Raw genomic sequence first — 40668 nt, forward strand, 5'->3', positions numbered from 1 at the left:
GTCGTCGTCGCCCTCGTCGGGGGCCTCCTGCGGGCCGTCCGCGCTGGAGTCTGCGCGGTCGTCGCTCCCGGCAGCGTCGTCGTCGCCTCCGGTGTCAGCGGGCGGCAGTGCTTCCGCGGATTCGTTGCTGGTTTCGTTCATGTTCCGTCTCCCCTCGCCGGTCCGTCAGGCTCGGCGGTTCTGGCCGATACGTAGCACGTACGGCGCCCAGGAGCCGAGGTTCAGGAACGTCGTCGCCGCCCTGAACCGCTCGACCGGATCGTCCTCGTTGCTGAGCCGACGCGCGGCGACCTCGAACAGCGGCGGCGTGATCGTGCCGAGAACGGTCCCGTCGTCGTTCCGCCAGTAGTCGGGGCGACTCTTCAGCGCGGTGAACTGCGCTGCCCTCGTTCGGCCGGGCAGGTCGAGACCCCGCGCTGCCCAGGACGCCGTGTCTGGATGGGGCTGCTCGTCCGGTACGGTCACCCGCTTCAGCGCCACCTGGACGTCCCGCCACCGGTATGTGCCGGCCTGCCACCGGCGATCCCGGATGTCGCATTCGGGTCTACGACCGGCCAGGGTGGCCCGGGCACTCCCCGCGAGGTGGTCGCTGAAATCGGCGGCCGTGTTGTATTCGGTTATGCCCCGGAACCGGGCGTCAACAGCGACCTGGATCCGATGGGCAACCGCGCATTCCAGCTCTCGAGGGGTGAATCTCTCGTGCAGCCCGGCGGTCCACGCCGCATCCGGGGTCGGGATCGGACGGCCGGCGATGTGCGCGACCGTGAGCAGTTCGATCCACAGCACCAGCCGGGCGTCGTCGTCTGCGGCGTACACCGCGTCGGTGAGTTGCTGCAGTGTGCAGGGCTCGATCTGACACAGCGAACCGCACACGGGGCTGCGCCGGCTCGTGATCGCCGGGGACTTCGAAACACCCGCCGGATCCTCGGCCGCCTCTCCCAGTGGGATGCCGATGCGGACCGGCCGGTCCATTCCGTCGGTGAACACCGCGGCCCGGCCCGGCGGCAGGGTGACGACGTGCCGGGATTGTGCCTCGCTCAGGTTCATGGTGGCGCCGACGGTGTCCCGGTCGTCCTGCGCCGGTAGCCGGTGCAGGATCTTGCAGGCAGTGTTCTTCACGACGTCCGGCACGATCTTGCCGGGGATCTGCTCAGCGACGACGATGCCCTCGCCGTACGCGCGGATTTCCGCGAGCAGTGAGGTGAACAGTTCCACGGCGTGTTCGGTCGGGCTGCCGGGCTCGGCGCGTTTGAGCAGGCGGTGGGCCTCTTCGAGTACGATCACGTGCCGCAGGCCGGACGCGCCCGCGCGGTGGCGCACCCGGAGATGCTCGAACAACCGGATCAGTACGGCTCCGATGAAGAACGCCTTGTCGGCGTCGGATCCGATGTCCTCGATCTCCACCACCACGTTGCGGGTCAACAGGTCGGCGATGTCCAGCGGGTGCCCGCCCTCGAAGAACCGGCCCGGTGTGCCCAGCCGGAGCGAGCCGATCCGCACGTCGACGAACCCGCGGACGTTGTCCGACACCTCCTTGCCGTAGCCGATGCCCTTGACCACTTCGACAGCGGCGGCCTGGAGGTCCCCGAGGCTTGGATACCTCGACCCGACGGCAGGCCTACGGACCTTGCCGGTCACCGTGTCCCAGCCGAGCTCGGTGTAGCACAGGCTCAGAGCCTGGGCCAGCACCTGCGGGAAGGGCTCCTCGGCGTCGAAGGCGGCCATGAAGAGCGCCCGGGTGAGGTCGAGGTGCGTCTGCAGCGGGAACCCCGGTTCGGGCTCCAGGGGGTTCAGCCCTGCCGGGAACACGTCGGGGTCACCCGGGCGGATGACCGTGACCTGCCCGGCAGGCCCGAGCCGGCCGGCCATGGCGGCGTACTCGGCCTTGGCGGGTTCGATCACGAGCCACGGCACGTTGGCCCGGTGCAGGCCGGTCAGCAGGTGCCGCACGGTCTGTGACTTGCCCGACCCGGTGGCCCCGGCGACGAAGGTGTGCCGGTTGAGGGTGCCCAGCGCGAGGCTGAACTCGCCGACCGGCTGATCGGCGTCGTCGAGCACGACACCGAGCGGTACCTGTCCCTCGGTTTCCGGGGTCACGTCGAACAGCGGCGGCTCGACCAGGCGGATCCCGGGCAGCTCGCGACGGGGCGGGCGCGCCACCGCCGCCACGAACTCGGCCGTCGCCGAGAACGGTGACTGCGGCGACCCTGGCGTCCCGTCCAGCGGCTTCTCCCACACCTCGGCGAACCCCGCGCAGACCGACCCGGGCGTCAGCACGTAAGGCAACGTGTCGAGCTCGCTCGCGCTGCACAACAGCGCCGCCGCTGCCCGCGTACTCGCCTCGTCGGGGCCGCCGATCAGTACGTGCACCGTCCACAGCCCGGCCGGCTGAGCACGGGCCAACTCCCGGTACCGACCTTCCGCACGCAGCAGCGCGATCCGGTCCGGCTCCGAGTTCTCCCGCTGCCGCAGCCGCGGAATGCTGGTTTCGAGGCTGAGAAGTTCCCGCTCGACGCTGTCGGTGTCCTGGGGTTCTGCGACGACGAGCCAGGAGAAGTCACCCGGCAGGTGAGCCACGTAATCGTCGAACCCGCCGCGGTTCGGGCGCGCTCCGCCCCGGTCGGACTCGGCTGACCACAACGGATCAGGGCGACCTGCGCACCTGGTCCACGACGGCAACGAGCCCCACTGCCGGGCGAGGTGTGCCGCGTCCACTCCCACGGCGATGCTGCCGGGTGGGTAGAGGACGGGTACCTGCCCGGCGGGCACCGATGCCGCCCCTGCCGTCACTGGCGGGAAATGCGGACGTCCCCCGAGCAGCACCCGGATCCGGCGCTGCCCGCCGATTCGATCCCAGGCCACGGCAAACGCCGCATCCGAGCCACGATGGCGCAGGTCGGCATGGGCGGCGGTCAGAGCCGCGAACAGCTGGGCCGGCACCCGACCGCCGTCCTCGCTGGGGCGGTCGACACCGGACGCGAGGTCGTCGCCACGGGGCGTGGTGACAACCTGGTAGAAGTTGAATCCCTCGAGTACCGACATCGCGGCGCTCAGTTCGGCGTCGACTCGATGGCGACCCGGTCGAGTAGGACGATGCCCGGATTGCAGTCACCCGCAATCACCCGCCGTCCGGCCATCCCCATTTCCACCAGTACGAAGGCCGTCGGCGCGAGACTCTGCAGCGTGGTCGGCTCGACTGTGTACTCATACACGCGCGCTTGAGTGCTGCCGGTGGTGGTCGAGTCCGCCGCAGACTGGTTCACCGTCTCCGACCAGTTCTGCGACCTCTCCCGGGTCGTGCTCCGGCTGTAGCCGGACGTGGAGGAGGACGACGATCGACCGTCGCCTCCGGAGGAGAAGCTGCTGCCCGAGCTGTAGCCACGGCTCGTCGACGTGCCGGATGATTCCCCGACCGACGACGCGCTTCCCGAGGTGAAGGTCCTGCCGACCTGCTCGGTCAGCTGGGAGAGCACGAACCGGTGGCCTCGCCCGATGAACTCCGCCGCCGCCGCAGCCTCGGCGCCGTTGCCCAGCCGCATCAAGATCGTGACGCTGTCCGAACCACCGAGTAGCTTCTGCAGGTCGTCGCGGAGGTGTTCGAGCAGGAAGATCAGCCGCACTCCGACCCGACGGGCCTGCCGGGTCATCGTTTCGAGCGCATCCAGCCCGACCCGGTCGGCACCGGCGACGACCAGGATCTCCCGACCGCCCGCGTGCCGGTTCTGCAGGTCGCGAAGGGTCCGATAGAACACGATGTAGTCGAGGAACTGCTTGCGGCGCCGGACCTTGGAGGTGGTGGCGACGACCGAGAGCCCACGCGCCGGCCACGCCGACTCGAAGCCCCGCACGTCGACGCCTTCGCCCGCCGCCTGCTCTTCCTGCGCGATCAGGTTCAACGCGCCGTCGAGCGCCTGCAACTCGTTACGCGCCTGTTCGGTGCTCCCGGCGACGTCCACGTACGAGTTCAGCGCTCGAATCTCGTCCGCAGTGAGCACGGATGCCGACGTGACCTCATGCACTCGACGCAGGACCTGCACACCGGCATGCAGCCGGGTGAACGTCACCGGCCCGGTCAGGCGCAGGGCGACCGCCGTGAGCAGATCGGCGTGCAGCCCGCGCAGATCACCGCCGAGAGCGGGCCGCTGCAAGCTGTGGACCGCCTCGGCGATCAGTTCGGCCAGCTCGGCGGCCTGGAGATCGCCGAGCAGATTCAGCACCGACAGATCCGGCGGCAGCTCGTGCACCGCGACGGGCTGTCCCTGCTCGGCAGCCAGCACGACGAGATTGTCCGCGACGGCCTGTTCACTGAAGTCCAGGATGAACATCGACGACCCGGCCGCCAGTGCGGCGGTGCCGGTGGTCGCGAGCAGGCTTGCCCAGCCGTCCTCGGTGCCGCCGAAGACGTCGACCCTGCTGGCGTTCGGGTTCGCCCGCAGCGGATGCCACAACATCGTCGAGTGATACCGGGTGTACTCACGTTGGTTGTGCTCGGAAATCCGCTGCTCCCAGTCGGCACGCGCCTGTTCGTACCCCTCGGACGCGGCGCGGTGCTGGGTGTCGTAGGTCCGCTTGAGCACCTTGAACCGGCGCCGGACAAGGATGAACCGCGTCACCGACAGAACGACCCCGACGATCAGGATCAGCGACGTGACCCACTTCGCCGCCAGCGGCAGCGGCCGCAGCGCCGAGCCGGCACACACCACCGCCCAGAAGGTGAGGAAGAGGAAGCCGAGCAGACCCAGCCACGCGCGCTTGCTCCGTTTCTGCCGGAAAAGGTAATCGGGCGCCACGTAGATCTGCTGGAAGACCGGGGGTCGGGCGGCTTCCGGGTGAACGGCCACCGGCGCGGGCGCGGAGTACGCCCAGCCCCAACGTTCGGCCGGCCGGAACAGACGTTGGCGCAACTCGTCCGCCGTTGCCGTCTCAGAACCCAGCTCCCGCATGTCGTCCCTCCGGTCTGCTGCCCGTGCCCGAACGTTGCCGATCATGTCCGATGACGGCCGACGGCGGGGCGTCGGCTGAGCCGCGATCACGGTGATTGCCGACGGGTTCCCGCCGTCCTGCACGACCGGTGGTTACCGGACACGGACGTGGGCACGGTACACCGCTCGATACAGTGGACTGTTTAGGGTGGCGCCAGGTCGGGATTTGTGGAATTCGTTCCTGAGGCAACCTGCTGATCAGCGTGATCTGCGGCGCCCTGACCTACGGGGTGCTGGCGCTGCTCGGCGTCCCGTACGCCGGCCTGATCGCGTTGTTCGTGGGCCTCGCCGACCTGATCCCGCTGGTGGGCGCGACCCTGGGCGCGGTCGTCGCGTCGCTGGCCGCGTTCACCCACTCCCTCACCGCGACGTCAAGCTGACCGGTCGCCGGCAAAGTCGATCCGCATGACCACCCGCCGCAACGTCGGGTGGCTGACCTCCACAAACCCGGCGTCCTCGAAGACCTGACGGACCCCCACGTGGGCCTCGCCCCAGGTGATCGGCTTGGCCGGATCGGCGATCATCGGGTACGCCTCGACCGCCCGCGCCCCACGTTCCCGGGCGAAGTCGGCGGCGGCCCGGGCCAGGGGATAGGTGAGGCCGCGCCCCCGGTACCCCTTGCGCACCACGAGACAGGTCACCGCCCAGACGCCGCCGTCGTCCCGGTCCTCGTCGCGGCCGCTCCAGGGCACCCGCTGGTTGCGCAGCTTCGGGTACGCCGTCCGCGGTTCCACCGCGACCCACCCCACCGGCTGACCGTCAAGGTACGCGACCAGGCCGCTGGTGCTCGTGGCGTCCGGGTCGCCGCAGCCGGTCTGCTCCCGGAACCCGGCGACGCGCTCCTCCTGCGTGGATGCCCGCCACAGCCAACCGCCGAACTTGAACCACTGGCACTGGCACCGGCCGGCATCGGCGGTGCCGAGGACAGCCTGCAGGTCGTCCCACGACGCCTCGTTGGCCGGGATGATCTGGACATCCTCATTGCCGATCAACGACATGCCCGTCATGATGCCGCTCGTGGAAGCTCGTGTCATGGGGGAGGGGGACCTCGCCGGCTGCACTGCCGGTCAGTTCCTGGACGTGATGGCAGCCCTCACGATGATCCTGACCCTTCCCCAGTCGGCCGCCGACCACGTCGACGCGCTGGTCGTGGCCACCGGCCAAGGCGAAGAATGGCGGCTCAGCCACGCGATCGGCAACTGGGAGGCCAACCCGCACCTGCGACACCTTCTGCTGGCGAACGGAAACCCGGCCGAGCACACCTACGTCGAGATCAGCTGGGACTACCTGCGCGGTCTCGGCCTGCACCGCACCGAGGGTGTCCGCCTCCAGGCCGAGCCAGCTCCCAACACGGGCCTGCAAGCCGCGTGGATCGCCGAACAGGCGCGGGACCTCGGCATCGAAAGCCTCGCGCTCATCGTGTCTCCCTACCACCTGCCTCGGGCCTACCTCACCGTGCTCCGGGCGTTCGACATCAGGGGCATGCGCCTCCCGGTCATTCCGGTCCCGGTGGCCGTATCCCCGGACACGCCCGTGCCGGAAACCGGGGCGACCGCCTACGACCTGGTGCCCGGGGAGGTCAAACGCATCCTCACCTATCAGGACGAGGGCTGGGTTGCCACGGGCGAGCAGCTGCGGCGGTACCTGCGGTGGCTGTGGAGCCAGCCCCTGCTGAGCGACGCCCGGCCGACGCCGGTGCGCCCGTCGCCCGGTGCCACGACGAGCCAGTGACCCGGCAGGCCGCCAGGCGACCGCCGAACTCGGTTTCATGAAGTCGGGGTGTTGGAGCGCCGGGATGCCCCGACTTGCAGGAGGTCGAGTGGATCTCCCACCCGGCACGTCACCGCGACCGCGCCGAGGCGATATCCTGCGCGCGTGGCGGGCGCGGAGGACGGCGAGCGGCTGGCCGCCGACCTGACCCGTTGGCTGGACGAGTTGACCTTCGCTGACCTTACCGCCGACGAGGTCACCACGCGGGTGATCGAGTCGGTGGCGCGCTGGGCGCAGGCCCAGGGCTGGCGGGTGTACCGGCGCGCGCCCAGCGTCCTGCCCCTGCCGCCGCCGTTGGAGCAGCGGCACTCGGTTCTGGACGTGGCGTGCGCCCGCCCGGACGGTCCACCGGTCGTGCTGGAGGTGGACCGCACCGACCGGGCCCGTACGGTGCAGAAGTTGCTGGCGGAGGCGGAGGCCGGGCGGATCCCGATCTGGGTGCGCTGGGGCACCGGGCGCTTCACCACGCCACCGCCGCCGGTGCGGATGGTGACCGTCGAGGTGACCCGACGCGCCGGTTCGGCGGGTCGCGGGCGACTGCACAGCCGTGGCGTCGATCGTCCGCCACCGGCGCACTCCGCGGGCGGCGTTGGGGCGGCCGAGGCGTTGCCGATTCCCCTGACTGATCCGCAACCGGGGGACTGACCGGGGGCGCAAGCCGACCTGAAGCGGATCGTAAGCGGCCTCGGCCAATGTTCTGGGTGTCACCACGGACCACGACATCCAGGAGATTCCGATGCGCAAGCTCATCAACTCGACCTACATCACCCTCGACGGCATCATCGAGAACCCGATGTGGACCGCGCCGTACTTCGACGACGAGGCCGCCGCCTTCGCCGGCTCGCAGACCGAGGCCGCCGACGCGCTGCTGATGGGCCGGGCCACCTACGACGGCTTCTCCCAGGCCTGGCCGCAGATGGACGAGAGCGACCCGAGCACCGGCGCGGCGTACTTCAACAACGTCAAGAAGTACGTCGCCTCGACCACTCTGACCAACCCCACCTGGAACAACACGGAGGTGCTCCAGGGGGACCTGGTCGAGGCGGTCGCCAAGCTCAAGGCCCAGGAGGGCAACGACATCATCCAGTACGGCTACGGCTCGGTCACCGCCCAGCTGGTCAAGGCCGGCCTGGTGGACGAGGTCCGGTTCTGGATCCACCCGGTGCTGGAGGGCGGGGCCAACCTGACCACCCCGCTGACCGAGTTCAAGGCGTCGTTCGAGCTGATCGACACCCGGGTGCACAAGAGCGGCGTGATCATCGCTTCCTACCGGCCCGCGTCGGCGAGCTGACCTGCGAGCAGAGCTGGGCCCGGGCCTCGCCCGGGCTCAGCCGCGTGCCCTCGGCGACGAGCGCGTCGAAGCGTTCCCGGCCCAGCGCGGCGAGCACCCGATCGGTCACCCGATCGGTCTCGTCGCGCTCCGCCGGGGCGACGGGAGCGGCGCTGGCCAGTCGGGCGGCGGCCGCGGCTCCGAGCAGCCGGGCCGCGACCTCGGGCGAGCCCACCGCGGACGCCATCCCCTCCAGGGCGAAGGCCCCGTCGCGCGGAGCGCCCATCGCCTCGGTGGCCTCGAACGCTTCGACGTGCAGGGCCAGCCCGGCCGCCGGGTCGCCGCCCTGCTCGGCCGCGTAGCCCAGCTCCACCAGGACCATCGGCAGGTAGAGCGCGGGGTGTGTCTCGCTGCGCCCCTGCTCGGCGAGGCGGGTGAGGTGGAGGGTGGCCACGTCGAGCTTGCCGTCACGGCGGGCGGCGAAGCCGAGGCCGAGCTCCGCGAAGACGACCGCGCTCGGTGAGCCCTGCTCCACCGCCAGGTGGTACGCGCGCTCGGCCAGCTCCCGGCCCTGCGCGTAGTCACGGGTCTGCACCGCGAGCCAGGCCAGCCAGGACAGTTTGCCGCACACGTGCGGCCACAGCCCCAGCTCCTCGGCCCAGCGCAGCCCCTCCCGGTGCAGGTCGGCCGCCCGCTCGTACTCGCCGCGCATCTCGACCAGCCCACCCACCCAGTCGCTCGCCTGGAGCCTGCCCCACCGGTCGCCCAGCTCGGCGAAGAGCGCCGCGCTGCGGGTCGCGGCGCTCTCCAGCGCGACCAGGTCACCGCTGGCGTGCGCGATCATCGCCCGGGAGCTGAGCACCGCGGCCTCGGTCCACGGATCGGCGACGGCGGCGGGCAGCAGCTCCGACGCCAGCGGCAGGTCACTGGTCTCGAGCACCGCGTTCGCCGCGAACCAGGCGGCCCGGGCGTCGGTGGTCCCGGCCAGGGCGGCGCGGACGTCGGCCGGCGGGATCGGGTCGCCCTGCAGGAGCGCGAAACCCGTCCGCCAGGGCGCGGCACGAGCCTCCCACGCCGGGTCACCGGGCGTCGCGAGGGCCAGCCGCGCCTCGGTGAGTCGGCCCCGCAGGTACCAGTACCAGCTCAGCGCCATGGCCAGCCGCAGCCCGCCGCCGTGCACCAGCGCCGAGCGCAGGTTCGCCGTCTCGGCGTCGAGCAGGGCCAGCCAGCGCTTCTGGTCGGGACCGCGCAGCTGCGGGTCGGCGCGTTCGGCCAGCTCGGTGTAGTACGCGGCGTGCCGCGCCCGTACCTCGTCGGCATCATCGAGACGGTCGAGGCAGAACGCGGCGACCGACTCGAGCAGCCGGTAACGCGGGCGGGCGCCGGAGTCGTCCAGCACCACCAGTGAACGGTCCACCAGCCGGGCCAGCGCGTCGAGATCGGCCTGGCACACGAACTCGGCGGCCTCCGGGGTGCAGCCGTCGCCGAACACCGCCAGCCGGGCCAGCACCGCGCGATCGGCGTCGTCGAGCAGATCCCAGCTCCAGCCGATCACCGCGGTCAGCGTCCGCTGCCGTGGCGGCACGTCCCGCTGCTGGGTGCTGAGCAGCCGGAAGCGGTCGTCGAGCCGGTCCACCACGCCCTGCACGCCGAGCGCGCGGACCCGGGTGGCGGCCAGTTCCAGGGCCAACGGCAGGCCGTCCAGCCGGCGGCAGAGCTGGGCCACGACGGGAGCGGTCCGCTCGTCGAGCCGGAACCCGCGCTGCTGGGCTGCGGCGCGGGCGGCGAAGAGCCGGGCTGCGGCCGAGCGCCGGACCGCGTCGAGCGCGCTGTCCTGCGGCAGGGCCAGCGGCGGCACCTCCCAGAGCAGTTCGCCGGTGAGCCCGAGCGGCTCCCGGCTGGTGGCCAGCACGGTCACCTCGGGCGCGTCCCGCAGGAGCCGGGCCACCACCGCGGCGACCGACTCGATCACGTGCTCGCAGTTGTCCAGGACGAGCAGCAGGTGCCGCTGCCGGAGCGCGGAGCAGAGCCGGTCCATGGCGGACACGCTGGCGCCGGCGGTCTCGCGCAGGTCGAGCGTGTCGAGCACCTGCTCGGCGATGCGTGGATCACCGGACGGCAGTGGGGCCAGCTCGACCAGATGGGCGCCGTCGGGCAGGGGCAGCGCCCGGGCGGCCTCGGTGGCCAGCCGGGTCTTGCCGACACCGCCGGGCCCGATCAAGGTGACCAACCGTCGTCGGGGCAGCAGGGCGCGCAGTTCGGCCAGCGCCTCGGCCCGACCGACCAGCTCGTCGAGCTGCGCCGGCAGGCTGTTGCGGATGATCGCCGCCTTCGGCGGGGCGCTGAGGCCGTCGTCCTGCGCGAGGATCCTTCGGTGCAGGGCGACCAGTTCCGGCCCCGGGTCCAGGCCCAGCTCGTCGGCGAGGTGGTCGCGCAGGTCGGCGTAGCTGTCCAGGGCCTCCGACTGGCGACCGGCCGCGTACAGCGCCCGCATCTGCACCGCGCGCAGGCCCTCGCGCAGCGGATACCGACCGACCAGCTCGGCGAGGTCCGCCGCGACCAGGTCGTGTTCGCCGCGGGCCAGCCGGGCCTCGGCCAGCCGCTCGTGCACGACCAGCCGCTGCTCGGCCAGCCGGGTCGCCTCCGCGCGGGCGAACTCGGCGTCGGCCACGTCGGCGTACGCCTCGCCGCGCCACAGCGCGAGCGCCGCGGTCAGCCGGTCGACGTCGGTGGCGCCGGCCAGCTCGGCGAAGCGGTCGGCGTCCACGTCGTCGGCGCGTAGCAGGTAACCGGGCGGTCGGGACTCGATCAGGTCGCGGGCGCCGGGCTCGGCGTCGTTGAGCGCCCTGCGCAGCTGGGACACCCGGACCTGGAGGGCGCCGGCGGGATTGGCCGGCGCGTCGTCGCCCCACAGGTCGTCGATCAGGCGATCGGCGGAGACCACCTGGTTGCGGTTGGCCAGCAGGTCGGCCAGGAGCATGCGTACCTTGGCGCCGGGCACGACGACCGGCTCACCCGCGTCGGTGTCGACGGAGAGCGGACCGAGCACCCGGAATCGCACGGCGCTCATCCTAGCGGCGGTAAGCCGAGCTGAAGGGGACCGTAAGTGCCCGGGCGCACCGTGGGGGCATGGACATTTACCACGAGGAACATGGCAACGGTGCGGGCCGCCCGGTCGTACTGGTCCACGGCGCGCTCTCCGGCATCGGCACCTCGTTCGGCACGATCCTGCCGAGCCTGGCGAAGACCCGGCGGGTGATCGCCGTGGAGTTGCAGGCGCACGGGCACACCCCCGACGTCGACCGCCCCCTGACTGTGGAGAGTTTCGCGACCGATGTGATCGCGCTGCTCGACCGCCTCGGCGTCGAGCGGGTGGACGTGTTCGGCTGGAGCATGGGTGCGGCGGTCGCGCTGCGGCTCGGCACCGACCACGCCGACCGGGTCGGACGGCTGGTGCTCGCCTCGGTGAGCTTCGACGACGCGGGCCTGCACCCGGGACTGCTCGACGGCATCCAGGACCTCCAGCCGGAGCACCTGCACGGTTCGGAGTTCCACGAGGAGTACCTGCGCACCGCCCCGGACCCGGCGGGCTGGGCCAACCTGGTCACCAAGATGAAGGTGCTGGACGCCAACCTGCCCCGGTGGACGCCCGAGCAGATCCGCGCGCTCTGCGCGCCGACCATGATCGTGCTGGGCGACGCGGACATCGTGCAGCCCGAACACGCCGTGGCCATGTTCCGCCTGCTCGGCGGCGCGGTGCCGGGGGACCTGACCGGCGTGCCGGCCTGCCGGCTGGCCATCCTGCCCGGCACCACCCACACCGGCATCCCGTACCGCGCCGGCTGGTTGGCTCCGATGATCGACGAGTTCCTCGACGAGGGCTGACCGGGCCGGATTCCCGGCGGTGGACAATGGCGCGATGACGGGGGAGCAGACGGACACCGGTGCGTTTCGCGGTGCGACCTTCACCGGTGTCGATCTCAGCGGCGCGACGTTTCGCGACTGCGACCTGACCGGGGTCCGGATCGTCGCGTCGGAGGTCGCCGACCTGCTCGTGTCCGGCCATGGTGGACAGGCTGGCCGGGTGGTCGTAGGCGACGTCGACGTCACCGCGCTCGTCGCGGCCGAGCTCGATCGACGGCATCCGGAGCGGGTGCGGTTGCGGGCGATGCGGTCCGCCGACGACTTCCGGGCGATGTGGGACACGACCGTGCGGCTCTGGTCGGGCACGATCGCCCAGGCCGAGCGGCTGCCTGAGACCGCCCGCCACGAGCGGGTCGACGGCGAGTGGTCGTTCGTCGAGACGCTGCGACACCTGGTGTTCGCCGTGGACACCTGGGTCGGTCGGATGGTTCGCGACGAGCCGACGCCGTGCCACCGGCTGGCCCTGCCGCCCACCGACTACCCGGCGCGGGCCACGCCGGAGCTGGGCATCGACCTGGCCGCCACACCGTCGTACGCCGAGGTGCTGGCGCTCTACGGCGAGCGGTGTGCGCAGGTGGGCGCGGCCGTCGCGACGGTCACCGACGCCGAGCTGGCGCAGCGCCGCGCCCGCCCCGGTCTGGGGTGTGGAGTCGCGTTCGGTCGCTGACTGCCTGCGGGTGGTGTTCCGCGAGCACTGCGCGCATCGCCGCTACGCGCTGCGCGACCTGGCCCGGCTCGAGGCGTCCTGAGCCGCACCGACCCACAGCCGTGCGCCGAGGGCGACGGTCCAGCCCCACAGAGGAAACACGGCCACCCGTTCCATGCCGCCGACGCCGAAGCCGAGATCGTTCTCGTCGACGTCCGAGACAGGCGTGGGACGCAGTGGGGCTGGTTCGCCGATCGGGGGTGGGCCTGGGCCTACCGGGCCGCCGGTTCGGCCAGATCCTTCTCCGATCACGCGGTTAATTTCGGCGCTCAGTCGTATTCTTGCGCTCACGTGTTCGGTACTGCGACGATGACCGTCGATGCCTTCCCGTCCCGAAGGAGCGCCCGTCATGTCGGTCTCGCGTCGTGGTTTCGTCAGATCGGTGGTGGCGGGCTCCGCCCTCGCCGCCGCCTCCACCACCGAGCTGTTCACCGCCCTGGGCACGCCGGCCCGGGCCGCCAGCCCACCCGGCGACGTGGTCGGCAAGGTCAGCGTCGGCTACCAGGGCTGGTTCAGCTGCCCGGGCGACTCCGCGCCGATCGGCGGCTGGTGGCACTGGAGTCGCGACCGGTTCCAGCCGCCCTCGCCGACGAACACGACCATCGTGTCCTGGCCGGACATGCGCGAGTACACCCACGGCTACCCGACGGCCTATCCGCAGCTCGGCAACGGTCAGCCGGCCACCCTCTTCTCCTCCTACGACCAGCAGACCGTGGACACCCACTTCCGGTGGATGCAGGAGTACGGCTGCGACACCGCGGCGTTGCAGCGGTTCAACCCGTTCGGCGACGAGGGGCCGACCCGCGACGCGATGGCGCAGAAGGTGCGCTCCGCCGCCGAGCGCCACGGCCGCAAGTTCTACCTCATGTACGACGTCACCGGCTGGACGAACATGCAGGCGGAGCTGAAGACCGACTGGACGACGAAGATGTCGGCGCACACCGCCTCCACCGCGTACGCGCGACAGAACGGCAAGCCGGTCGTCTGCATCTGGGGCTTCGGTTTCGACGACCCGGGCCGGCCGTTCGCCCCGGCGCCCTGCCTGGAGGTGGTCAACTGGTTCAAGGCCCAGGGCTGCTACGTCATCGGCGGCGTGCCCACCCACTGGCGGCAGAGCATCAACGACTCCCGACCCGGCTTCCTCGACGTCTACCACGCCTTCCACATGATCTCGCCGTGGATGGTCGGCCGCGCCCGGACGCTTGACGAACTCGACTCCTACTACACCAACGTCAACGTCCCCGACCAGGCGGACTGCGCGGCGCGCGGCATCGACTACCAACCGTGCGTGATGCCCGGCGACCTCTCCGCGGGGCACCGCCGGCACGGCGACTTCTACTGGCGACACCTATACAACATGATCCGCCTCGGCGCGCAGGGGCTGTACGTGTCGATGTTCGACGAGTTCAACGAGGGCAACCAGATCGCCAAGACGGCCGAGACGCAGGCCACCAGCCCGTCCGGCGTGGGCATCCGGGCGCTGGACGAGGACGGCGTTGCCTGCTCCGCCGACTACTACCTGCGGATCACCGCCGACGGCGGCCGGATGCTCAAGGGCCAGCTCGCCCTCACCCCCGTACGGCCCACCCCGCCGGTGGTCGGCGGGCCGCCCCCGACGCCCGGCGGAAACCTCGCAGCCGGGCGACCCACCGCGGCGAGCAGCCAGAACGGCCCCTACCCTGCGGCGAACGCGGTGGACGCCAACCTCGCCAGCTACTGGGAGAGCGTCAACGGCTCCTTCCCCCAGTGGTGGCAGGTCGACCTGGGGGCGAGCTACGGCGTCGGCCGGATCGTGCTGCGGCTACCCGCCGGCTGGCCGGCGCGTACCCAGACCATCGCCGTGCAGGGCAGCGCCGACGGCGCCTCGTACGCCACCATCGCCCCGGCGGCCGGACGGGCCTTCGACCCGGCGACCGGCAACACCGTCACGATCGCCCTGCCGGGCACCGCCGCCCGGTACGTCCGGCTGGCCGTCAGCGCGAACACCGCCTGGCCGGCCGGACAGCTCGCCCAGGTGGAGGTCTACGCCGCGACCGGGCAGCCCGACACCCCACCCACCGCGCCCGGCAGCCTGAGCGTGACCGGGCGGACGGCCAGCAGCGTGTCCCTGGCCTGGACGGCCTCGGTCGACGACGTGGGGGTGGCCGGCTACCAGGTCCGCCAGGGCGGCACGGTGGTCGCGACCGTCACCGGGACGACGGCGACCGTGAGCGGGCTCAGCCCCTCGACCGCGTACACCTTCACCGTCACCGCGCGGGACACCGCCGGGAACACCTCGGCCTCCTCGAACGCCGTCACGGCCACTACCGAGCCCCCGGCCGCCGCGAACCTGGCCCGGGGCCGCCCGACCGCCGAAAGCAGCCACGTCCAGGGCTACGCCTCGGGAAACGTCGTCGACGGCGACGCCGGCAGCTACTGGGAGAGCGCCAACAGCGCGTTCCCGCAGTGGGTGCAGGTCGACCTGGGTGCGTCGAGCACGGTCGGGCGGGTGGTGCTCAAGCTACCGCCCTCGACGGCCTGGGCCAGCCGGACGCAAACCCTGGCGGTGCAGGGCAGCGCCGACGGGGCCACCTTCGCCACCGTCGTCGCCGCCGGCGGCCGCACCTTCGACCCGGCCACCGGCAACCAGGTCACCCTCTCCTTCAGCGCCCGGCAGACCAGGTACGTGCGGATCACCGTCACCGGCAACACCGGCTGGCCGGCGGGGCAACTGTCCGAACTGGAGGTGTACGCCGCCTGACCGGTCGCCGCCATCAGCGGCGGGCGGCCACCTCGACGATCTCGGCGATCGCCGCGAACGGGTCGTACTGGCCGATCTCCTTGGCCAGCATGCCGGCGCGGGAGCGGTAGCCCGGGTCGCGCAGCACCGTCCGCACCGCGGCGCGTACCTCGGTCGCCGCCGGCGTGCTGGTGCGCAGGTTGAGGCCGGTGCCGCTCCACTCGACGCGGGCGGCGACCTCCGGCTTGTCCTCGCTGGCACCGGCGACCACCAGCGGCACACCGTGGTACAGGGCGGTCTGCACCCCGCCGTAGCCGCCGTTGGTGACCAACGCGTCGGCGTGTGGCAGCAGCCGGTCGAACGGTACGAAGCTGGCCAGCCGCACGTTGTCCGGCACGTCGGCCAGGGCCTGACGTACCAGGTCGGGCCCGTCCTCGCGCGCGGTGGCGGCCACCACGAGGACGTCGAGGTCGGCGAGGGCGCACACCGTGGGGATGAGCAGTTCGTGCAGATCGGTGTTGGCGACGGTTCCCTGGGTGACGACCACCACCGGCCGGCCGGCCGACAGCTCGTGCCACCATGCCGGCTCCACGTAGTCGCCGCTGGGGGCCGGAGGAAGCGCACCGACGAACCGCAGGTGCTCCGGCAGGTCGCCGCGGGGGTACTCGAAGCCGGGCACGGTGAGCTGCAGGTAGTGGTCCGTACGGCGGAAGGGCACATCGAAGAGGTAATCGGGCATCGTCACGCCCAACGACTCCAGCGTCGCCTCGCCGAAGCTCTGCAGCTCGGCGAAGACCTGGCGCACCTCGGCATTCATCGCTCGGTTGCGGGCGCGGGCCTCCTCGCCCGGTGTCGGCAGGATGCCGGGGCCGAACGCGGGAGTGTCCTCGCTCTGGATCAGCAGGGGGACAGAGCCCAGCGTCACGAGCGTCGGGCGTTCCTCCGGCGCCGCGGAGAGGCTGAGCACCGGTATCGACCAGAACCCCAGCTCGCCGAGCACCACATCGGCCGGGAACGTCGCCAGCAGCGCCCGTAGACCCCGCACCTGCGCGGGCAGTTGACCGAGGAAGAAGTGCTCGAAGTCGAACGACAACTGCGCCGGCCCTGGCGGCACCGTGGCCCGCACCGGAAAGAGGGCGTCCAACCTCCGGTCGTCGAGATCGGCTTCCGCAGGCAGAGCCTGGAACCGCGCTCCGATCGCCAGAGCGCGTTCCTCGAACCGGGCTCCGGTGTACACGACCACCTCGTGGCCACGCCGGACCAGGTCCGCCGCGACCGTGAGGACCGGGCTCACGTGCCCCTGAAAGGGAGTGGCTCCCACTATCACCTTGGCCAATCGAGGCTCCCCGTGTCGATATCCGTACCAGCCGATGTCCGATCAGCTCGGCCAGGGCGCACCGAGCATGCGCTCGACCGTCGTCACGCGCTGGAAGCCGGGGATGAAGTGTTCGAGCACGTCGGAGTTCACGGTGCCGTTCGTGGTCTCGGGGCGGTCCTTCAGCCCGTCGACGTACGCCCGCAGGAAACCGTTCTTGAAGTCTCCTCGCGGATGGACGGCGAGGATCTCATCCAGCTGATCGTGGTTCATTTCGTCCAGGCCGAGGCCGCGCACGTCGGTCAGGACACCGAGGTACGTGGTCGCGATTTCCGGGCCCATCCGGTCGGGGATGCCGGGCGTGGTGTGCAGCGCGATCGCCGTCCAGACGGTATCGGCGGCGTCCTTCGAGAAGCCCTGGTCCAGGAGGAACTTGCGCGCGTGGTCGGCGCCATCGACTTCGAAGCGCTGCTCGACGTCGGAAAAGGGAGTCAGGAGCCCGGTGTCGTGGAACATGGCCGCCAGGTAGAGCAGCTCCGGGTCCGGTGCCACGCCAAGCTTGCGCGCGTGAATCTGGCCGAAGAAGAAGACCCGTCGGGAGTGGTGGTAAATGAGGGGGCTGGTCGTCTCCTGGATGCGCCTGGTCGCTTCGGCGACCGCCGCCGTCTCAGGAATCTCCAACCCCGCGACGACCTCTGGCATGATCTCTGACCTCTCGGTGAACGTGCGCGGACTGCCTTAGCCACCCTCCATGCTGCCCACCGATCGTCGTACGCCGCCGCCCTCGACCGGCCAGGAATCACCCATATCCGGACGGGCGCCATCGCGGTCGAGCGCCCGCCCGAGTCCCGTCCTTACCGGTAACGGTCGTGACGTGCATAACCCGCCCACGAAGGTTTCCCGTCCTCCCCGTTATTGGCGTGCTACCAATGAGCGGTGTCGCAGCCTGCTGTTTCGCCGACCCGACGGCGGTCAGTGCCACCAGGGTCCGGCCGCTCACCGGACGGATCCGGCTCGACAGGACCGACGTGGTGAACGCGGGTCCCCACCGCGTCGCGATCTTCGTATTCGACGGAGTGACGTTGCTGGACGTCGCCGGTCCCGCGGAGGTGTTCAAGGAGGCCAACCGTTTCGGTGCCGACTACCGGATCATGCTGCTGTCGCCGTCCGGTGCGGAGGTCACGTCGAGCCTCGGGGTCCGGATCGCGGTCGACGGCGCCGTCTCCTCGGAGCCGGCCGTCGACACGTTGCTGGTGGCCGGGTCCGACCTCTATCCCCGCGTCCGTGTCCCCGCCGACCTGGCGGACGCCGCACGGATACCGGCCGCCGCGGCCGGCCGGGTCGCGTCCATCTGCACCGGGGCGTTCGTCCTCGCCGCCGCCGGCGTCCTCGACGGCAAGCGCGCGACCACGCACTGGCAGGTCGCCCACGAGCTTGCCGCCCGGTATCCGACGTGCCGCGTCGAGCCCGACGCGATCTACGTCCGCGACGGCACCACGTACACGTCGGCAGGGGTGACGGCCGGCATCGACCTGGCGCTCGCTCTCGTCGAGGAGGACCACGGGCCCGGCCTGGCGCGCGACGTCGCGCGCGCCCTGGTGGTGTACATGCAGCGTGCCGGCGGCCAGTCCCAGTTCTCGGCGCCGCTGCAGGGACCGCCGCCCCGCTCGCCGGCTCTGCGCCGGATCACCGACCTGGTGACGGCGAACCCCCGCGGCGACCACTCGCTCGGCGAACTCGCGAAACACCTCAACGTGAGCACGCGGCACCTCACCCGGCTCTTCCACGACGAGCTGTCCACGACACCGGCCCGCTACGTGGAGAACATCCGGTTCGACCTGGCCAGGGCACTGCTTGACCAGGGACACACCGCCACGCAGGCCGCGACCCTCGCCGGGTTCCCCAGCTACGAGAGCATGCGACGGGTCTTCGCCAGGAAGCTGTCGATCAGCCCTGCCGCCTACCAACGCCGGTTCAGCACGGCCCGCCGCGCCACCGCGGGTTAGGGGGCTCGCCGGCTCAGCTCACTCGTCGGTGGCGTCTGCCGCGATGGCGGCGTGCGGCCGATGGGTGCGGTCGCCGGGCCGCTGCAGGCGCTCGATCTCCGTGAAGCCGGCTCGTGCCAGTCGCTCGGAGAACTCGTCGACGGGCCAGCGATAGGCGGTCACGACCTTGTGGTCGAAGGCGGCGACCTCGTCACCCACGAAGAGAGCAACCACCAACGTTCCGGACGGGGCCAGCACTCGCCGGAACTCAGCGAGCACGCCGTCGAGATCTTCCGGCGGCAGGTGGATCAACGAGCCCCAGGCCAGGATGCCGGCGATGGAATGGTCGGCAACCGCGAGGTCCTCCATCGTCCCGAGCTGGTAGCTACCGCTCGGATGGGCCGCCCGCGCATGGGCGATGAACTCGGGGACCATGTCGATTCCGGTGGCGTCGACGCCGAGCGAGCGAAGGTGACCGGTGATGTGGCCGGGTCCGCAGCCCAGATCGAGCACCGTGCCAGGTCGGCCCGCCAGATGTCGCTCGATGAACGCGAGGTCGTCGGCGTGGACCTGCTGGCTCGTACCGAACAGCTCGATGTAGAGCTCAGCGACGGACGCGTATGCCTGCCGGACCTGGTCCATGTGCACCGCCACGACTATACGAGCTCTCGGATTCCGCCGAGCCGACCCGGTATCAGCGCGAGTGGACGCACCGTCTACGCAACGGGTGTGGCCGAGGTGACCGGCTGCCTGAGGATCGTGCGCTGCTTGTCGGGCGCGACTCTGCGGAAGTCGCTGAGGTAGATCTCGTGGTGGGTGCCCGCCATCTGGAACCCCTGGCCGGGGATGAACGTGCGATGCATGTCCGCGAGTACGTCTGCTTCGTCGTCGAAGGAACCGACATGCAGCGTCTGCACGCACAACCCCTCGGACAGCGTCTCCAGGCGGACGTCCTCGAGACGCGCCGGCTGCTTCTTCACCCCGGCCTGCTCGACCGCGGCGCTGACCATGGCCTCGGTGATCCATTCCGGCACCATGAGCAGCAGCGTCCAGTTCCACCGCGACTTGTCGCGCGCAGAGGTGAAGGAATCCATGTCCTCGGCCCACCACAGGCCTTCGAGCGGCGGGACGACGTAGTCACGCTTGAGGTCTGTCCTGCTGGCGAACTTCAGCTTGTACGCCACCGGATAGAGCGCCTCGACCGCCGAGGTGAACGCGGGTGAGGTGTTGGGGTCGCCGCGGCCGTCGATCATGAGGTAGCGCAGGTCGGGCACGTGAACGACCCGGAACCGGCCCCGTGGAGCCTGATAGGTGTCGAGGGCCTTCTTGAAGTCAATCTTGGTCGTCATCCACCGACCCTCGCATCCCCGGCAGCGCGGCGGCGCGGCGGGCCGGGCGACACCGAAGCGAGGCTGAATATGGCGTACAGCCGATATCCGGGGTAGAAAGAGAGCGCTCTCACAGTTCAGCTGCGTCCGGCGTCTGATCCGGGCCAGCGGGGAGGACGAACCAGATGACAAATCAGCCCCGTGTGATGCGTCGGCGACCCGGCCGCACGCTCGTGCTCGGTCTCGCGCTGACGACCGCCGTCACCATGACCGGCACGGCCGCCACCGCCGGCCCGCCGACGTACGACACACCGGACTTCGGCCCCAACGTCACGATCTTCGACCCGAGCATGCCCACCGCCGAGATCCAGGCGACGCTCGACGCGGCGCACGCCCGGCAGGTCGACAACGAGATGGGCACCGAGCGGCACGCGTACCTGTTCAAGCCGGGCAGCTACGGCACCGCCGGGCAACCGTTGCAGGCCAAGGTCGGCTACTACACCGAGGTTTCCGGCCTGGGCGCCACACCCACCGACGTCAGGGTCAACGGCAAGATCGAGGTCTACAACCGCTGCCTGGCCGACGGCGGCACGAGCAACTGCCTCGCGCTTGTCAACTTCTGGCGCACCCTGTCCAACCTGTCGCTCACCATCAACGCTGCGGGCCAGGACGGCTGCCGGTCGTCGGCGAACTTCTGGGCGGTGTCCCAGGCCGTGTCGATGCGTCGCCTCGACATCAACGGCGGCGGACTGTCGCTGATGGATTACTGCACCGCGGGCCCGCAGTTCGCCAGCGGTGGCTTCATCGCCGACTCGCGGCTGCCCGCCACCACCAACGGCTCGCAGCAGCAGTGGCTCACCCGTAACAGCGAGATCGCCGGCTGGTCCAACGGCGTGTGGAACCAGGTGTTCGCCGGGGTCGAGGGCGCCCCCGACGACGTCGGTTTCCCCAACCCGCCGTACACGACCCTGCAGACCACCCCCCTGAGCCGGGAGAAGCCGTACCTCTTCGTCGACGCCCAGGGCCGCTACAACGTCCGGGTGCCCGCCGCTCAGCGCGACACCCGTGGCGTCTCCTGGGCCGACGGCATGACGGTGGGCCGGACCATACCGATCCGCGACTTCTTCATCGCCAAGCCGTCCGACCCGGTGCACGTCATCAACAGCCAGCTCGCCCGGGGCAAGCACCTGCTGCTCACCCCCGGCGTGTACGACGTCGCGCGCAGCATCGAGGTCCGGCGCCCGGACACCGTGGTCCTCGGCATCGGGCACGCCACGCTCACCGCGGTCGACGGCGCCGTCCCGCTCGACGTCGCCGGCGTACCCGGGGCGGTCGTCGCCGGCGTCACCATCGACGCCGGCGCCACCGAGTCGCCGGTTCTGCTGCGCGTCGGCCGCAAGCACGGCCGCAACGCCAGCACCCCGACCAACCCGATCACGCTGTCCGACGTGTACTTCCGGTTGGGGGGACCGCACGTCGGCAAGGCCAACATCGCGCTCGAGGTCAACAGCGACCACGTCCTCATCGACCACACCTGGGTCTGGCGCGGAGACCACGGCCTCGAGGGCTTCACCGAGGGCGTCAACGGCGACACCGACCGCTGGCGCACCAACACCGGTCGCTACGGCGCCGTCATCAACGGCGACCACGTGACGGCCACCGGCCTGTTCGTCGAGCACTTCCAGCGCTACAACACGGTCTGGAACGGCGAGTACGGCACCACCATCCTGTACCAGAACGAGCTGCCGTACGACCCGCCGACGCAGGCCGACTGGATGAACGGCCCGGTCGAGGGCTTCGCCGGCTACAAGGTGGGCGATCGGGTGAAGCACCACACCCTGTACGGCGGCGGGGTCTACGTGTTCAACCAGAACAACCCGTCGATCCACACCGAGAACGGCTTCGAGGTCCCGGTCACGCCGGGGGTCCGGCTGCACCACATCATGACCGTCAACCTCAGCGCCGGCACCATCGACCACGTCGTCAACGGCGTGGGCGAAGCGGCCGACACGACGCGCGTCGGCGCGCCGGTCTACGTCACGGAGTATCCGACCCCGTAAGGCGTCCAGCGTGGGTCGGAGCCGGCAAGGCTCCGGCCCACGCCCGCCTTAGACGAGCCGGGTGAGCAGGATGCGACCAGCCTCGTAGACCCCACCGTCGATGGCGAGGACCCGACCGCCCGCGTACCGCAGCGCTTCCCGGACGGCCTCCGGCGCCACCCCGAAATACTTGGTGAGCGTGCTGTGCCCGTGCACGAGCACGTCCCCGCCAAGCGTGCTCAGCATCGTCGACACCGGATCGTCGGGACGCGGCGACGCGCCGTCGCGGAATGCGCCGCGATCACTCATGATCGTGCAGAACTCCAGCCAGGCCGTGCTGTCCGAGCGGCCCAGAGCGGCGGTCACCTCCGCGTTGACCTCGGCGACGCTCCGCCCGAACTCGAGATACCGCACGGTGTCGGAGTGAACCAGCAGGTACCCGTCGACGACCGCGACCGCCGGCAGGCCCTCGATCCAGGCGATGTGCTCCGCTGTCAGCCGACGTAGGTCCTCCTCGCGTCCGCCGAACCGCGCCCACCCACCCCGGAAGCCACCGGGTTCGTCCCAACCCGCAACGGGTGTGGTGCCGAAGCGGTGTGCCGCCAGCAGCTGCACCTCGTGGTTGCCGAGCAGCGCGCCGATTTCGCCACCCGCCGCCGCGGCCGCGTCGGTGAGCCTCCGAACGTCATCGATGACGCCGATGCCGTCCGGGCCCCGGTCGACGTAGTCGCCCAGCAGCCAGAGGCGGGCGGTACCTCCGGACCACTGCCCGGTGCTGTCGACGAGCCCTGCGTCGCGAAGCGCCCCCCGCAACTCGGCCCGGTGACCATGAACGTCTGCTACCACGTACAGCGGATCCTTCGATCTCGGCACCGACCGCACTTTACCCGGGTGGCCGCCTGCCGGTGATCCCCGTGGATCGCCGGCCGAGACGGGTCAGCCGGCCGGTGCCGTGTACTCGCGGAACCCGATCACCTGCTCGTCGCGCATGGTCAGGATGACGCAGTGCCGTCCGTCGTACGGCTGGCCGCCGAAGACGCCCTGGCTGTGGTCCTCGAAGACGACGCTCTCGTCGCCCACTGTGCGGCAGATGACGTCGATGTCGGTGAGCCGATTGCCCTCGCCGCCGAGCTGACCGCAGAACTCGATCAGCTTGTCCCGCCCGTCCGCCCCGGTGTACTCCCCGGCGTTCGGCGGGTACGGCCAGAGCAGGTCCACCTCGGCGGCGAGGAGGTCGAAGAAGCTGCCCCACCGACCCGACGTCAGCCCCTCGCAGAAGTATTCGTAGGCGCGCTCGGCGCTGGCCTCGTGCGTCATCGGCTGCCCTGCAGGGCTTGCATGATCACGTCGGTGACCGTCTGCGGCTGGCTGGCCATGATGACGTGCGAGCCCTCGGCCTCGGTGATGATCGCCTTGGCGCGCTGAGCCATGGAGCGGAGGACGTCGGTGCCGGCGGCCTTGTCACCGGTGGGCACCACGGCCCAGGCCGGGAGCTTCTTCCAGGCGGGCGTCCCGGTCGTCTCGGAGAATCCGAGTACGGAGATCGGCCGCTGGGTGGCCGCCATGATGGCGGCGTCGGTGGGGGAGACGTCGGCGGCGAACGCGTCGCGGAACTTGGTGGGGTCGATCCGGAACTCGGTCTCGGTGCCCTTCGCCGTCGGGTAGCTCTGCTGGAGCAGCGCCGAGGTGAGCACGCTGTCCTTGGAGTCGCCCTCGATCTGCATCAGGCTCTCGCCCTGGTCGGGGGCGAAGGCGGCGACGTAGACCAGGCCGACGACGTTGTCGGCCATCGCGGCCGCGTTGGTGATGACCGCCCCGCCGTACGAGTGCCCGACGGCGAGCACCGGCCCGGAGATCTGCTGGAGTGCGCTGGCGACGTACGTGGCGTCCTCGGCGAGGCCGCGCAGCGGGTTGGGGATGGCGGTGGTGGTGATGCCGGCGGCCTGCAACCGCGCGACCACTCCGTTCCAGCTCGAGCTGTCGGCGAAGGCGCCGTGGACCAGGGCGACGGTCGTGCCGGTGGTGTTGGTCATGGTGCTCCACTCCGATCGTTGAGGGATGCTCACGGGCGGTCAGCGGCGCTCACCGAAGACCGCCGCGGCCACCTGGTAGCTGTCGAACGCCCGGGCCGCGCCGGCGTACGCCTCCAGGTGGATGAAGAGCTCGACGATCTCCTCCTTGGTCACGCCGGACGTCAGCGCGATGCGCAACTGCCCGCGCAGCGGCTCGTGGGTGCCGAGCGCCGCGGCGACGGCCACCGAGATCAGGCAGCGGCTGCGCAGGTCGAGGCCCGGTCGAGGCCACGAGTCACCGAAGGTGTGCTCGGTGGCCAGCCGCCGGAAGTCCTGACCGACTGCGGGCTCACCATCGGCCAGCGGCAGCGTCAACGGTTGCCCGAGCAGGCGCTGGGCGGTGTCCAGGGCCGCCTGGTACCGGGAATCGTCGGGCATGCGCTGCCGCCTTAGGACGTGTCGGCCGATCGGCTGCGGTTCGGCTCCAGCATCGCGCCCGCCCCGGCGCTCGCGCGGCCGTTTTCGCGAAACCGGTCGTCGCGATAGCATCGGGTGAGGTGGAGCGCCTGCCCGCGCCCGGTGCGTCAGCCCACGCCTGAGCACACCGAGGGCCAAGAGTCTCCGACTCCGCGCCGTTGTCCCGGTCGTCGGCGTGCGTCGGAAACGTCGCCTGTTCGGTGCGGGGCGTGGGGGCTGCACCGGAGGCGTCATGACCGATCAGAATCCTCGCCAGAGTTCACGCCCGGGCCGAGCGCGCAAGCGGGCGATCCGCGCCGAGGCAGCCCGCACCGGCGTCGCGTACTCGGTGGCGGCCCGCCAGATGGAGGCGGCCGGGTTGCGGCCGGGCGAGACGCTCGGCTGCTCCGGGCGGACGATCTATCCGGTCGGCGGCGACTCCCACCGCCAGTCGTTGGTCGAGCAGCGGGAGCGGCGGTCGCCGGCCGAGCGGGTGGCCGACACCCGCCGCGCCGCCACGCTGCCGGACGGCCGGGCCGGGCACCTCGTCGACCGCTTCCCGCCCACGCGGGGCGCCACCGGCGTCGGCCCGCTGTATTCCGGCGAGGACCGCCAGGACCTGCTCGCGACGGGGTACGTCGTCGTGGCGGCCGAGTCGCCGGGGCTGCTGCCCGCCGTGGGTGACCTCGCCTGGGTGGCCGAGATGGGGGAGGAGACCGCCGTCGACATGGCCTGCGCCGAGCTGGACCGGGAGGTTCGGCGGCTGCTCGACCGGGACCCGCCGGCGCTCTGGTCGGCGATCGAGCAGGCGCTCGCCGCCGCCGAGCGCAGCCCGCAGTGGCAGATCCGCCAGCAGGCGATCCGGCTCGCGGCGGTGCTGCGGACCATGATGACCCCCCGCGTCGGGTACGAGGGGGAGCCCTACGTGGCGGGTCTGCCGCTGACCGGTGCCCGGCAGATCCTGGACGCGTTGCTGATGGTGGGCGACGACGGGCACGCGCCGGGCACCCGGGTCCGGTTGCTGCGCGACCCACACGGCGGGCGGGCGGCCACCATCACCGCCGCCCGTTGGGCACTCGCCGGTCCGCCGCTCGCCTACCTGGTACGGCTGCACGACGCACCGGTGACGACCTGGACCGTGCCGGAGGATCTGGTGGTCCTGGCCGGCCAGGAATCGCTGCCGCGCTGACCTCGCGATCGGCTGGAAGTGGCATTCACACCAGTTCGGCGATCACCGCCCGGACCATGCGGCGGCCGTGCTCGGCCATCCGGGGGAAGGTGTGCCGGTAGTAGTCGATGCCGGTCAGTGACGGTGCGAGGGCCCAGCCGCAGGCGCGGCGCCACGTGGCGTCGTCGTATCCGATCGCCTCCCGATAGGCGTCCCGGGCCGCACCGGTGAAGGTCCACAGCGCCGGAGCCACGTCGGGCGCCGGATCGCCGATGCCGAGCGCGCCGAAGTCGATGACCGCGGCCAGGCGACCACCGTCGGTGATCAGGTTGCCCGGCTGCAGATCACCGTGGATCCACACGGGATCCCGGTCCCAGTCCGGAGCAGCCAGGCAGGCGTCCCAGGCCGTCTCGGCCGCGGTCACATCGAAGCCGTCGTCATGCTCGGCGAGCCGGGGCAGCGCACGGCGAACACCCTCATCGGCGTGGACCAGGGCGGCTCCGCGGGTGCCCGGTGGCTTGCGCGGACCTCCGGCCGGCTCCACCCTGTGCAGGGCGCGAGCGAAGGCTGCCACATCGCGGGCCAGGGGTACGTCGTCGCAACCGAGCCTGGGCGGCGTGCTTCCCGCGACCCACGGCACCACGGTCCATCGCCACGGATATTCCGCGCCCGGCTCGCCCATGTGCAGCGGAACCGGAATCCGCACCGGCAGGTGGGCGGCCAGCAAGGGCAGCCACCGCGCGTCGGTATCGGCCTGGTCGACCGCCCCGGGGATCTTGGGCATCCGGGCGACGAGTTCGTCGCCGATCCGGAAGAGCACGTGGTCGGTGCCCTCCACCTCGTCGGGCAGGGGTGTCACGGGAAGGCCGGCCCACTTGGGGCACTGGGCCGCCACCAGCCGGCGTACCTGATCGACGGTGGCTCGGACCTCGTCGTCGTGGATGGGCACGGCTGGCACGGTAGTGCACCGGGTCCCGGCCAGCCGGTGGGGCCCGCACCCGGCCCGGGCCCACCGCAGGCGTCGCGGCCCGCCGAGCCGGCAACGCTGATCGCTGGCGGCACCGGGATACCGGGCGGGTGGGGCGCCGGTCGGGTCGGTAGCGTGGGCCGGTGCCCCCACGGATTCCCCATCCCGAGCCCGGGATCCCGGACACCAGGGGGCCGTTGCGCTACATCTGGTGGCTGGCGCGCTGCCAGACCGGTCGGGTGCTGCGCGGCAGCCTGGTCGGTACGGCGTGGATGATCGGGCTCGCCGTGCGGCCGTACCTCGTCGCCCGTGCCATCGACGACGGCTTGCGCACCGGCGACGGTCGGGCCCTGGCGCTGTGGGTCGCCGCGATCGTCGTCGCGGGCGTCGGGCTGGCGTACCTGGGCATCATGCGGCACCGGACGATGACCTTCGTCCGGGAGGACGCGAGCGCCCGCTCCGCCGAGCTGTTGCTGCGGCACCTGTCCCGCATTGGCGCCGTGCTGCCGCGGCGGCTCGCCGCCGGGGAGGTCGCCACCGTCGGTGGTTCGGACATCGGCTACACCTCGCAGGTGCTGACGCTGACCGGCCCGGGGGTGGGCGCCGTCGTCGCGTACGTCGTCGTGGCGGTCCTGCTCTGGTCGGTGGCCCCGCCACTCGCCCTGTTCGTGCTGCTGGGCGTGCCGGTGATCGCCGTGGTCGTCGGGCCGCTGCTGCGCCGCCTGGAACGCGCGGAGGCCGGCTACCGGCAGCAGCAGGGTGAGCTGACGAGTCGGGCCGGGGACATCGTGGCCGGTCTGCGGGTGCTCGCCGGCGTCGGCGGGCGTGGCCTCTTCGCCCGCCGGTACGCCGCCCGCTCCCAGGGCCTGCTCGCCGAGGGCTACCGGGTCGGCGCGGTCAACAGTTGGATCGACGCCTCCACCGTCGCCATACCGGGCCTTTTCCTCGCGGCCGTGGTGTGGTTGGCGGCCCGGATGGCGGTGACCGGCGACATCACCGTCGGGCAGATGGTGGCCGTCTACGGGTACGTGGCGACCCTCGTCGTGCCGGTCTGGTTCCTGCTGGAGGGCAGCTACGAGCTGATCCGGGGCCGGGTCGCCGCCCGCCGCATCGCCGACCTGCTCAACCTCGTCCCGGACGGCGTCGGCGGGCCGCCGCGGGCGCCCGCCGACCCGCCGGGTGTGCCGGTGGCCCGCCAGCCGGCGGACGCGCCCGCGCCGGCCGGCCCGGCCGATCTGCACGACTCGATGACCGGGCTGACCGTGCGTGCCGGCCGGCTGCTCGCCGTCGCCGCCGACGACCCGGCCGACGCCGTCGCCCTGGCCGACCGGCTCGGCCGGTACGTGGTCAGCGACGTGACCTGGGGCGACGTGCCGTTGACGGCGGTCGGGCTCGCCGAGGTGCGCGCCCGGATCCTGGTCGCCGACCACGATTCCTACCTGTTCGCCGGGACGCTGCGCGACATCCTGGCCGGCGCCGGCGCGGACACCGGTGCGGGCCCGATCGAAGCCGCGCTGCGCACCTCGTCGGCCGAGGACGTCGTCGACGCGCTGCCCGACGGCCTCGCCACCGAAATCGACACCCGCGCCCGCACGCTCTCCGGCGGCCAACGCCAACGGATACGGCTGGCCCGGGCGCTGCTCGCCGAGCCGGAGGTGCTGATCCTGGTCGACCCCACCTCGGCGGTGGACGCGCACACCGAGGCGCGGATCGCCGAACGGCTGCACGCGGCGCGGGCCGGGCGGACCACCGTCATCCTCGCCACCTCGCCGCTGCTGCTCGGGCACGCCGACACGGTCGCGCACCTGCGCGCCGGTCGGATCGTTGCCACCGGCAGCCACGCCGACCTGCTCGACTCCGACGCCGGCTACCGGCGGCTGGTGGCTCGGGACAGCGACGCCCTCGACCGGGACGACCCGGCCGACGCCCAGGGCGCGCTGCGGTGAGCCGGCTGCCGGTGGCGGACCGGACCACCGTCCGCCGAGCCGTACGGGACCTGGTCCGCCGGGACCGCCGGGCGGTCCTGGTGGTGCTGCTGCTCCAGGGCGCCGCCGCGGTCGCCGGGCTCGCCCCGCCGTGGCTGCTGGGCCGGATCGTCGACCAGGTCGCGGCGGGCGCCGGCACCTCCACGATGGACCGGCTGGCCCTGGCGATCGTCGGCTGCGTGCTGGCCCAGGCGCTGCTCGCCCGCTACGCCCAGTACACCGGGCACCGGTTCGGGGAGCGGGCGGTGGCCCGGCTGCGCGAGGAGTTCGTCCGGCAGACGCTCAGCCTGCCCGTCGGCGTGGTCGAGCGGGCCGGCTCGGGGGACCTCGCCACGCGCAGCTCGGTCGACGTGACCACCGTGGGCACCACCGTCCGCGACGTGGTGCCCACCATCGTCATCGCGTCGACACAGCTGGCGCTGCTGTTCGGGGCCATCTTCCTGCTGCATCCGCTGCTCGGCCTGGCCGCGCTGGCCGGCCTGCCGTCGATCTACGCGGTGACCCGCTGGTACCTGCGCCGGGCCGGCGGCGCCTACCTCGCCGAGGGCGCGGCCACCGCCGAGCTGACCGAAACGCTGACCACCACCGCCGAGGGGGCGCGCACCGTCGAGGCGTTCCGCCTCGCCGACCAGCGGATCCGGTACGGCACCGGCCGCATCGCCCGGGTCTGGGCCACCCGACGGGCCACCCTCGCCCTGCGCAGCGTGTTCTTCCCCGTGGTGGAGGGCAGCTACGCCGTGCCGATCGCCGCGGTGCTGCTCGTCGGCGGTCTCCTGCTGTCGCGGGCGATGGTCTCGCTCGGCGCGGTGGTCGCCGCCGCGCTGTACCTCCAGCAGGCCATCGACCCACTGGACCGGATCCTGCAGTGGACCGAGCAGGCGCAGCGCGGCTTCGCCTCGTTCGCCCGGGTGCTCGGCGTGGGCGAGGTGCCGCCGGAGCCGCGCGGCGCGGCGTCCGCGTCGGCCGGTGGGCCGCTCGTGGTGCGCGGCGCCCGGTTCGGCTACGCCGACGGTCCCGACGTGCTGCACGGCATCGACCTGGACGTACGCGCGGGGGAGCGGCTGGCGATCGTCGGCCCGTCGGGCGCCGGGAAGTCCACGCTGGCCCGGCTGCTGGCCGGCATCGACGCGCCACGGCAGGGGGTGGTCAGCATCGGCGGCTGCCCGGTCACCGACCTGGACCCGGCCGAGCGCCGGCGGCGGATCGCCCTGGTCACCCAGGAACACCACGTCTTCATCGGATCGGTACGCGACAACCTCGCCTTCGCCGCGCCGGACGCCTCCGACGAGCGGATGCGCTCCGCGCTGGCCTCGGTCGGCGCCGACTGGTACGCCGAGCTGCCCGACGGGCTCGACACGCAGCTCGGCGACGGCGCCCGCCAGCTCGGCGTCGCCGAGGCACAGCAGCTGGCACTGGCGCGGCTGGTGCTCGCCGACCCGCACACACTGATCCTGGACGAGGCGACCGCGGCGCTCGACCCGACCACCGCCCGGCGCACCGAGCGGGCCCTGTCCGCCGTGCTCGCCGGGCGGACCGTGATCGCGATCGCGCACCGGCTGAACACCGCGCACGACGCCGACCGGGTCGCCGTGCTGGCCGAGGGCCGGATCACCGAGCTGGGCAGCCACGACGAGCTGGTCCGCGCCGGTGGGGCGTACGCCGCGCTCTGGCGCTCCTGGCACGCCTGACCGGTCGTCCTTCGCGCGTACCGAGGATCGTCGCCCCCGATTTGCGCGACCTGACGGCCCGGCGTAGAAGGTAATCAATGGTGACGCCGGTCCCACAGCGGTGATCCGTCGGGGTTGCCAGGTGCGCCGGAGCCGGCCGCAGTGCGTGGAGGTGATGCCCGTGGCCTGTCGTGTCGCAGCCGTCCTGGCGTGGCTGACCCTGTCGGTGGTGGCGAGTTCGTGTGGCATCGTCGGGCCGGCCGACGACCGGGTCCGGCTCGACTTCTTCCAGTTCAAGCCCGAGGCGATCGCGACCTTCGACAGGATCATCGCGGACTTCGAGCGTGAGCACCCGGACATCAACGTGGTGCAGAACCACGTACCCAACGCGGACACGGCGCTGCGGACCCGGCTGGTCCGCGACGACATCCCGGACGTGCTGACCCTCAATGCCGGCGCCACGTACAGCGAGCTGGCCTCGGCCGGCGTCTTCTACGACTTCGCCGACCAGCCCGTCACCGCGACCATCAACCCGGGCATCCTGACCATCATCAACGACCTCGGCACCGGCGGCCCGGACGAGGTCAACGGAATCCCGTTCGCCAACAACGCCGACGGCGTGCTCTACAACAAGGACCTCTTCGCCCGCTACGACGTCGAGGTGCCGCGCACCTGGGACGAGCTGATCCGCGCGGCGCGGACCTTCCAGGCCGCCGGTGTGCAGCCCTTCTACGGCACGCTCAAGGACTCCTGGACCATCCTGCCGGCGTGGAACGCGCTGTCGGCGTACCTGCCGCCGCCACGGTTCTTCGACGACCTGCGGGCCGACCGCACCTCGTTCCGTCAGGGGTACCCGCCGGTGGCGCAGCGCCTCAAGCAACTGTTCGACCTGGCCCAGCCGGACAGGCTGTCGCGCGGCTACAACGACGGCAACCAGGCCTTCGCCAAGGGCGAGGTGGCGATGTACCTCCAGGGCAGCTGGGCGATTCCGGTCGTCCGCGAGTTCAAGCCCGGCTTCGAGATCGGGCTCTTCCCGATGCCCGCCGACGACCCGGCCCGCACCGCGCTGGTCTCCGGCGTGGACGTCGCCCTCACCATGGGCCGCGAACCGGAGCACGAGCAGGAGGCGCTGGAGTTCATCAACTACGTCATGCGCCCCGAGGTGGTCACCGCGTACGCGAAGGACCAGAGCGCGGTGCCGCCGCTGCGGGACAGCGCGCCCGCCGATCCCGCGCTCGCGGACGTGCTGCCGTACTTCGTCGAGAACCGGGTGGTGGGCTTCGCCGACCACCGGGTCCCGCCGGCGATCCCGCTCGACAAGATCTGCCAGCAGTACCTGATCGACGGCGACGAGGCGGCATACCTGTCCACGTTGGACAACGAGTGGGACAAGGTCGCCCGGCGCCGGGCGTAGCGGCGAAAGGGGAAACGCCATGGCTTCGGTGACCACCGCCGGTCCCGGGACGAAGACCGGTCAACCGCCGCGGGCCGGCCGCGTCCGCCGGCGCAGGAACCGGGCGCCGGCCGCCTTCTACTGGATGGTGCTGCCGGCGTTCCTGCTCTTCTTCGTCTTCCACACCCTGCCGGTGCTGCGCGGCGTCTTCTACAGCTTCACCAACTACGCCGGCTACGGCGACTGGGACTTCGTCGGGCTGCGCAACTACGGCAACATCTTCCTCGACGAGCGGATCCGGCACTCCTACCTGTTCACGTTCCAGTTCGCGATCGTCAGCACGCTACTGGTCAACGTGATCGCCCTCGCCATCGCGCTCGGGCTCAACGGACGGATCATGTTCCGCAACACGTTGCGCGGCATCTTCTTCCTGCCCAACGTGATGGCGATCCTCGTGGTCGGCTACGTCTTCAACTACCTGTTCAGCTACAGCCTGCCGTACCTGGGACAGAAGCTGGGCAGCGAGACGCTCTCGACCAGCGTGCTGGCCAACGAGAAGCTGGCCTGGCTGGCGGTGGTGGTCTTCGCGGTGTGGCAGGCCACCGCCTTCGCCATCATCCTCTACCTGGCCGGGTTGCAGACCATCCCCACCGAGTTGTACGAGGCGGCCGCCATCGACGGGGCGAACCCGTGGCGGCAGTTCCGGTCGATCACCTTCCCGATGATCGCCTCGTTCTTCACCATCAACATGGTGCTGTCGCTGAAGAACTTCCTGAACGTGTTCGACCACATCATCCCGCTGACCGACGGCGGCCCGGGCACCGCGACCGAGTCCATCTCCCTGGTGATCTACCGCGGCGGCTTCCTGGGCGGCGAGTTCGCCTACCAGACCGCCAACGCGGTCTTCTTCTTCCTGGTCATCGTCGCCTTCTCGATCTTCCAGTTGCGCATCCTGCGCCGTAGGGAGGTGTCCGCCTGATGTCCGCTCCGTCGCTGGCCCAGCCGACCGCCGCCGGCCGGCTCCGCCGGGCCCGCAGCCGTGGGCCGGGCGAGCGGGTCCGGGTCAACTGGTGGCTCACCGCCCTGATGGCGGTGCTGTCGCTGACCGTGCTGATTCCGCTCTACTTCGCCGTGGTCACCGCGCTCAAGGAGCCCGAGGAGTTGGCGGGTGCCGGCTTCGCCCTGCCGGCCGACCCGCGGTGGGAGAACTTCCGGGAGGCGTGGACGCTTACCAACTTCCCGCACGCCGCACTGAACAGCGCGATCATCACGGTCGGGGCGGTGGTGCTGACGCTGCTGACCAACTCGATGGTCGCGTACGCCATCTCCCGGAACATGCACCGCCGGCTGTTCAAGGGGCTGTTCTACTACTTCGTCTCGGCGCTGTTCGTCCCGTTCCCGATCATCATGCTGCCGGTGGTGAAGCAGACGTCCCTGCTCGGCATGGACAACCAGGTCGGCCTGATCTTCCTGTACGTGGTCTACGGTCTGGCGCTCAACGTCTTCATCTACGTGGGGTACCTCAACTCCGTCCCGCGGGAGCTGGAGGAGGCCGCCTTCACCGAGGGCGCGGGGATCTGGACCACCTTCTGGCGGGTGATCTTCCCGCTGCTGGGTCCGATCAACGCCACCGTCGGCATCCTCACCTGCCTGTGGGCCTGGAACGACTTCCTGCTGCCGCTGGTCATCCTCTCCAGCCCCGACGCCCAGACCCTGCCGCTGGTGCAGTACGTCTTCCAAGGGCAGTTCAGCACCAACTACACGCTGGCCTTCGCGTCGTACCTGATGGCCCTCGCGCCGATGGTCATCGTCTACGTGATCGCCCAGCGCTGGGTCATCTCGGGGGTGATGCGCGGCTCCATCAAGTGAGGACAGGGCGAGCCACGCCGACGGCGGCCTCGACGGCAGTTCCTGCTGCCCGACGCGCGACGACGGGTCCGGCCCCCATTGGCGGCCGGGGCCCGGCGTCACGTCCACGATCAGGCCCGGCGAGCCACCACGGCGCCGTTCGCACCGGGTGCGTCGAAGGGCACCGTGCGGACGTCGACGAAGTTGGCGTCGGTGAGCCAGGCCGCGTACTCGGCACCCGAGTAGTTCCGGCCGCCCTCGGTCTCCACCAGCATGTTCAATCCCATCAGGGCCGCCTCCGGTGGACCGGTGCGCTCGTCGTTGAGCAACAGCTCGCAGATGACGACGGCACCACCGGGTGGCAGCGCCGCGTGGCACTTGGCCAGCAGCGCCCGGTTGGTCGGCTCGTCCCAGTCGTGCAGGATCATGCTGAGCAGGATCACGTCGTGCCCGTCCGGCAGCGCCGGGTCGGCGAGGAAGTCGCCGCCGACCGCGCGGATCCGCCCGGTCAGGCCCGCCTCGGCGATGCGCTCCTCGGCCCGTGCGCAGACGTGCGGCAGGTCGAGGATGGTGGCCCGCAACTCGGGCAGCCGGCGGCAGAACTCGATGGGGAACGCCCCGGCGCCGCCACCGAGGTCGAGCAGCCGGCTGTGGGCGCCGAAGTCGTACGCGTCGGCCAGGGCGCGGGCGGTGAAGCTGGAGGTGGAGAACATGGCGTCCCAGAACTGCGCCAGCATCTCCGGGTCGGCGGTGTCGAACATCGACTGCTGGACCTGCGGATCCCAGGTGAGCGGCCGGTCGCTGCGCAGCGCCTCCTCGATCCGGTGCCAGGGCAGGTAGGTGCGCAGGTCGGAGTAGCGGACCTGGGCGCCGAAGTAGTAGGGACGTCCCCGCACCAGGAACTGCTCGGCCAACTCGGAGTTGCGGTAGCCGTCGCCGGACTTCTCCAGCAGGCCCAGCGACGCGCTCGCGGCCAGCAGCAGGTCCGCCGGCCGCTTGGGCAGGCCGAACTCGGCGGCGACCTGCTCGACGGTCATGCTCCGCCCGTCCGCGAGCCGCGTGAACAGGCCGAGTTCGACGCCGACCGCGAGGGTCTTGAATCCCCAGACGCCGGCCACCAGGCGCATGAGGGGAGTGGGAGTGATCATGGCGACATGAGATCACAAGCGCGGCTGTCCATCATGGTCGGTCAGGACGGCCCGTAGTTAGCGCAGCGAGTTGGCGATCCCGATCGCCTCCGACCGGGGGATGTCGCCTTCGAGCCGGTAGCTCACGCCGGCCTGCTCCCAGATCAGCGTCGAGCCGGCGAGCCGTGCGGTCTCCTCGCGCGTCACTCCGGATCGGTCCACGTACCGCAGGCCGTGCGGGGCGCCGATCCACACGGCGAAGCCCGCGCTCACCTGGACCCACTCCGTCTCGGGTCCGGACACCTGCTTGTGGAAGACCGGGTCGAGGGCGCCGTCGAACGCGTCGATCCGCAGCGCGCCCCCGCGGTAGAGCAGGGTGAGCACCCGGTAGGTGCCGGTGTCGTCGGGGTCGGCCACCAGCACCTGCTCCGGTGGGCCCAGCGACCCGGGCACCCGGACCGGGAAGCGCACCTGCCGCTGCGCCTCGTGCAGTGCGGCGAGCCGCTGCGACGGCAACGGCGACGGGGTGCCCGTGGGGCTTGCCGATCCGGGTTCGACGGTGACGATGACCCCGGCGAAACGCAGCAGCCCCGTCACGGCGTCCGCGACGGCGGCCCGGCCCGGCGGCAGCACCGCCACGACCAGGACGGCCAGCGTCGCGGCGAGGTACGCGCGCCACCGGTGCCACCACCGCCGGCGTTCCTTGGCGGCGAGGCGTGCCCGTACCCGGGCGGCCACCTCCGGCGCATCGGGCGTCTCCAGCCAGGCGGAGAGGTGGCGCAGTTCCCGTTCGAGGTCATCCACGGCGCACCCCCTCGCGGTCGAGCAGGCCGCGCAGCTTCGTCAGCGCCCGGGACGTCCGCGACTTGACCGTGCCCCGGGGCCAGCCCAACATGGCCACCGTCTCGTCCTCGCTCAGATCGAGGAAGTACCGACAGACGATCACCTCACGGTCCCGCACCGGCAGCAGGCGCAGCGCCTGCACCAGGGCGGTTCGGCGTTCCCCGGCGAGTACGGAGTCGATGGCGACGTCCTCGGTCACGTCCGAGTGCGGGTGCGCGGCCGCCGCCCGCAGGACGAGCCCGTCGCGCCGGCCCCGTGACCGGTGCAGATTGCGTGTCTCGTTCGCCACGATGGCCAGCAGCCAGGACCGGAACGACGACTCGCCCCGATAGCGGGAGAGCTTGTGGTACCCCTTCACGAACGCCTCCTGGGCGACGTCCTCCGCGTCCGCGCCCGCGCCGAGCAGGACCGCGGTCCGGTACGCGGACGCGGTGTGCCGGGCGACCAGGCGTTCGTACGCCTCCAGGTCACCGGCCCGTGCGCGGTTGACGAGCTCTTCGTCGTCCAGGGGAGCCTCCGATCCGACACTCTGCTGACACCGCCCGCGCCGCGCGGGTTCCATCCCGGTGCGGGGAACCCGGCGGGGTCCGGCGGTGTCACCCCGGCATGACGGCAAGGAGAAGCATCTCGCGTCGCACCATTCTGGCGGTGCTCGCCGGCAGCGGCACCGCCGCGCTGCTGGGCTGCGATCCCACACCGGACGCGGCCTCCGCCGCCGGGATCCCCGACCCGCTGCTGCTCGACGTCGACCGCGGGATCGGGGTGCTGCGGGGCGCCGGTTGCCGGACCGTGCCGGACGCCATCGCCACCGCCGACGGGTTGGCGGTCTACGCCACCGCGGTCGACGGTGCCGACACCGCCCTCTGGCGGACCGACACGGCCACCGGCCGCGCCTCCACGCAGATCCGGCTGCCCGGACGCTGGCTGCCGCGGGCGGTCTCGGCCAACGGCGCACACGTCGCGCTCACTCCGGTCGAGGCGGTCGTCAGCGCGGGACGCCCGGCCGGACGGGAGGTCACCCCGGTGCTGGTCGCCGACGAGAGCGGTGTCCGGCACCGGCTGGACCTGCGAGGAAACGTCGTACCGGAGGCGTTCACCGACGACCTCGCCGGGCTCTTCGTGCTGGACTGGCTCCCGGCGCGCACACCGGACCGCTACCGGGTCCGCGTCGTCGACCTGGCCACCGGGACGTCCGGACCGCTCTCCACCCGTGCGAAGGAGCCGGTTCCGCCCGGCGCCGAGGAGGAGATGCGCGGCGAGGGACGCCAGGCCGTGCTCGCCCCCGATCGCACGACCCTCTACACGCTCTACACGCATCAGCCCGACCATCAGCACAGTCGCGACCTGGTCAGCGGGCGGCCGGGCAATGCGCACGCGTTCGTGCACACCCTGAACCTGGCCGAGCGGTGGGCGTACTGCATCGACCTGCCGCACCCGTTCGGCGCGGCGTCGGCCAGCGGTCACGCCCTGGCGATCAGCCCCGACGGAGGTCGGCTGCACGTCGTCGACGTCGCGTCGGGAAGCGTCGCGGAGATCTCCGCGCAGGACCTGGCCGTACGCCGAACCGCCACGCTGACCCGGGGCGCCGGCACCGGGTACGCCGGGACGTCCCGGGACCGTCTCTTCGTCGGCGCCGGCACGACGGTGTGCGCGACCGACCCCGCAACCCTGGATCCCATCACCCGGTGGTCGGTCCGCGAGCCCGTCTGCGGCCTCGTGCCGAGCGCCGACGGCACCCGCGTCCACGTGGGGCAGACCAACGCCGTGAGCTGGCACGACCCGGCCACCGGCAGGGAACTCGGCCGCGTCGCCGTACCCGGTCTGGTGCGCCTGCGCGGCCTGGCCGGCGGGTGACCGCGGTCTGGACGGACCCTAGTGCGACCGATGGAGCCGGCGACCGCCGATCCGGCGGGCGCCGACGCTCACCACCGTCGCACCGACGGCCGTGCCGATCAGCACCAGGCCCGCCCCGACGACCCAGAGGCCGCTGTCGTCGGTCGACGCCGCCCGCCACGACCAGGCCACCGTGAAGGCCACCGCCATGACCGGTGCCACCAGCCACGGGCTGAGCCTCGTGCCGGCGAGGGCAGCGAGCACCGCCAGGGTCAGCACGCAGCCGACGACCTGCCACGGCTCGTACGGGCCGCTGGTCGAGCCGGTCTCCGCGTCGACCGTGTACCCGGTGTCCCAGCCCAGCCAGAGCCACCAGGCCCCGACCGTCGCCACCGCCAGGAACAGACCACCGAGCAGGTTGCGCGTGCCCGTCATCGTCTCCACCCCGCGATCATCGTCCTCGGCGGGCGGTGCGGGATGAGCCCCCGTACTCACCGGCGGTGGCGGACGACCCGGTTCAGGGACCCGTCACCTCGTTGTGCGGCCGTGGTCGGCCAGGTTCGGTCGGCATCCGGGTGATCGGCGGCAGGATCAGGGCGACGAGGGCGACGACCGCGATGACTGTGAACGGCAGCGTGTAGCTCTTGCCGCTCGCCTCGTAGAGCAGGGCCGTGACCAGCGGACCGACGACTCCACCGATGCTCCAGGCCACGATCATCGCGCCGTACACGGCACCGGCGTTCGGGGTGCCGAAGTAGTCGGCGGCGGTGGCGGGCATCGTGCCGAAGCCCCCGCCGTAGGCGAGATAGACCAGCGCGGCGAGGACCGCGAAGAGCGCGAACGCCGCCGCGTGCGGCAGGATGAAGAAACAGATCGCCTGCAACAGGAGCATCCCGAGGAAGGCCGGCATCCGACCGATGCGGTCGGACAGCCACGCCCACGCCACCCGGCCGGCGCCGTTGAACAGGCCGAGGATGCCCACCAGCGTGGCTGCGGTCGCCGCGCTGGCGCCGGCGATGGTCTGGGCAGCGTCGGATGCCTGGGAGATCAGCGCGATTCCGCAGGCGACGTTGAGGGTGAGGATCCCGGTGAGCAGATACCACTGCCGGGTACGCAGCGCCTCGCGCAGGGTGTAGACGCGGGTGCCGGCGACCGCGCGGCCACCGACCTTCGGAGTGAATCCGGGCACCTGGTACCCCGGTGGCGGGTTCCGGAAGAAGGACGCCCCGAGCAGGATCGCGACCAGGTAGGCGATGCCCAGCGGCAGGAACACGCTGGGGGTGTGGTCGGTGCCGTTCAACAGGGATTTCGCCACCGGCGCGACGATCACGGCGCCGAACCCGAAACCGGCGACGGCGATGCCGGTGATCAGGCCCCGCCGGTCCGGAAACCATTTCGCGAGCATCGCGATCGGGGTGATGTAGGCGGCCCCCAGGCCGATCCCGCCCAGCACGCCGTACGTGAGCACCAGCAGCCAGAGCTGGTCGCCCGACGACGTGAGTGAAGCCAGCATGTTGCCGACCGCGTAGAGCAGTCCGCCGCCCAGCGCGACCGGTCGTGGTCCGCGTCGGTCCTGGATGCGGCCGCCGATCAGGCTGCCGATGAAGATCGTGCCGATCGCCACTTCGAACGGCAGCACCGCCTCCGCCTTGCTCCAGCCGAACTCCTGCTGCAGCGGCTTGTTGAACACGCTCCACGCGTACACGGCGCCGAGCGCGAGTTGGACGAGTACCGCGGCGACGACGAGACCCCATCGGCCCCGTGTCGGACGGGATACCCCCGGATCACCCGCTGTGTGGGCCATGAGCTGAAACCCCCGTTTGTTCGGCTCACGGGCTGGCGCCTGCGCCGAGCTATTCCAGCTGCTCGGCCGGCGACCGGCCCCCCTCTTTGTCGCGCCGCTCTCGTTGCGGCACGACCGTGTATTTCGGATCACGCGCCGACGCCATGCCCGCCTCGAAGACTCCGAACCGGGTAGCGACGGACGACGCCAGGAGGGCCGCCCCGGAGATTGCCGACACGGCCCGGCTGCGTCGGCCGAACAACGCTCCGGCGACGCCCGCGGCCAGCAACGCCCGTCCCGCCCGCACCAGTCGGCCGCCGCGTCCCTCTCGATAGGGTTCGCTGGTCAGTCCCATTCGCTCCAACCGGTGGCCGCCGATCAGTTCGATGGCGGCGGCGGCGACGGCGAGCCGCCGCAGCGGCGCGGTCTCCGCCGCCGGCGCCGCGATCAGCCCGACCCCGGACGCGGCGGCGAGGGCGCTGCCGGCGAAGACGAACGGCAGTTGCGGGTACGCGTCGTGCCAGGACGGTACGGCGGTGTCGGCGAGCAGCACCCCGGTGTAGGTGGCCAGCGCCGGCGCAGTGGCCGCGGCGAGCAGGTTGGCGACGTTGCCGACCGGCGGCGCCACCCGGCGGGCAAGGCCGAGCACGCCGCGACGCGGCAGCAACGGCGCGAGTTCGGCGACCGCGGCCACGCCAGCAGCCGGTCCGAACGTGGCAAGGATCCAGGTACCCACCGACATCGGCGAGGTCAGCTTGGCCACTCGCAGCATGTGGTGGAATCGCTCCGGTCGCCCGAGGTCGTGCACCAGGAAGTACGTGCTGACAGCGACTCCTCCGAGGGCCGTCCAACGCCCCACCTGGCGCAGCCCGGCCCGCCCGGTCAGCTGGCCGCCCGCAGCCGTCAACGCGCTCCCGGCGGCGAGGCCGCCGGTGAACAGGTAAGCCGGGATGTCGCGCTTCCAGACGGGCGGCTTGAGGATCGGCCGGCCGTAATAGGAGACGAAGTCGGCCGGCGGCACGGTGACCTGTTCGCCGCCCTCGCGCCGTCGTCTCCGGCCCCGACCGCGCGACGGCGCACCTTCGCCGGACTGGCGGCGGCGCTGCCCGTCGTCGGGCTGGTCCAGGCCCTGGCGGAACGGGCCGCCGACCGACTCGTTCGGCCCGTGCGGAGTCGGCGTGGTCATGGCCGCCCGCCGAGGAACGCGAGCGCCGCCGCGGCCGCCATGGTCAACGCCGCCAGGCCGGCCCGCCGCCACATGGCCGGCAGGTCCCGGGTGGTCACGATCGGGTCCGGCGGCAGGCCGTAGACCTCGGGCTCGTCCAGGAGCAGGAAGAACGCGCCGTCGCCACCGACGCCGTCGGTCGGGTCGTGGCCGTAGAGCCGGGCCTCGGGCACACCCCGCTCGTGCAGGGTGGCGACCCGGGCCGCGGCCCGCTCGCGCAGCTCGTCCAGCGGCCCGAACTGGATCGACTCGGTGGGGCACGCCTGCGCGCACGCCGGGGTCTTTCCGGCGCCGAGCCGGTCGTAGCAGAGTGTGCACTTCCA

The 40668-nt window shown here is 71.7% G+C and carries 36 protein-coding genes; 16 read left to right on the plus strand and 20 right to left on the minus strand.

What is annotated here, in order from left to right:
- Positions 1 to 165 precede the first annotated feature (165 nt).
- Together ACFOW4_RS09035 and ACFOW4_RS09040 are read right to left on the minus strand one after the other, a co-directional pair.
- The gene (locus ACFOW4_RS09035; protein ID WP_377526217.1) at positions 166 to 3042 is read right to left on the minus strand and encodes an ATP-binding protein; all 2877 of its coding nucleotides are present in this window, start codon (positions 3040 to 3042) and stop codon (positions 166 to 168) included.
- Positions 3043 to 3050: 8 nt separating this feature from the next.
- On the minus strand, positions 3051 to 4943 hold the full coding sequence (locus ACFOW4_RS09040; protein ID WP_377526219.1) for a hypothetical protein: 1893 nt from the start codon (positions 4941 to 4943) through the stop codon (positions 3051 to 3053).
- Positions 4944 to 5179: 236 nt separating this feature from the next.
- Here ACFOW4_RS09040 and ACFOW4_RS09045 point away from each other — a divergent pair, with 236 nt between their 5' ends.
- Entirely contained in the window at positions 5180 to 5362 is a 183-nt protein-coding gene (locus ACFOW4_RS09045) for an AI-2E family transporter (protein ID WP_377526268.1), read from the plus strand.
- Here the strand turns inward: ACFOW4_RS09045 and ACFOW4_RS09050 are convergent.
- Positions 5354 to 5980, minus strand: a complete 627-nt coding sequence (locus tag ACFOW4_RS09050; RefSeq protein ID WP_377526220.1) for a GNAT family N-acetyltransferase — start codon at positions 5978 to 5980, stop codon at positions 5354 to 5356. The genes ACFOW4_RS09045 and ACFOW4_RS09050 overlap by 9 nt on opposite strands.
- Positions 5981 to 6014: 34 nt before the next feature.
- Between ACFOW4_RS09050 and ACFOW4_RS09055 the strand changes: the two genes are divergently transcribed.
- The 3 genes from ACFOW4_RS09055 (at position 6015) to ACFOW4_RS09065 (ending at position 8043) form a co-directional block, all read left to right on the plus strand.
- Positions 6015 to 6713: a YdcF family protein gene (locus ACFOW4_RS09055; RefSeq protein ID WP_377526269.1), complete on the plus strand. Its 699-nt coding sequence runs from the start codon at positions 6015 to 6017 to the stop codon at positions 6711 to 6713.
- 144 nt (positions 6714 to 6857) lie between these two features.
- Positions 6858 to 7397: a hypothetical protein gene (locus ACFOW4_RS09060; RefSeq protein ID WP_377526222.1), complete on the plus strand. Its 540-nt coding sequence runs from the start codon at positions 6858 to 6860 to the stop codon at positions 7395 to 7397.
- A 91-nt stretch (positions 7398 to 7488) separates the two neighbouring features.
- Positions 7489 to 8043, plus strand: coding sequence for a dihydrofolate reductase family protein (locus ACFOW4_RS09065; RefSeq protein WP_377526223.1), 555 nt, complete (start codon positions 7489 to 7491; stop codon positions 8041 to 8043).
- Here ACFOW4_RS09065 and ACFOW4_RS09070 read toward each other — a convergent pair.
- A complete protein-coding gene (locus tag ACFOW4_RS09070; RefSeq protein ID WP_377526271.1) occupies positions 8009 to 11083 on the minus strand; it encodes a BTAD domain-containing putative transcriptional regulator in 3075 nt (1024 codons plus the stop codon). The genes ACFOW4_RS09065 and ACFOW4_RS09070 overlap by 35 nt on opposite strands.
- 68 nt (positions 11084 to 11151) lie before the next feature.
- Here ACFOW4_RS09070 and ACFOW4_RS09075 point away from each other — a divergent pair, with 68 nt between their 5' ends.
- The 3 genes from ACFOW4_RS09075 (at position 11152) to ACFOW4_RS09085 (ending at position 15392) form a co-directional block, all read left to right on the plus strand.
- A complete protein-coding gene (locus tag ACFOW4_RS09075) occupies positions 11152 to 11907 on the plus strand; it encodes an alpha/beta fold hydrolase (protein ID WP_377526225.1) in 756 nt (251 codons plus the stop codon).
- A 34-nt stretch (positions 11908 to 11941) separates the two neighbouring features.
- On the plus strand, positions 11942 to 12613 hold the full coding sequence (locus ACFOW4_RS09080) for a DinB family protein (RefSeq protein ID WP_377526226.1): 672 nt from the start codon (positions 11942 to 11944) through the stop codon (positions 12611 to 12613).
- Positions 12614 to 13001: 388 nt separating this feature from the next.
- Entirely contained in the window at positions 13002 to 15392 is a 2391-nt protein-coding gene (locus ACFOW4_RS09085; protein ID WP_377526228.1) for a discoidin domain-containing protein, read from the plus strand.
- Positions 15393 to 15405: 13 nt separating this feature from the next.
- Here the strand turns inward: ACFOW4_RS09085 and ACFOW4_RS09090 are convergent, their stop codons facing one another.
- Positions 15406 to 16665 (minus strand): nucleotide disphospho-sugar-binding domain-containing protein, encoded by a 1260-nt coding sequence (locus ACFOW4_RS09090; protein ID WP_377526229.1) that lies wholly within the window; start codon positions 16663 to 16665, stop codon positions 15406 to 15408.
- 84 nt (positions 16666 to 16749) lie between these two features.
- Positions 16750 to 17388 carry an HD domain-containing protein gene (locus ACFOW4_RS09095; RefSeq protein WP_377526231.1) on the minus strand — a complete coding sequence of 213 codons (639 nt, stop codon included), beginning with the start codon at positions 17386 to 17388 and terminating at the stop codon, positions 16750 to 16752.
- 227 nt (positions 17389 to 17615) lie between these two features.
- Between ACFOW4_RS09095 and ACFOW4_RS09100 the strand changes: the two genes are divergently transcribed.
- Positions 17616 to 18692, plus strand: coding sequence for a GlxA family transcriptional regulator (locus ACFOW4_RS09100; protein ID WP_377526232.1), 1077 nt, complete (start codon positions 17616 to 17618; stop codon positions 18690 to 18692).
- 18 nt (positions 18693 to 18710) lie between these two features.
- Here the strand turns inward: ACFOW4_RS09100 and ACFOW4_RS09105 are convergent, their stop codons facing one another.
- Both ACFOW4_RS09105 and ACFOW4_RS09110 read right to left on the minus strand, forming a co-directional pair.
- A complete protein-coding gene (locus tag ACFOW4_RS09105) occupies positions 18711 to 19313 on the minus strand; it encodes a class I SAM-dependent methyltransferase (RefSeq protein ID WP_377526272.1) in 603 nt (200 codons plus the stop codon).
- A 74-nt stretch (positions 19314 to 19387) separates the two neighbouring features.
- Positions 19388 to 20020: a GyrI-like domain-containing protein gene (locus ACFOW4_RS09110; RefSeq protein ID WP_377526234.1), complete on the minus strand. Its 633-nt coding sequence runs from the start codon at positions 20018 to 20020 to the stop codon at positions 19388 to 19390.
- 185 nt (positions 20021 to 20205) lie between these two features.
- Between ACFOW4_RS09110 and ACFOW4_RS09115 the strand changes: the two genes are divergently transcribed.
- Positions 20206 to 22059 (plus strand): adenylyl cyclase, encoded by a 1854-nt coding sequence (locus ACFOW4_RS09115; protein ID WP_377526235.1) that lies wholly within the window; start codon positions 20206 to 20208, stop codon positions 22057 to 22059.
- 48 nt (positions 22060 to 22107) lie between these two features.
- Here the strand turns inward: ACFOW4_RS09115 and ACFOW4_RS09120 are convergent, their stop codons facing one another.
- The 4 genes from ACFOW4_RS09120 to ACFOW4_RS09135 form a co-directional block, all read right to left on the minus strand.
- Entirely contained in the window at positions 22108 to 22911 is an 804-nt protein-coding gene (locus ACFOW4_RS09120; RefSeq protein WP_377526237.1) for a metallophosphoesterase, read from the minus strand.
- 63 nt (positions 22912 to 22974) lie between these two features.
- A complete protein-coding gene (locus tag ACFOW4_RS09125) occupies positions 22975 to 23355 on the minus strand; it encodes a nuclear transport factor 2 family protein (protein ID WP_377526238.1) in 381 nt (126 codons plus the stop codon).
- Positions 23352 to 24071 (minus strand): alpha/beta hydrolase, encoded by a 720-nt coding sequence (locus tag ACFOW4_RS09130; RefSeq protein WP_377526240.1) that lies wholly within the window; start codon positions 24069 to 24071, stop codon positions 23352 to 23354. The genes ACFOW4_RS09125 and ACFOW4_RS09130 overlap by 4 nt, the downstream gene beginning before the upstream one ends.
- A 39-nt stretch (positions 24072 to 24110) precedes the next feature.
- Positions 24111 to 24488, minus strand: a complete 378-nt coding sequence (locus ACFOW4_RS09135; RefSeq protein ID WP_377526241.1) for a carboxymuconolactone decarboxylase family protein — start codon at positions 24486 to 24488, stop codon at positions 24111 to 24113.
- 271 nt (positions 24489 to 24759) lie between these two features.
- Here ACFOW4_RS09135 and ACFOW4_RS09140 point away from each other — a divergent pair, with 271 nt between their 5' ends.
- Positions 24760 to 25695 carry a hypothetical protein gene (locus tag ACFOW4_RS09140; protein WP_377526243.1) on the plus strand — a complete coding sequence of 312 codons (936 nt, stop codon included), beginning with the start codon at positions 24760 to 24762 and terminating at the stop codon, positions 25693 to 25695.
- Positions 25696 to 25720: 25 nt separating this feature from the next.
- Here ACFOW4_RS09140 and ACFOW4_RS09145 read toward each other — a convergent pair whose 3' ends face one another.
- Positions 25721 to 26623 carry an aminoglycoside phosphotransferase family protein gene (locus ACFOW4_RS09145; RefSeq protein ID WP_377526244.1) on the minus strand — a complete coding sequence of 301 codons (903 nt, stop codon included), beginning with the start codon at positions 26621 to 26623 and terminating at the stop codon, positions 25721 to 25723.
- Between the two features lie 161 nt (positions 26624 to 26784).
- Between ACFOW4_RS09145 and ACFOW4_RS09150 the strand changes: the two genes are divergently transcribed.
- From ACFOW4_RS09150 to ACFOW4_RS09170, 5 genes are all read left to right on the plus strand, one after another.
- The gene (locus ACFOW4_RS09150; protein WP_377526247.1) at positions 26785 to 28587 is read left to right on the plus strand and encodes an ABC transporter transmembrane domain-containing protein; all 1803 of its coding nucleotides are present in this window, start codon (positions 26785 to 26787) and stop codon (positions 28585 to 28587) included.
- Complete coding sequence (locus tag ACFOW4_RS09155; RefSeq protein WP_377526248.1) at positions 28584 to 30314, plus strand: ABC transporter ATP-binding protein; 1731 nt, start codon at positions 28584 to 28586, stop codon at positions 30312 to 30314. The genes ACFOW4_RS09150 and ACFOW4_RS09155 overlap by 4 nt, the downstream gene beginning before the upstream one ends.
- Positions 30315 to 30474: 160 nt before the next feature.
- Entirely contained in the window at positions 30475 to 31707 is a 1233-nt protein-coding gene (locus ACFOW4_RS09160) for an ABC transporter substrate-binding protein (RefSeq protein WP_377526251.1), read from the plus strand.
- 19 nt (positions 31708 to 31726) lie between these two features.
- Entirely contained in the window at positions 31727 to 32665 is a 939-nt protein-coding gene (locus tag ACFOW4_RS09165) for a carbohydrate ABC transporter permease (protein ID WP_377526253.1), read from the plus strand.
- Complete coding sequence (locus ACFOW4_RS09170) at positions 32665 to 33555, plus strand: carbohydrate ABC transporter permease (protein ID WP_377526255.1); 891 nt, start codon at positions 32665 to 32667, stop codon at positions 33553 to 33555. Before ACFOW4_RS09165 ends, ACFOW4_RS09170 begins: the two co-directional genes overlap by 1 nt.
- A gap of 110 nt (positions 33556 to 33665) precedes the next feature.
- Here ACFOW4_RS09170 and ACFOW4_RS09175 read toward each other — a convergent pair whose 3' ends face one another.
- The 3 genes from ACFOW4_RS09175 to ACFOW4_RS09185 are packed head-to-tail and all read right to left on the minus strand — an operon-like array spanning position 33666 to position 36066.
- On the minus strand, positions 33666 to 34682 hold the full coding sequence (locus tag ACFOW4_RS09175) for a methyltransferase (protein ID WP_377526256.1): 1017 nt from the start codon (positions 34680 to 34682) through the stop codon (positions 33666 to 33668).
- 57 nt (positions 34683 to 34739) lie between these two features.
- Positions 34740 to 35465: a hypothetical protein gene (locus ACFOW4_RS09180; RefSeq protein WP_377526258.1), complete on the minus strand. Its 726-nt coding sequence runs from the start codon at positions 35463 to 35465 to the stop codon at positions 34740 to 34742.
- Positions 35458 to 36066: an RNA polymerase sigma factor gene (locus ACFOW4_RS09185; RefSeq protein WP_377526259.1), complete on the minus strand. Its 609-nt coding sequence runs from the start codon at positions 36064 to 36066 to the stop codon at positions 35458 to 35460. Before ACFOW4_RS09185 ends, ACFOW4_RS09180 begins: the two co-directional genes overlap by 8 nt.
- A 44-nt stretch (positions 36067 to 36110) precedes the next feature.
- On the opposite strand from ACFOW4_RS09185, the gene ACFOW4_RS09190 reads away from it, so the two are divergent.
- Positions 36111 to 37358 carry a YncE family protein gene (locus ACFOW4_RS09190; RefSeq protein ID WP_377526260.1) on the plus strand — a complete coding sequence of 416 codons (1248 nt, stop codon included), beginning with the start codon at positions 36111 to 36113 and terminating at the stop codon, positions 37356 to 37358.
- An 18-nt stretch (positions 37359 to 37376) separates the two neighbouring features.
- On the opposite strand, the gene ACFOW4_RS09195 is transcribed toward ACFOW4_RS09190, so the two are convergent.
- The 4 genes from ACFOW4_RS09195 to ACFOW4_RS09210 form a co-directional block, all read right to left on the minus strand.
- On the minus strand, positions 37377 to 37772 hold the full coding sequence (locus tag ACFOW4_RS09195) for a hypothetical protein (protein WP_377526262.1): 396 nt from the start codon (positions 37770 to 37772) through the stop codon (positions 37377 to 37379).
- An 82-nt stretch (positions 37773 to 37854) separates the two neighbouring features.
- Entirely contained in the window at positions 37855 to 39141 is a 1287-nt protein-coding gene (locus tag ACFOW4_RS09200) for an OFA family MFS transporter (RefSeq protein ID WP_377526263.1), read from the minus strand.
- Positions 39142 to 39190: 49 nt separating this feature from the next.
- On the minus strand, positions 39191 to 40306 hold the full coding sequence (gene nrfD / locus ACFOW4_RS09205) for an NrfD/PsrC family molybdoenzyme membrane anchor subunit (RefSeq protein ID WP_377526265.1): 1116 nt from the start codon (positions 40304 to 40306) through the stop codon (positions 39191 to 39193).
- Positions 40303 to 40668 (minus strand): 4Fe-4S dicluster domain-containing protein (locus ACFOW4_RS09210; RefSeq protein WP_377526266.1); only part of this gene is annotated, 366 nt, incomplete at its 5' end. The genes ACFOW4_RS09210 and nrfD, both read right to left, overlap by 4 nt.

Source organism: Micromonospora sp. GCM10011542, from assembly GCF_042650685.1.
Lineage (GTDB): Bacteria > Actinomycetota > Actinomycetes > Mycobacteriales > Micromonosporaceae > Micromonospora.

Coding starts and splice junctions, on each gene's coding strand:
- ACFOW4_RS09035 (WP_377526217.1), bottom strand. CDS start 3,042: ATGTCGGTACTCGAGGGATTCAACTTCTACCAGGTTGTCACCACGCCC.
- ACFOW4_RS09040 (WP_377526219.1), bottom strand. CDS start 4,943: ATGCGGGAGCTGGGTTCTGAGACGGCAACGGCGGACGAGTTGCGCCAA.
- ACFOW4_RS09050 (WP_377526220.1), bottom strand. CDS start 5,980: ATGTCGTTGATCGGCAATGAGGATGTCCAGATCATCCCGGCCAACGAG.
- ACFOW4_RS09055 (WP_377526269.1), top strand. CDS start 6,015: ATGGGGGAGGGGGACCTCGCCGGCTGCACTGCCGGTCAGTTCCTGGAC.
- ACFOW4_RS09065 (WP_377526223.1), top strand. CDS start 7,489: ATGCGCAAGCTCATCAACTCGACCTACATCACCCTCGACGGCATCATC.
- ACFOW4_RS09075 (WP_377526225.1), top strand. CDS start 11,152: ATGGACATTTACCACGAGGAACATGGCAACGGTGCGGGCCGCCCGGTC.
- ACFOW4_RS09080 (WP_377526226.1), top strand. CDS start 11,942: ATGACGGGGGAGCAGACGGACACCGGTGCGTTTCGCGGTGCGACCTTC.
- ACFOW4_RS09085 (WP_377526228.1), top strand. CDS start 13,002: ATGTCGGTCTCGCGTCGTGGTTTCGTCAGATCGGTGGTGGCGGGCTCC.
- ACFOW4_RS09095 (WP_377526231.1), bottom strand. CDS start 17,388: ATGCCAGAGGTCGTCGCGGGGTTGGAGATTCCTGAGACGGCGGCGGTC.
- ACFOW4_RS09100 (WP_377526232.1), top strand. CDS start 17,616: ATGAGCGGTGTCGCAGCCTGCTGTTTCGCCGACCCGACGGCGGTCAGT.
- ACFOW4_RS09105 (WP_377526272.1), bottom strand. CDS start 19,313: ATGGACCAGGTCCGGCAGGCATACGCGTCCGTCGCTGAGCTCTACATC.
- ACFOW4_RS09110 (WP_377526234.1), bottom strand. CDS start 20,020: ATGACGACCAAGATTGACTTCAAGAAGGCCCTCGACACCTATCAGGCT.
- ACFOW4_RS09115 (WP_377526235.1), top strand. CDS start 20,206: ATGCGTCGGCGACCCGGCCGCACGCTCGTGCTCGGTCTCGCGCTGACG.
- ACFOW4_RS09125 (WP_377526238.1), bottom strand. CDS start 23,355: ATGACGCACGAGGCCAGCGCCGAGCGCGCCTACGAATACTTCTGCGAG.
- ACFOW4_RS09130 (WP_377526240.1), bottom strand. CDS start 24,071: ATGACCAACACCACCGGCACGACCGTCGCCCTGGTCCACGGCGCCTTC.
- ACFOW4_RS09135 (WP_377526241.1), bottom strand. CDS start 24,488: ATGCCCGACGATTCCCGGTACCAGGCGGCCCTGGACACCGCCCAGCGC.
- ACFOW4_RS09140 (WP_377526243.1), top strand. CDS start 24,760: ATGACCGATCAGAATCCTCGCCAGAGTTCACGCCCGGGCCGAGCGCGC.
- ACFOW4_RS09165 (WP_377526253.1), top strand. CDS start 31,727: ATGGCTTCGGTGACCACCGCCGGTCCCGGGACGAAGACCGGTCAACCG.
- ACFOW4_RS09170 (WP_377526255.1), top strand. CDS start 32,665: ATGTCCGCTCCGTCGCTGGCCCAGCCGACCGCCGCCGGCCGGCTCCGC.
- ACFOW4_RS09175 (WP_377526256.1), bottom strand. CDS start 34,682: ATGATCACTCCCACTCCCCTCATGCGCCTGGTGGCCGGCGTCTGGGGA.
- ACFOW4_RS09185 (WP_377526259.1), bottom strand. CDS start 36,066: ATGGAACCCGCGCGGCGCGGGCGGTGTCAGCAGAGTGTCGGATCGGAG.
- ACFOW4_RS09190 (WP_377526260.1), top strand. CDS start 36,111: ATGACGGCAAGGAGAAGCATCTCGCGTCGCACCATTCTGGCGGTGCTC.
- ACFOW4_RS09195 (WP_377526262.1), bottom strand. CDS start 37,772: ATGACGGGCACGCGCAACCTGCTCGGTGGTCTGTTCCTGGCGGTGGCG.
- ACFOW4_RS09200 (WP_377526263.1), bottom strand. CDS start 39,141: ATGGCCCACACAGCGGGTGATCCGGGGGTATCCCGTCCGACACGGGGC.
- nrfD (WP_377526265.1), bottom strand. CDS start 40,306: ATGACCACGCCGACTCCGCACGGGCCGAACGAGTCGGTCGGCGGCCCG.